Below are 57,671 nucleotides of genomic sequence, written 5' to 3'. Positions count from 1 at the left end.
ACGAAAATACCACCAAAAATTGATGCAGTAGAGCATCAGAATTTGGATTATATGGCCCAAAGAAATACTGCAGTTAGGTTAATAAGATCGTTTGATGGAGATACAATAGAGAAAATAAAGCAATGGAAAAAGGAGGTAGGATATGGAAAAAGATCCTACATAGAAGCATTCTTTTCGCGATTAAAGCAAATATTTGGGTTTAGTTTTAGGAATAAATCTGAGGTTAATCGTGAGAAGGAACTGCTACTCAAGTGCTATTTGCTGAATAAATTTACTGATATAGGTATGGCTAAATTTCAGGTAGCCTCATGAACTTATCATATACTACCTGATGCCAACTAGCTATGCAACAAAGCCTGTCACGCACTGGGATTGTAAAGGTCAACTAATTCATTGACAAATTTTGCAAAAAGCTCAAAGGAGTAATACCTCCAAGAGCTTGATGCGGCCTGTGTTCATTGTAATAAATTAAATATCTAAACAATTCATCCTTAAATTCTTGAACGGTCTCAAACGTTGTTCCCTCAATCAAATCATCATTTAAAGTCCGCCAAAAGCGCTCTACTTTTCCATTTGTTTGTGGTCTATATGGCCTTGTATATAAATGCTTTAAGCCAATTTCAACTAACATTCTTTCAAATGGATGTCCATCCAAATTACTTCTTGATGCAAACTCTGGTCCATTGTCTGTCATTACTTCTTTGAACTGAATACTGTAACTTTGCTTTATATAATTAAAACATCTGAGCACTGCAAACATTACATTCAGACTCTGAATATTTTCTAAAACTTCTGCCCATGCTATACGGCTTGCATCGTCTATTACACACACTAAATAGTATCTTTTGCTCTCATTTATTATCATATCTTTACTCAAATAATGACAGTCTATATGCGCCAGTTCTCCAGCTTTTTCCCTGATTATCTTTCTCTTCACCTCTTTTTCTTTTGTGCTCAACTTATTCATGCCGGCTCTCTTAATAATATTATATATACCAGATGGAGAAGGTGTTTTGTTGCCCAACTTTTTTGCTAGTATAGCACAAATTTCATATTTATTTATCCCTTTTTTCCGCTCCTCTATAACTGCTTTTTCTATTTCAATATCTGTTCTTCTACTTTCCCATCTTGGACCTCTTTTTCTTGGTAAAAACTCTTTTTCTAATCCGCTATTTCTATACCTATTATAATATTTACAGAATGTTTGTCTGTTGATTCCATTAGCGTGATAAAAATCGCCTACAAATCTATAAAATGGATGCTTTTTTGCCTTTGTTTGCTCATATTCTTTGATCAAAAATCTCCATTTACTTTGGTAATTTCTCTCTAAAGTTTTATCTTCTGTGTTTCTTCTCATACCTAACTCCCTCAAAAATGTTTCTTTTATCTTAACATTTTTGTCATCGAATTAGTTGACCTTTACACGGATGACAATTCAATTGCCCACAAAAGTAGAGTTTCAAAAGAAGTTTATTGAACAAAGTTATAAGTAAGATATAATATAATTTTACTTAAAGGGTCCCATAATGCTGAAGTTTATAAGATTGTCGTCTAATGTCCTAATAGCGTTAGCGGTTGTTTTTTTGAGTTATTGTTATTTCACTAACAAAGGTATATTTGCTCCAGCAGCAACAGAAGTTAAGATAGGTGGAGATTTTTCCTTAATTAACCAAGACGGGCAAATTGTGCAGAGTAGCGATATAAAGGATAAGTATATGATGATTTTCTTCGGATTTTCTTCATGTAAAAGAATTTGCCCTATGAATCTTGGTATAATTTCTGAAACACTGGCAAAATTGGATGAGAAAATTAACGATAAACTGCAAACATTTTTTATCACAGTTGACCCTGAGCGTGATAGCGTGGAAAAACTTAAAGAATTTCAGCAGCAATTTGACCATAGAATACAGATGCTGACTGGTGAAAGAGAAAAAATAGATGAAGTGATTGCAAAATATAAAGTATACGCCAGTAAAGTTAATGGAGAAGAGGAAATTAATCATTCTTCAATAGTCTACCTAATTGGTCCAAATAAAGAGTATGTTACACATTTTGCAGCTGATTTAGACTCAGATGCAAGTCAATCTGATAAGATCCTTGCTGAGATAAAAAAATATATAAACTGAACTATGTAATTACCAAGACTTAGAATTGTATTGATATAAAAATTATTAGGTGAAAAAGTTGTGGATTTAGCAAAATTTTATCTTCACTTCCTTTGCAGTCGATCTTTTAGTAGTATTCTATATGGTTACCTAAAATTTTGTTCACATGGCCTATTAGAACAGTGAGCTTCCTCATGCATTCTGTTAATAGCAGATAAAACTTCAATTTCTGAGCTAAGCGGACCTACTTCTTCTTCAATTGCTAGGCTAAATAGCTTATATTTTAGATCCTTTAGTTGATCTTTCTTTAAAGCGCGTAGGGAAATATCATCATAGAAATACCATAAAATTGAATGAGCTGCAATGAATGCACCAACACAACTTACTATGGTTGGAACGTAGCTTGCTCTTAGTTCTTGGATAGTACTGTTCTGGTACCATTTATCACACAATAACGAGAGGCATATAAGGGATAAGCCAGCAAAAAGCTTTTTTAATGATAAATTTCTACTTTGTTTATGAACTTTAATCCCTTGATAGCATTTGTATTCAAAAAATATTTCGTTAGCTAGAGTTTCTCGATCTTCTCTTGTATGTGAACTAGATGTACTTGAGCGGCCTTTATGCTCCATTAGCTTAGATAAATTCTTGGTATTACAATACTTCACATATGCAGAGCAAGCATATGGAGCATAGCATGTATAGCTTCTAATTAGCTTTACCAACTCATCTTTAACCTTATCTATTTCATATTCTTGAGTAGATAATGCTTGTCTATCGCGTTTTGAGTGTATAGATGTTTCCAATCCTTTTATGTTCACAAGAATTCCACAATTTATTATCGAAGATATAAAAATTGTTAATGCACCAAACGCAGATCCTACAACGGAACCATTTTTAAAAAATACTGGCATAAATAGAGAAAAAAATGAGACTATCACTCCAGAAAAAAATGTAAAAATTGATAAAGATAAATGATCTTGCTTTAATTTAATGTTTTTGATCCTTTTACCATCAAAAACTATATTCCTAGCTAACTTTTCTGCTAACTTTTCTAATTCATCAAATTGTTTGACATTCATGTGTGAAAGAACATAATCACAATGACGTTTTCCATGCTTCTCAGTCCACAATTCTATGTATTCATTTACCATATTGACCTCACAACTTTAGTTACATAATTATGTTATGATATTTTACATAATCTGTCAAGATTATTAAGATATTATGGTATCATTCAGGACAATAGTTTACATTTAAGTTTTATTTCATATTATTGTATATTAAGTGGTTTTAAGGGATTATTATGGCAGTTATGCCAGATAAATGGATAAGAGAAAAAGCTGAAAATTTTGGAATGATAAAGCCTTTTGTTAATCATAAAAGTAGTAAAGGTGTGATATCTTTCGGTCTCTCATCTTATGGATATGATGCAAGAGTGGACAATAAATTTAAGATTTTTACTAATGTTAACTCAGCTATTGTGGACCCTAAGAATTTTTCTGAAAATAGTTTTATAGATAAAGAAACAGATGTCTGTATAATTCCACCAAATAGTTTTGTACTTGCAAGCACAGTCGAATACTTTCGTATACCAAGAGATGTTTTAGTGATTTGTGTTGGTAAATCAACTTATGCAAGATGCGGAATTATAGTAAACGTTACACCACTGGAGCCTGGATGGGAAGGCCACGTAACATTAGAATTTTCAAATACTACTCCACTTCCTGCAAAAATTTACGCTAATGAAGGAGCATGCCAATTTGTGTTTTTAAAAGGTGAAGGTGAATGCGAAAAATCATATGACGTCATGAAAGGGAAATATATGAATCAATATGGCATCACTTTACCACTAGTAAAGTGATAACTTCTTTTAAATCAATCAGTATTACTTTTGTTGTGAACTACCAGGGTGTTCTATAGATAATCCACCATTACGAGATGATATAGCTAACACAGATAAGCTTTCCCCGATTTTTGAAAAATAAAATCAATAGCAGCGTTAACATCTGGCCAGAAAATTGGCAGTATTTTTCTCACAGCATGTTTAATTGCAAACCAAAAATGCTCAATTGGATTCAAATCTTACTTTTACCCACAAATATAAAAAAGCTAGTAAAATAGCAAATTCATATATTTGATAAAGGGTTTAAAAATGTACGGAGTAAATACAAATACGCAATATACTGATAGCTTAGGGGACAAATGGCTAGAAAGAGAGTTGAGACATGTTAATCTGGGAGATATAAGGCTTAATAAGAGGCTTATTACAACAAGTTATCTTATAGAGCGTAAGGCATCTGGATCAATTAATCAAAGTTGTGGTGGATGGAAAGAAGCTAAGGGCGCGTACAGGTTGTTTAGTAATGAAAAGCTTGAGGCCGAGAAAATTTATTCTTCTCATCATAAAGAAACAGCGGAAAGGATAAAAGGAAATAAGCTTATATTTTCAATCCAAGATACTAGTTATTTGGATTTTGACTCTCATATAAATACCAAAGGGCTAGGCAGTATTTCTAAAGCTTATACAAAGCATAAAAAGGGTTTGCTGCTGCATAGTGCCTTAATGGTCAGTAAAGAAGGATTACCTTTAGGTTTATCTTCTCAACAGTGCTGGGCGCGTCCCGCTAGAAAAGAAGAAACAGCAAAAGAAAAAGCAAATAGGAAATACCGTACTTCTATAGAGGAGAAAGAAAGTTATAAGTGGATAGCAGCACTAAAAGAAACCATAAATAACGTTTCCAAAGATGTACAACTTGTCACTCTTGGTGATAGGGAAGCAGATATCTTCAAATTTTTATGGATAGCTGAATCATTGGGTAGTTTTTATGTAATCCGTAACCGAGCTAATAGAAAATTTATCTGTACTGAAGAGGGAAAAACAGATTTGCAAACACGCATAGCTCAACTTCCGGTAAAAGAGAAAATCGTCTTGGAAGTTGCTAAAAACGGGCACCAGAAGTCAAGAAAAGCAAATATTGAAGTAAAATATATGAAAGGCTATATACCTATCAGAGCGCCTTACATTTATGGGTCAAAAGATACAGCACATAAAATAAGTGATAAAGTCGCTGTATATGTGGTAAGCGCAAAGGAAATGGATCCTCCTAAAGGAGTTGAAGCTATCGATTGGACTTTGTTAACTAATGTACCAGTTAATAGCACTTTAGATGCCATAGAAAGGATAAATTGGTATAAGCTACGATGGAAAATTGAAGAATACTTTAGAATTTTAAAATCAGGATGTAAAATAGAAAGCTCTCGTTTAACTACAAAGGAAAGGCTACAGAAATTAATTGCTATAAAGAGCATTATTACATTTAAAATTTTATATTTAACAAAAGTGGCTTTATCGCATCCTATGGAGGCTTGCACTAAGGTTCTAAGCAATGAAGAGTGGAAAGCTCTTTACATACGTGAGCATCAAGTGGCCACATTGCCCGAAGAACCTCCAAACATAAAACAAGCTATTATTTGGTTAGGAAAATTAGGTGGGTTTATGAATAGAAAAGGTGATAATTTACCAGGAAGTATGACTCTATGGCGAGGCTATGAAAATCTTAGAGAGAGCATGGTTATGCTTCACATAATAACTTCTCAAAGTTATGGGTAAAAGTAAGGATTCAAATCCGGTGAATATGGCGGTAAAAACAATACGTTACACCCTACATTCTCAATCAGTTTTCTAATTTTTACGGACTTATGGAAGCTTGCATTATCAAGGATGACTGTCTGTCCAATTTTCAATTCAGGAATTAGTATATTTTCAACATAAGCCTCAAAAAGTTCACTGTTGCAATATCCCTCAAATGCACATGGTGCACCAACTTTTCCCTGATTTAAAGCTCCAATAATACTGATCCTTTTCTTCTTAAATGCAGGTTTTTCAGCAAACAATCTCTTCCCTTTCGGAGCCCATCCATATGCGTAAAATTCGTTGTCATCAATTCCAGATTCATCTATAAATACCAGGTTTTCTTTGTTTATTTTAGCTACTTTTTCTTTGAATTCTTTACGTTTTCCTTCATCTCTCTCTTGATAAAGAAAGGTTTTTTTTATATGTATAGCCAGCTTTTTTTAGATAATTGTATGCTGTCTCTTTGCACATATTCCCAAATTTTTCAATTACTTTATCAGTCGTAACATCTTGATTATCTTCCAGAAATTTAAAAAAACTGCCCATGTCTTTAATCTTGCTCCTATGACCTGTTTGGTAGCCATAGGCTGGCTTTACGCTTCCAGTTTCTTCCCTTCTTTTTCTCCACCAATACAGTGTTTTTCTGTCAATACTGAACATCTCACTCACAGCTTTCATGCTCATTTTTTTCTCATCTACCACTTTTAAAACACGTTCACGTAAATCTTCGCTGTATGGTTTTGGCATTTTTAACCTCTGCTTTTTATTCAACATGCCTTTATTATCATAAAATCCAGTCTAGGGAAAGCTTATTTTAGTTAGCTATAGCATAGTGCGTACTGATTTACTTCGCATTAGTGCTTGTGTTGCTTCTTGTTGATTATCTCCAGTACGCATACTCATACCAAATTGAAAATCTACACCCTCTACTTTACCATCTTTTTCAATGGTTTCACACTCAAAGCTAAAACCAGTAGCAAAACCTTTTTCTTGGTCAGGAATATCTCCAGTTACAATTCCTTTCATTGTTACACTACGATCATTTCCAGCTGTGCGTATCATTGCTTTACCATCTCGTATATCATCACTATTTATACGCTTTGCTATAACAGTTTGATCTATAGCTTGTGGACCTACTACTTCTCGAGATATTACTTCTACAGTTGGTTGATTGTATAGCTGACCACTCCCTACTAACGCTTGACTGTATACTTGTTGATATTGTTCTGTGTCACCATTATTCTGTTGCTCTAACCTGCCAACTTCTTCTTCAATACGTTGATTGTACTCTTCCTCATCATTTATATTAACTTCATTTACTGCTTGGCCTTGATTGCTTGCTATATTCACACTTTTTTGATTAAAGATGTCTTTATTGATAGCCAGAAAGATAAGGAATGGTATAAGTGAAATTACTAGATTTAATATTATACATGTGATTAAAAGTACAGCAGCGGCAATGTAAATTAACAATTTAGCCGTACCTTTTGCTATTTTAGATAATGTAGAGTCATTCTTTTGAGCATTCACAGCATTCAAAAGTAACATGACAAAACCAAAAGATAACACTGTTAGAACAGTAGGCACAATAATAGGCACTAACAAAATAGTATTAACAACTTTTTTTACAGAACCAGTTGGTTTAGCATTACTTGCCTGATTGTCATTCAGTGAAGTAAAATAGTTCTGACCAGCATTAGTAAGCCATTTTGTACCAGATAATACCCTTTTACTATTTTCCTCAGATAAATTGATTTTCATGATTTACACACACCTATTAAAAATATACTTTATAAGGCATATAACATTTTAGTTAACATAAACTTACTTCCACACGTTGATTCATGAGGCCTGCTGGAAAAGAGCGTGATAAGAGAAGGTGTGAAGCCCGCCGCGAAGCAAGTTGCTAATAAAATCTCGTGAGAAATCCTCAATCAACTTGACATTTATCGGTAAACATATTAATATTATTGATAAATATTGAAAATTTATAAGAGTTAATTATGACTGAAATAAAACTAAATGAGCAGCTTTTTCATGCTATTAAGACAAGAAATTCAAGTCTAGCTAGCAAATTGATTCGAGGTCGTGCTGATCCTAATGCTACAATAGAACCAAAGTTATATGCAAGTATAGATGTAGGAATTCCTCCTCACTTTCATAATGTTACTCCACTACATTTTGCTGTTATGCAAAAAGATAAAAAGATCGTAGAGGTTCTACTGAAAAATGGAGCGGTTACGGATGCAGAAATGCTCTTTACGCATGGCGGCAAACGCACTGCATTATATCTTGCTGTTGAAGCACAAGATCTCGAAATGGCAAGGCTTCTTCTTAGATATAAAGCAAAGGTAAATGTAAAAGTCATGGACAGTTATGGTGACGGATGTGTGACTGGAAATGACGGGTGTACTCCATTACATTGTGCTATTGCATTAGGAGATTTAACAATGGCCAAACTTCTTATTGAATACGGAGCTGATGTGAATGCACAAGTAAAAGGAAATGTTTTGGGTCGAAAAGGTACTGATGCTGCGTATGGCTATACACCACTACATATAGCTGTTGAAAAAGGGAATTTAGATGCAGTAAAACTTCTTATTGATTATGGAGCTAAAGTTGATATTAAAGATCACTATGGCTATGCACCACTAGCTCTTGCTGATAAGAAAAGTGCAGCAATTGTTAGGCTGATAATAAACCACATAGTAAATCACGTAGGAAAGCTAGAGGCTTCTGATCAACATGTCAAATTACGACTTACAAGTAGTAAACAACCCAAAATAGTTGATGAAAAACCTATAATACCTGCAAAAGATATTATAGAAAATCCAGAGATTTCTGATCAACATGTCAATTTACAACCTACAAGTAATAAACAACCCAAAATAGTTGATAAAAAACCTATAACACCTGCAGTGAAAGATGATAAAAACACTGGTGAAATGGATGTAGTTCGGAAAATGGATATTGATAAAGAGGTTGAAGGAAAGAAACCAGCAAAATTTGCAAGCAAAGTACAGTTAACAAAATTTGTAAATAAGGCGTCGCTTCCGATCGCAGGAATTGCATCTATTATATTAGTTTATTGTATTGTGGCAGAATTAAGTTTAGCATTAACAATTTCTGCAGCTGTGATTGCGTCAGTTGCACTTATCGCTAAGCCGATTGCTTTATACATACAGAAAGATCTACTAGAAAATAGCGCTGTAAGCAAAACCCTTGATACACCAAGCATCAAGCAACCTCAAGCAGCTGCTCAAGCTCTTTAACTAAATCAATTCACAAGGCCATAACACGGGCCTTTGTGCCTTCTGTCACTAAGATAACATCTACAAAATTTTAGCATGAGAAGTAGTAGAAAATGATAATCTAATAGTATACACTCTTAATAATGAAATCTTAGTTAAAAAGGTTTAAGTTTATTGTGTATCTTTATTTTGAAAAATGTGTGTAGATTATAATATTAGCACTAGAGTTACTGAGTCTTTATTTAAGCTAGTTGACAAGCAAGGAAATGAAAAGCTTAAGGAGTTTATTAAGTATTTCTATAATTTTGTTTATAATAGTGACCTAAAAATCAATGATAAATTTCTTCTATATATTGCTAAAGATTCCTATGATTTCATTTCTCAAAAAGAAAAAGATGAAAGCAAATTAACGGTATGTAATATTAATGATTTACCGGGGATAGATGGAAATTTTACTACGATTAAGGTAGTAAATGATGATATGCCATTCTTGGTTGACTCTGTGATTGCTAGTATTAAATCACACAATTTAACAATATGCTATTATAGTAACAGCATAATCAATGTTAAAAGAAAAGGTGGATTAATTGATGACATTTGCCCACTCAAAGAAAATGGCGGTATAAAAGAGTCAGTTATATATGTAATAATTAAGGGCATAAGTGACAGTTTTGTTGATACGCTAAAAGAATCTCTACAAAAAACCCTGAGGGCAGTAAATTGCTCTGTTAAAGATTGGCACTTAATGCTGCAAAAGCTTGATGAGGCAAGTCTTTCTGCCATCCCAACTGGAATGACGCCAGAGCAAAATCAGGAGCAAAAAGACTTTCTAAGTTGGCTGCAAAATAATAATTTTGTATTTTTAGGTTATCAAGAATGTGTTGCAGATAAAGATGGGAAGATAGTTCCAAGTAGCAAAGAGAATCTTGGTTTGATGAGAGCAAGTGAAGAGTATCAAAATGCATCGATTTCATCTGAGGATTTGGGTTCTTTGTATATATTTAGATCAGATCTAATCTCGATAGTCCATCGACGTACATATATGAATTGTATAGGGATAAAAGAATTTGATAATCAAGGAAAGTTAATAAAGGAAAAACGTTTTTTTGGTTTATTTACTTCTGTAGCTGAAGTTCAAGATATCAGAACCATTCCAATAATTAAAGACAAAATTAAAACAATAGAAAAAAGGGCTGGGTTTGTAATAGGCGGCCACAACAATAAAGCTTTGATTTCTATTTTACAAGTGTTCTCTTGTGATGAACTGTTCCAATCTAATGAGGATGAGTTATTTAAGATTTGTATCTCAATCATGTCCCTTGCAATTAAGCCAAGGGTCAAGTTGTTTTTAAGAAGTGTAGGAGCATTTATTAGCTGTATAGTGTTAATTCCAATGCGTTATGCTAGTGCTAGGTTAATGTTTGAAATACGAGACATATTAAAGGATGAAATAAATGCTGAAAGCTCAGAGATTTATAATCATCATATTATCAATGAATATGATTTAATGAAGCTGCATATTGTACTCAAAACTAGCAGTTCAGAAATTCTGGATGGCGAAGTTTTACGTATAGAGAATAAGCTGAGAAATATCACAGAAAAGTGGGAAGATCGTTTTATAGATAATTTATATCATACTTTTAGTACCGTTGAGGATATATTCATCCGCTATTGCAATGCATTTCCAGTCAGTTATCAGGCAAACTTTGAACCTCAGGAAGCGTATTACGACATGAAAAAGTTGGAAATAGTGAGGAAAAACGGTACTAGCGAGGTGGATTTAAGGCTTACTAAGGACAATCTTCATTATCAGCTAAAAGTATATACCTCAAATCATGGCGGACTTGGGTTATCAAAGATATTAAGAATTACTAAGAATTTAGGCGCTAAAATTCTATCCCATAATGGCTACTACATAGAAATTAACGGTGGAATTTGGATACATCACTTCGTATTATCAAGGGTTGATGAGCTAGCAAATAACATTACTCTAAAAGAGCAATTTGAAATAACACTTACTAAAGTATTTAGAAAAGAAATTAGAAATGACTATTTTAACAGTCTGATTATTTTAGCTGGGCTCAAATGGAAAGAAGTTCTTCTAGTTAGAACACTCAGTGCTTATTTAAAACAGACATCATTTAGCTATAATCAAGAATACATTCAGAAGGTAGTTTCGGAATATCCTAAAATAGTGAAGTATCTTATACAGCTATTTCGTTCAAGATTTAATCCAAGTATAGATGTTGATAGAGCAGAGACTACAGAGATTTTTAAAGAAAAAATTGAGGAACTTCTCAAAGAGATTAGCAATGTGTCGCATGATTATGTTTTTCGCTCAATGTTCAATTTAATAATGGCTATTTTGAGGACCAGTTATTATCAAGATGATAAGCATTATCTCTCTATAAAATTTGACTCAAGTAAAATTAATGATTTGCCAGAACCTCGTCCATACCGTGAGCTATATGTATATTCAAACCTCTTTGAGGGAATACATTTAAGAGGTGGGAAATTGGCACGCGGTGGATTAAGGTGGTCAGATAGAACAGAAGATTTTCGCACAGAAGTTTTGGGACTCATGAAAGCTCAGATGACAAAAAATGCGGTTATTGTTCCTGTTGGCGCAAAAGGTGGGTTTATAATAAAGCAAGTTTATAAAGATAAAAATACTTTAAGAGAGAAAGGTGTTGAATGCTATAAGGATTTTATCAGAGGCATGCTAGATATTACTGATAATGTAGTTGATGGTAAAGTAATTCCGCCAGAGAATGTCATTAGGTATGACGAAGATGATCCATATTTGGTAGTTGCTGCAGATAAAGGAACTGCATCGTTTTCTGATTATGCTAACCAAATAGCCGCTGAATATAACTTTTGGCTTGATGACGCATTTGCATCAGGTGGATCAGCTGGATATGACCATAAGAAAATGGGTATCACAGCTAGAGGTGCTTGGATTGCAGCACAAAGACATTTTTGGAAAATGAACAAAGATATTTACCAAGATGTAACTGTTGTTGGAATCGGAGATATGGCTGGCGACTTGTTCGGAAATGGTATGTTGCTCTCAAAAAACATACATTTAATCGGTGCATTCAATCATATGCATATTTTTGTTGATCCAAATCCCAATGTAGAAAAAAGCTTTGTGGAGCGTCAGCGTCTTTTTGAGTTACCATTTTCAACTTGGGTGGACTACAACAAAGATCTGATCTCTAAGGGTGGCGGAGTATTTGAGCGTAGTAGCAAATCCATAAGCATTTCCCAAGAAATGAAAAAGTCTTTTGGTATAAAAGAAGAAACATTACCTCCAAGTAGTTTGATAAAATATTTATTAAAAGCAGAAGTAGACTTTATATGGAATGGAGGAATTGGAACATTTGTTAAAGCAAATAGTGAAAGTCATAGCATGGTTGGCGACAAAGCAAACGATGAATTAAGGGTGGATGGTAAAGATATTAGGGCATCTATGTTTATAGAGGGAGGGAATCTTGGTTGTACTCAACTTGGAAGGATAGAATACGCTGAAAGAGGAGGGTATATTAATGCAGATTTTGTTGATAATTCAGCTGGGGTTATATGTTCCGATTTAGAAGTGAATATTAAGATAGCATTTGTTTCTGCTATGAAGGAAAATAGTCTTTCTTTAGAAAAAAGGAATGAAATACTGGCCAGTATGGTCGACGAAGTTGCATCCAATGTGCTTGAGAATCATAATAGGATTGAAACAAAAGCATTGCTTCTTGAGTGTTTGCAAGCTAAAGAAAGGTTGGAACAGCATCACAGATTAATTCTTAATCTTGAAAAACCTGGACTTCTAAATCGTGGTATAGAGTTTCTTCCAAATGATGAAGAAATAGCAAAAATGTTAGCCGAGCCAATAGGTTTAAATTCTCCTCAACTTTCTGTTTTGATGTCTTATGCTAGAACAAGCATAAAAAATGAGATTATAAATTCTGATATACCAGAAAAAGACTTTTCATCTGAGGTGTATTTATTAAGTTATTTTCCTCAAAAAATGATTAGTCAATTTAAAGACTACATATTAAGGCATCAGCTTAGTAGAGAAATTATTTCTACTTGTATTGCAAATGATATTGTAAATAGGATGGGGTGTGTATTCATCAATAATCTAGTTGAGAATGCAGGAATTAGCATGAATGAAGCGGTTAATATATATATTGTGATAAATCACTTATATAATCTGGATATTCTATGGAGCGAAATTGATGAATTAGATGGAAAGATAGACATTGATTCATATTTGGAGATAGTTAAAAACGTACAAAAATTTATTGGTAGAGTGTCATTTTGGCTAGCGAGAAACTTTGATAAGTTTGGTTTTATAGAGTTAAGTGATGTTATAAAGTTTCATGATGTAATTGAAACTTTAGGTAAGAATTTGACTGGGATTTTAGATGAAAGATTATTACAAACTTATAATTGTAAACTGGAGTCTTTACTGAAACTTAAAATAAATGAAACTCTGGCAAGCAAAGTTGCTAACTTGTGTGTTCTCACTTATGCATTGGACGTTATATCTATTTCTGAACAAACATCTACACCTATACTTGATGTTAGTAAAATATATTTTGAATTAAAATCATTGTTGAAATTTGATCTTATCAGAGAAATTGCTATTAAAATGAAGGGTATTTCTTCTTATTGGAACCGCAGCTTAATTAATGATTCGTTGGATGATTTAAGTAACTATCACCACAAGCTGACTGTTAAAGTTATAAAATCCACTGATAACACAGAGGATAATATTAAAGTTTGGGCTTATAATGACAAAGATTACATAGAACGTTATAGTAGTTTTTTAGATGAGATGGTTGCTTCTAAACTTGATTTAAGTAAATTAATATTTATAATCAGGAGAATTAAAGCACTGGCTTCATAGGAAAATGTTTAATATAGGATTTACAGAAATTTTAGTTGTAGCACTAGTCAGTATAATCGTTCTTGATAAAAATAAGGTTCCTATGTTTATTGACCTTATCAAGAATGTGTATAGGTATATAATAATTATAAAATCAAAAGTTAAAAAGTTGTTAAAAGATGCCGGAATTGAAGAATTATATGAAGAATGTAATACAGAGGAAGTAAATTATATAGCCGGTAAAAATGGCAAGCTCTATCCCGCTTATAATATAGATAATACATCCAAAAGTCCTCTTTCAAAAAATGACAGCGAAGATTCTAGTAGTAGATGACATATTATCCAACGTTAAGCTTTTAAAAGCTAGGCTCACAGCAGAGTATTACACAGTCATAACAGCGTATGATGGCGAAGAAGCCTTGGATTTAGTAGCAAAGCAGCAGCCTGATATTATACTGCTGGATATTATGATGCCAAAAATGAATGGTTTTGAGGTTTGTAAGCAATTAAAGAACGATCCATTAACAACGCATATTCCAATAGTTATGGTAACTGCGCTACATGATACTCACAATAGAGTGCAAGGCATTAACGCTGGTGCAGATGATTTTTTAACTAAACCGATAGACGAGACTGCTTTATCTGCAAGAATTAAATCTCTTACACGCCTCAAAATGGTTGTAGATGAATTGCGTTTGCGCGGCGAAACTAACGCTGAGGTTGGTGGTGTAACAGGAAGCTGTATTATGGATTACTCCAATCAGATTTCTGACGTGAGCATACTTGTTATAGATGAGGACGTCTTTCAAGCAGAGCAGATATATAAGATTCTAAAGCAGCGTTTTCAGTCTATAAAAATATTGAATGATCCTATAGAAGCATTAAGAGTTGGTGTTAAGGATAATTATGACCTGATTATTTCTGATATACACTTTACAAAAACTGACGGCCTTCGTTTGTGCTCTGAGTTTCGCAGTAAGTTAGAAACACGTTATACACCAATTCTGATTCTTTCTGAGGATTACGATAAAAACAATTTAGTAAAAGCGCTGAATGTTGGTGCTAATGATTATTTAACAGTACCTTTGGATGAAGGTGAGTTAATCGCAAGGGTTAATTCGCAAGTAAAACGAAAAAGGTATCAGGATGCTCTGAGAATGAATTTATTTAATAATGCAGAAATGTCTATAAAGGATCCATTAACTAACTGTTATAATAGAAGATATTTTGATACACACTTAAAAAACATCGTTAAAGACTCTATAGAAAAGGATAGAAGATTATCCCTTATGATGCTCGATATAGATTATTTTAAAATGGTAAATGATGACTTTGGACATAACGCTGGTGACAAGCTTTTAAAACAAATACAGAAGAAAATTTCTGAAAACATTAGAATAACAGATTTATTAGCTAGGTTTGGTGGTGAGGAGTTCGTTATTGTAATGCCTGATACCAGTATATCAAGTGCACATATTATTGCAGAGAGAATACGCGAAGTAATTGCTAAAGAACGTTTTGTACTTTCGGATAAAAATACACCACATAATATAACTGTAAGCATCGGCATTGCAGAAATGGTAAGCTCTTATAATGAAAACATCAATTTGTTTATAGAGCATGCTGACCAGTGTTTATATAAAGCAAAAAATATGGGAAGAAATAGAGTAGTTGCTAGCTAGATGCTGCATCCTTATGGACAGTCTATTAAATCAATTTAGATAGATAAATAGCGGTTTTACACCCAGTTTTTATCAATGAAGATAAAATATTGTAACCAAATGCACTTTCAGCGTTGTGCTCAATTGCAATATCTCTGTGCTCAAGTTCCTCATCACGAAATTTACTTATCGTCTCTTTTAACTCCCCATCTTCCAAATGTAAAACTTGTTCTTTATAATGCTCTCCTATAACTTCTTCAACCGCAGCAGTGCAAGCCATAGCAGCTTTTTCGCCCATAATAGAAGTTATAACACCAAGTGATACTCCTAAAACACGCCAAATTGGCAACAAAGCAGTTGGACGAACCTTATACTCTTTAATTTTTTCATTAAAATAATGGAGATGCTTTTTCTCCTGTTCTTCCATTTGAATTATCTCATTTATTATAGAAGATTTTTTGAGAACAAATTTTTGACCGGAATAAATACAAATAGCTCCATATTCTCCAGCGTGATTTACCCTTATTGCCTGTTCTAAAAATTTTCCCTTTAATTTATTAATATTCTTTTCCAATGTTTCCTTCACATATAATATTTATCATGTATTAGCATTACTATAAATAAGCGTGTTGTAGAGTAAATAAAACTTCATCCAATTATATAAATTACGATCAAGGTAGCATAGCAAAACCTTTACTTAAAGACACCCCAAAAAAGCAAGTTTGAGTTAACAAGAAAGCCGCTAAGATATAAATATTAACTACACTTAAAGATATTTTCATAATTTTTTATTATAATACTAGCATAATATAATAGTAAGGTAAGTATGTTAGATAAAGATTTAAAAATATCAGGTATTAATATCAAAAATTTAAAACTAAAAGACCCATGTATAAAAAAAATACTCCCAGTAGAAATAGTGCCAGGAGAAAAAATACTACATCCACATTACACTAATTATGATTCTAATAATGCTGTCCATGGATGTCATGACAGAGAAGTTAGCGCAGCAAATATTAAAGAGATAAAGGCGCTATATGAAGCAAAAATACAGATAGATGGCAATGACATTGGCAAATTCCATACGAAATTCTATTTTGATTATTTGGGCTATGGATTCAAAGAAAACAACCCGGTACATCATTGCAAAGAAAATATTAAACAATACTCTTGGTCAAAGGATCTTGGCGGTAATAATAATTTAAATATACTTTATAAACTTGTAAAGGTTAACTCCGACTCGTATCAGTTACAAAGATGTCATGAGAACGGTACCTTATGGAATAATAAACATTACGATATAGATATAAAGTATATCAATTTTTCAGATTGTGCAGAAGTAAAAGACTCTAATACATCTTACTTTGAAAAATACTATGAAGAAAATTCACATAATCATGCACCTGATTTTATAATAAAAAGAGGAGAGTCGAAGATAACAGATAATAATACTGGTGGTGATCCAATTATTTCACCTGCCGCACCGGTAGAGATATATGAATACTCTACCAACAATGCTGCTAAAGCAGGAAAGTTTATAGGACAGTTTTCTACTGACTATGGAGCATTCTACCTTTCTTATCAGGATGCAGAAGATTTAACCAACAAACGTCATCCAACAAAGATTGCTTTTCAATATAAAGGACAGGACCTTTCCAAAGGAAAAATGGATGTAGACATTATAAAAAAGGCTAAGGATAAATGCGATTTAGGAGAATTTAAAGAGGGTGATGAAGAGTATACTTTCTTTTTAGCAGAGTATGATGCAAATTGTGCACGTAAAGGTTCCTTTTCTGGAAACAAATCTGCCGCATTTTCTCCTAGTGCTTACAGTACAACTTTTACATCTTCTCTTGTCACTCCAGAAGTGCTTCAACCACGTACCAGCACACGCATATCTAAGAAAGAAAAGGACCTTAAAGAAGAAGTAAATAGATTGGAAGCTGAAATAGCTAAACTAAACAACGACATCAAGAATTTAAAAAAAGGTGCTGATGCAGAGCTTAAGAAACAACTTCAGGCAAAAGAGGCTGAGCTTAAATCACAAATCACTGATCTGAATAGTCAAATCAAGAATTTAAAAGAAGGTGCTGATGCAAAACTCAAGCAACAACTTGATGCAAAAGAGGCTGAGCTTAAATCACAAATCACTGATCTGAATAGTCAAATCAAGAATTTAAAAGAAGGTGCTGATGCAAAACTCAAGCAACAACTTGATGCACAAAAGATCGAGCTTCAATCTAAAATCGATGCTCTGAATAGTGAAATTAAGACTCTGAAAGAAGGTGTTGATCCAAACATTAGCCAACAACTTCAGGAGAAAACAGATCAAATCACTGATCTGAATAGTCAAATCAAGAATTTAAAAGAAGGTGCTGATGCAAAACTCAAGCAACAACTTGATGCACAAAAGATCGAGCTTCAATCTAAAATCGATGCTCTGAATAGTGAAATTAAGACTCTGAAAGAAGGTGTTGATCCAAACATTAGCCAACAACTTCAGGAGAAAACAGATCAAATCACTGATCTGAATAGTCAAATCAAGAATTTAAAAGAAGGTGCTGATGCAAAACTCAAGCAACAACTTGATGCACAAAAGATCGAGCTTCAATCTAAAATCGATGCTCTGAATAGTGAAATTAAGACTCTGAAAGAAGGTGTTGATCCAAACATTAGCCAACAACTTCAGGAGAAAACAGATCAAATCGCTAAGCTGAACAGCCAGATTGAAAATTTGACAAAAGGTGCTGATGCAAAACTCAAGCAACAACTTGATGCAGAAAAGATCGAGCTTCAATCTAAAATCGATGCTCTGAATAGTGAAATTAAGACTCTGAAAGAAGGTGTTGACCCAAACATTAGCCAACAACTTCAGGAGAAAACAGATCAAATCGCTAAGCTGAACAGCCAGATTGAAAATTTGACAAAAGGTGCTGATGCAAAAGAGGCTGAGCTTCAATCAAAAATCAATGATATCAGCAAATTACAAAATGATATTAATGAGTTAAAAAAATCTGTTGATCCGGACGCTCTAAATAAACTTAACAAGCAATTACAAGAGAAGACAGAGGCTTTCGAAGATAAAAAAACAGAGGCCAATGGATTGAGAGATGAGATCAAAAAAGTTCTAAAGGATATAGAAGATCTTAAAAAGGCAGAAAAGAAACTCACAAGTGGGATTCAAAACAAAGACAAGGCTTTACAACAAAAAGAAATTGATATCAGTAAACTGAATAGCCAAATCAAAGATTTAAGTACTAAGTCAGCAGATGCTGAAAAAGCAGTGAAAATAATGAACAAGGAGCTAAAAGACAAAGAAAAAGATTTGGAGCGTGCAAAGGAAGACAATAAGGATCTGTTACGTCAAGTTAACAGGTTAATAGATCTTGAGAAAGGACTGCAAGAACTTAATAAGCAGCTTCAAGAGAAAAAAGAAGCACTAAGAACTGCGCAAGATACGTTGGATAGGGAACTTGATGCAGCTAAGGAGCTAAAAGAAGAGTTAAAAGATGTTGAAAATGTAGCACAAAAGTGTAATGAGCAACTTCAAGAAAAAGTAGAGATCCTCGAAGCTAAAGATACTGAGTTGAAAAATGCACTTGATGAAATTGAGGAATTGAAAGAAAGATTAGAAAATGCTGAAAGTATAATTGAGGAACTTGAAGAAAAAGTAGAGACTCTCGAAGCTAAAAAAACTGAGCTGCAAGATACACTTGATGAAATTAAGGAATTGAAAGAAAAATTAGCAGATGCTGAAAATGTAGCACAAGAGCGTAATAAACAACTCGAGGACAAAAAAGCTGAACTCGCTGATAAAGAATCTGAGCTTCAAGCAAAAATCGATGAAGTCTCTGCTCTTAATACGCAGATTGATGGATTAAAAGAAAACGCTGATGCTGCTCTCATTAAACAACTTGAGGATAAAAAAGCTGAACTCGCAGCTAAAGAATCTGAGCTTCAAGCAAAAGTTGATGAAGTCACTGCTCTTAATACACAGATTGATGGATTAAAAGAAAACGCTGATGCTGCTCTCATTAAACAACTTGAGGATAAAAAAGCTGAACTCGCAGCTAAAGAATCTGAGCTTCAAGCAAAAGTTGATGAAGTCACTGCTCTTAATACACAGATTGATGGATTAAAAGAAAATGCTGATGCTGCTCTCATTAAACAACTCGAGGACAAAAAAGCTGAACTCGCAGATAAGGAATCTGAGCTTCAAGCGAAAGTTGATGAAGTCTCTGCTCTTAATACACAGATTGATGGATTAAAAGAAAATGCTGATACTGCTCTCATTAAACAACTTGAGGACAAAAAAGCTGAACTCGCAGCTAAAGAATCTGAGCTTCAAGCAAAAATCGATGAAGTCTCTGCTCTTAATACGCAGATTGATGGATTAAAAGAAAACGCTGATGCTGCTCTCATTAAACAACTTGAGGACAAGAAAGCTGAACTCGCTGATAAAGAATCTGAGCTTCAAGCAAAAATCGATGAAGTCTCTGCTCTTAATACGCAGATTGATGGATTAAAAGAAAACGCTGATGCTGCTCTCATTAAACAACTTGAGGACAAGAAAGCTGAACTCGCTGATAAAGAATCTGAGCTTCAAGCAAAAGTTGATGAAGTCACTGCTCTTAATACACAGATTGATGGATTAAAAGAAAATGCTGATGCTGCTCTCATTAAACAACTCGAGGACAAAAAAGCTGAACTCGCAGCTAAAGAATCTGAGCTTCAAGCAAAAATCGATGAAGTCTCTGCTCTTAATACGCAGATTGATGGATTAAAAGAAAACGCTGATGCTGCTCTCATTAAACAACTTGAGGATAAAAAAGCTGAACTCGCAGCTAAAGAATCTGAGCTTCAAGCAAAAGTTGATGAAGTCACTGCTCTTAATACACAGATTGATGGATTAAAAGAAAATGCTGATGCTGCTCTCATTAAACAACTTGAGGACAAAAAAGCTGAACTCGCAGATAAGGAAAATGAAATCGCTGATCTTAAAACACAGATTGATGGATTAAAAGAAAACGCTGATGCTGCTCTCATTAAACAACTTGAGGACAAAAAAGCTGAACTCGCTGATAAGGAAAATGAAATCACTGCTCTTAAAACACAGATTGATGGATTAAAAGAAAATGCTGATGCTGCTCTCATTAAACAACTTGAGGACAAAAAAGCTGAACTCGCAGATAAGGAAAATGAAATCGCTGATCTTAAAACACAGATTGATGGATTAAAAGAAAACGCTGATGCTGAACTCAAGCAACAACTTGAGGATAAAAAAGCTGAACTCGCTGATAAGGAAAATGAAATCACTGCTCTTAAAACACAGATTGATGGGTTACAAGACAATTTTGACATAGAGTGTAATAAACAACTCGAGGACAAAAAAGCTGAACTCGCAGCTAAAGAATCTGAGCTTCAAGCAAAAATCGATGAAGTCTCTGCTCTTAATACGCAGATTGATGGATTAAAAGAAAACGCTGATGCTGCTCTCATTAAACAACTTGAGGACAAGAAAGCTGAACTCGCTGATAAGGAAAATGAAATCACTGATCTTAAAACACAGATTGATGGGTTAAAAGAAAACGCTGATGCTGCTCTCATTAAACAACTTGAGGATAAAAAAGCTGAACTCGCAGCTAAAGAATCTGAGCTTCAAGCAAAAGTTGATGAAGTCACTGCTCTTAATACACAGATTGATGGATTAAAAGAAAATGCTGATGCTGCTCTCATTAAACAACTCGAGGACAAAAAAGCTGAACTCGCTGATAAAGAATCTGAGCTTCAAGCAAAAATCGATGAAGTCTCTGCTCTTAACACACAGATTGATGGATTAAAAGAAAATGCTGATGCTGCTCTCATTAAACAACTTGAGGACAAAAAAGCTGAACTCGCTGATAAAGAATCTGAGCTTCAAGCGAAAGTTGATGAAGTCTCTGCTCTTAATACACAGATTGATGGATTAAAAGAAAATGCTGATACTGCTCTCATTAAACAACTTGAGGACAAAAAAGCTGAACTCGCAGCTAAAGAATCTGAGCTTCAAGCAAAAATCGATGAAGTCTCTGCTCTTAATACGCAGATTGATGGATTAAAAGAAAACGCTGATGCTGCTCTCATTAAACAACTTGAGGACAAGAAAGCTGAACTCGCTGATAAAGAATCTGAGCTTCAAGCAAAAATCGATGAAGTCTCTGCTCTTAATACGCAGATTGATGGATTAAAAGAAAACGCTGATGCTGCTCTCATTAAACAACTTGAGGACAAGAAAGCTGAACTCGCTGATAAAGAATCTGAGCTTCAAGCAAAAGTTGATGAAGTCACTGCTCTTAATACACAGATTGATGGATTAAAAGAAAATGCTGATGCTGCTCTCATTAAACAACTCGAGGACAAAAAAGCTGAACTCGCAGATAAGGAAAATGAAATCGCTGATCTTAAAACACAGATTGATGGATTAAAAGAAAACGCTGATGCTGCTCTCATTAAACAACTTGAGGACAAGAAAGCTGAACTCGCTGATAAGGAAAATGAAATCGCTGATCTCATTAAGAAACTAGAAACAGGTAGCATAGATACGCTAGAGAAATTACGGGAAGAAAAAGCTGAATTGGAGATAAAGCTACAAAATCTAGAAGAATTGAAGAAATCCGAGTTAGAAGAATTGCAGCAAGAAATAAGACTCTTAAAAGTACAACTGACTGATAACGGGTGCAAAGAACTGATAAAGGATGCACAACAGAAATTGTTAGATAAGGAAAATGAATTTATTGAATTGAAAAACTCCTGCAAAGAAGACAAAGAAAAATTACAAGAAAAAATAGATAGCATTACATCTGAAATAGATAGATGTGCGGAGCTTGAAATCGTTAAGGAGAAGATGATAGCACAAGAAAAACAAATTGAAGAAATGATAAATCTTCATAAAGAAGAGAAACAGAGGTTGCAGGAAGAAATAGATGACTTAAGAGCTATAACAAAAAATACGAGCATTATAGATCAACTTACCCAACAATTGAAGGATAAAACAAGTGAAATCAGCAATTTGCAAGATCAGGTTAAGAAATTGGAAGCAGTTATTGATTCTGATAGTCAATTAAAGAAAGACCTAGTTGATTGTAACAAAAAAACGGAAGAATTACTAGAAGATTTAACAAATAAGGATAACAAGCTGGATGAAATGAAAAAAGAAATAGATGATCTCAAGAAAGGAATTGATAAAGAAAAAGACCCAAATAACAAACCAGGTGGTAACGATAACGATGATCCAACCGACGGAAAAAATACAGAACCAAAGTATGTGTTTGGTTACACCAATAAATATGGGTGCACTAAATTCATTTCACCAAGCCAAATTGATCTCCCTATTGAAAGGCTGATGGAGCAATACTCGGGTAAAATCATTACACCAAACAACAACAGCACCAATAACTTTGATGTTTTAGAAGCTATAAAGTGCTCGTATGACGACAACTTCTATCAAGACCCTTCATATTTGTACTAAGTAGTAATATAGGTAAGACACCTGTAAATGTTACCTAATTTACAGGCGCTACTGCTGAACCTGATCTGCTCACGCCAGATTACGTTAATACGAATTAACTGCTTTTCACTATTGCTGATGGATTTTTGCAGCATCTTACCCTCTCCTTCCAAGGCTGACCGCCACGGGAGTTAGGAGCTGATTTACTGTTGAAAAGATTACTAGAGCCTTTGTCATTAAATCCACTATCACAGCTATCACTACTTGGAGATCTAGATAGTTGTGTGGGCAGAATAATATCCCCTGGATCTTGGATTAACTTGTAATGCTCTGGATTAGTTTTAATCAGGTGTTTCATTTCACATGTATAAGTAGTGTTATCCTTATCTAATATTTTTATATATTTTGTTAAAAATTTCTTTTCTTCTTTTAAATTCTCAATACAGTATGTTTTATCTTCGATTATTCCTGCTAGATTATTAGTATATTCCAACATCTGTCGGAATGTATGCTCAGGAAAACAGTCTATATCTATCTGTTGCGTGTAAAATGCTCTTTCTAATTCTTTGCGCTGCTCTTGTAACTCCTCATTTATTCCTTTTAGCTCCTCAAATCTTTTCTTTTCTTTCTGCTGTTCTTTATTTTTAACATCTATTTCGTTTTGTAATTCTCCACATTTCCATGACTTTTTTTCCAATTCCTCATTAGAAGATTTAAGCTCTTCTTTGCACTTCTGGTCCAATGCTAACATCTGAGACTTCAAGGTTTGTACAGCTTTGCTCTTTTCATCCATGAGATATTCTGCGTATTCCTCTGCTTTTTCTACTGTATTTTTTAATACTATATTCTCTTGAATAAGAACTCCAAGGTTCTTCTCTACCTTTTCTTTTGCTTCATACACATCACAAAGTTCTTTTGCCTTCTCTTCATGCTCTTTTTTTAATTTTGCTAATTCCTCACATATTTTATCATTTTCTGCTTTTAAGTTCCTATTCTTCCACAGTTTTTCAACTGCTACCCTATCTTTTGCTCGTAAATAGCTATTCTGTTGTTCTAGTTCTTTAACTTTTTGCTTAATTTTTGCAAGCTCAGCTCTAAAATCACCATCACGCTTGTCTAATTCTACAATTTCCCGTACGGCACTTATAATTTTCTGATTTATGAACCCTTTTTCTTCCTCAAATTCTCGCTTGATTTTTTCAATCTCATCCTGAAGGTTACATTTCTCTCCACTCAAATTTTCTATGTGATTCTTTAACTCTTCTTTTTCTGCTTGTGCTGTTTTTAGCTCCTTCAGTAGCAGCTGCCTCTCTTGCATTAGTTTATTGTGTTTTTGATTCAGGACCTGCAAACCTGCTTCTATTCCCTGCTTCAATTCAATATTCTCTCTTTTCAACTTTGATGCTTCCTGTTTTAAATTATCAAATCCACCCATTTGTGGCAAATCAACTTCTGTCTGAGTTCCAATCTCTGTTTGACTTACTTTAGTTGATTCGCTGGCTTGCGTGTCACATACAACTGCAACAGAACTGTTTTTAAAATCCTGATTTGCATCTATACCTTTGTCGTTAGGATTTTGATTCCCCTGTTCCTCAGCATTATTCTCAAAATCCTGGTTTGCATCTATACCTTTATCGTTAGGATTTTGATTCCCTTGTTCCTCAGCATTATTCTCAAAATCTTGGTTTGTATCTATACCTTTGTCGTTGGAATTTTTATTCCCTTGTTCCTCATCATTATTCTCAAAATCCTGGTTTGCATCTGTACCTTTGTCGTTAAGATTTTGATTTGTTTCTATTGCTTTTTCTGGTTCTATTACCTTTATACTCTCTGTAGATTCTGGCCCTAGCGATTTTTCCACAGAATCATACAACGAGCAGTCTTGAATATGTAGCTCATGATTTTGTTGTACTAATTTTAAATCATCTTTCGACAGCAACCCAGACTTTTTACCATTAAACTCCACTATTTTAGTTATGCCACTGCTACTCACATTCATGATCATTTTGCAAATTGAAATATTTCCGGACTCATCCTCTGCACGCCATGTACTTGTCATTTCATAGTATGCACCATCTTTGAATTCGTAATACCTTTTCTTACCTTCTTCTTGGTAAGCATGTACTTCATGTTTCTTATTAAAATATATATTTAACTCACAAATATCTTTTTCTTTCTGTAAAAGATCACTAATTTGCGTTGGCTCACTTCTACCACTATGATCAATAAGATTAATATTTAAAACCTTACTGTTACCGTCATCAGCTTTTGCATAATAAGCTTGAAATTCTATGTTTTCCCCAAAATACTTACTCGCAGCTTCTTGCCCCTGATCCGCTAAATCTACGTAACTACTTAAATCTTCTCTAAAGCTCTTACTGAAAGATTCGCATTCTTCATCTAATGCTTTATCTATATACTCTGCCTTAAATTTTTCATCCCCTATTAGATCTATTAATAGATCATCAAAATCCCACTCATCACTACAATCATTTCTTATGGCATTGAAGTCATTTTTTTCTTTCAACTTTTTTAAGAACGATATTTGTTTTTGCAGTTGATGCATATCGAAATTTTTGACCATCTTGTTTAACTGAGGATACAGTCTTTCATATCTGGTAGCTGGAGGGACATTACGACATTTTTTTGCAAGATTATTGAATTCTTCATGTAACTTATCATTTTCGGCAATTGAGCGGCAAAACTTTACAACACTCAGATCTTTGAGAGAGGGATTAGCTTTCTCTGCCGCATTCAGCTTTTTTTTGAGTAATATAAATTTGCCCTTAAGAGAAGCAAGGTAAGCTAATGCGTTAAGATCAACATGTTTCCTAAATTCGCTTCTATTTTTGTAAGAATGTAACTTTAATAAATATTCAATTACACAAGAAACATCATTTGCAATTTCTGTAGCAAATTTAACATTAGAACCTTCTTTTTTTTTCGGCTCGTTACTCATTTCTGCCGGCTTTTTGGAACCAAAAGGCCAACCAAAGCTACCCAATATACCATCTGACATAAAACACCCCCTTCACATCACACTGAATTAATATTATATTCCTTTTAGAAGCAATCAAGCACAATAAACTTGTGCATTACTTCTATGCTAATTTTTATTGAAAATAATTGTGAATACTAAGCTTAAGCTTAACTTTTTCGCTTATTCTTTTTGCTTTTCGTTATACACTAGATTTAGCCTCACTATACATTTCTAATTAATACTTTACATAATAACTTAGTATAAAAAGCTATGCAAGCATTTTTTTCATTAGATTGAGAATTAATAAGATACAAAAACATTTTTATGGAATTCAAAGGTTTTGAGCTCTATCACATCCTCTCTTTTAGGACTGGTTGAAACTAAATGAATTGGCACACCTATTAACTCCTCTACCCTTTCTATGTATTTCATTAAATTCACAGGTAACCCATCAGTAGATCGTGTACCCTGAGTACTTTCTTTCCAACCTGGCAACTCTTCATATATTGGTTCTAATCTTTCTTGTATTGAATGTGAAGCAGGTAAATAATCATATAAACTGCCATCATATTTATACCCAGTACATATTTTAATTGCGTCGAAGGAATCAAGAATATCCAGTTTAGTTAATACAACACTTGAAACTCCAGATAATTGTACAGCCTGTCGCACCAAGACTGCGTCGAACCATCCACAGCGTCTTCTTCTATTGCTTACCGTTCCAAGCTCCTTACCTATAGTAAATAGACTATCGCCCACTTCATTCTCCTGTTCAGTAGGAAATGGTCCATTACCTACTCTTGTTGTATAAGCTTTCGCCACTCCAATAACATGAGTATTAGAAGACAATCCCGAACCTGTTATTGCTTGCGACGCTACGGTGTTGCTTGAAGTAACAAAAGGATATGTGCCGTGATCAATATCTAAAAATGTACCTTGAGCACCTTCAAATATTACCATCTTACCTTCTTTTACAAGGTCATTTAGCACTTTCCATACGGTTTTTTTATACTGAAGAATTTTTTTCGAAATTTCTTGAATTTCTTTTAATATTTCCTCTTTTTCAATTGCCTTATAATTAAGGCCATTTCTGATAGCGTTGTGATAATTAAGAAGAGTATCCACTCTTTTACCCAACTCATCTGCATTTTCTAAATCGCAAAGGCGTATGGCTCTTCTTCCAACTTTATCTTCATAACATGGACCTATACCTTTATTCGTTGTGCCAATTTTGTGATTTTCATTTAAATCTTCAAATAGCTTTTCCTTGTCTTTATGAATACTCAGTATTAGTGGACAACTCTCAGAGATCATCAAGTTGCTAGGATTTATATCTATTCCTTTAGCTTTTAATGATTCTATTTCCGAAATGAGTGCATGTGAGTCAAGAGCAACACCATTTCCTATCATAGATATTTTACCAGTCCTTAAAACAGAAGAGGGCAATAAATTTAATTTATAGACTTCATCGTTCACTACTATGGTATGCCCAGCGTTATTTCCGCCTTGAAACCTAACCACTACATCAGCATTCTCAGAAAGGTAATCTACTATTTTACCTTTGCCTTCATCACCCCACTGAAGACCAACAATTACAATATTATTCATCACTATTTTTCAAATTAATATGTAAATACTAATACAATACATCATAAATAACAAGTTAGATGTATAGTTCCAGTTTTAGCTACTTGGATTACACTAGTAGTTGATACTTAAACCAGTCTTACCGCTTTTTAGCCTTTGCCTGTTCTAAAGTTGCATTAATGTTAAAGTTAAGATGAGTGTATTAACTAATATACCTAATTACACAAAAAGCTTAAAAACTTAATATAACATTAATGATAATATGTTAAAATAGTAATAAATAATTCAGGAGACTACATGAAAAATCTATCATCTAACCAAGCTACAAAATCATATAAACTGCATACTCCTAACTATTTGCTCGATAAAGAAGCAGAAGCGTCTAGCGATATGGAAAGATATGGAATTATGAGTGACAGTATAAAGTTTCCTTGGGATGATGAATATGATCCATATATTTACAACACCTATAATACTATTAATACTCCTAACTATTGGTCTGATAATGAAGCAGAAGCGTATAGCGATATGGAAAGATATGGAATTGTTAGTGGCAGTTTTGGACTAGCTAAAGAAATAGCACAGAGGATTGCTTTACCTATTGGAGATCATGTTGCAAAGAAAATCATTGTACCAATAGGAGACCATGTTGTAAGAGAAATTATGGTACCAGTTGGAAAACATTTTACAAAAGACATTGCTCTACCAGTGGCAAAATATATTGCAAAAGATATTGTATTGCCTATTGCAAAAGAAGTTTCAGCAGAAATCAAGGACTTAACGATAAAGCTGACGAAAGGTTTAACAGAACACATTAAAGAAATTATAAGGCAAGAAATAGATGTCATGCAGAACAAAATCAAAGCACTACCAAGTGAAATAATTGAAGGTGTAAAAAACAGTCTCAATATAAAGCTCCCTTGGAAAGCACCAACTATGGAAACTGCAGATGAGGATCACGAGTCATATACTTACAACACCTATTCTGGCTTAGAGATTTAGCGTAAAATGCAGTGGCTTATGTATGTAATATATGAGAACCTTCATCAACACGCATTCCACCACTTAAAGAACCATCTGGTTGCTCGCTCTCCTTTGAAGGAAAAGATTCAACTGCTTTGTTAATCAACAAATCTAAAGAGATACAAACAACTAGACTTGCTAACAGAGTTAAAGCACCTATAGCTGCAGGTGATGTGAAGCCAAGAGCAACCAATCCTGCTCCAATTCCAAATGAAACAGCCATTGCCGATATTGTTTTGCTTGCCAATTCTATTTTTTTCTCGCTAAGTGATAATCGCAATACAGTAAATGGTAAGCACAATAATGTAAAACCCCCTAAGCCAATCATTCCACCTACGACAAGAGGTGATAAGCCAGGAATAAAACTTGCAATACAACCTCCAAGAATGCCATTAATAGCTCCAATACCAGCTACGCACCCAATACCAATACTGGCCATTCCACCAAATATAGCTATTCCTTTTACTATTTCATTCATACTCTCACCTCACATCATTAAATTAACAGTTATAATGCTAGCATCTTTAGTTGATATAATCAATATCTTTACTTGATGATTTGAGGATTTTCAATTGACTCTCAACATACTTAAGTCTATATAATCTAAATAAAGTTTCCTTGGAAAGCACCAACTATGGAAACTGTAGATGACGATAACGATTACCATTCATATACTTACAACACCTATTCTGGCTTAGAGATTTAGCGTAAAATTCAGCGACTTATAGCTGTAATGTATAAACACCTTCAACACGCACTTCATCAATCAAAGAACCATCTGGTTGAATGCTTTTCTTTGAAGAAAAGCATTCAACTGCTTTGTTCATCAGCACAGACAAAGAAATACAAATAATTGGAGCTATCATAATGGTCAAAGCACATATAGCTGCAGGCAATGTGAAGCCAAGAGCAACAAGTCCTGCTCCAATTCCAAAACTAACACCAATTTCCATAACGCCTCTTACATAACATCTAATACTGTTGAGATATTTTTTACGTTCTTTTAAACATCCACTTAATTCTTTAAAATACCCTTCAAATTCCTTTAATTGCTCTGCATTTAAACGTCCCTTTTGTTCTTCAGATTTTATACCAATAAGTATCTCACCGAGAAAGTTGATGCACTTATCTATAAACTTATTAGAAGACATCATACAGAACAATAGTACCGGTAATACAGAACCAATAATCCCACCTACAATAATAGGTGGTAAACTAGTAAAGCTTAAAGCTAAACCAGCAAGGGCACCTATCACAGCTGCACAACACGCTATAGATACAACTGCTGCCCCGACTAAAATTAGTAATTTAAAATTTTTCATATGCTTTTTTGATTCCATCACACTATTCTAAGTCTAGCATCCTTAACCTACATAGTCAATGTCTTTCATTTCTGACTCTGAGGGTTTTCAATTGACTTTCAACATACTTAAGTCTATATAATCTAACTACTTGCAAGTTATTAAGATATGCCTGATTTAAAAACAATGACGTTAAATTTTGGACCTCAGCACCCAGCTGCACATGGAGTGCTCCGTCTTGTTTTGGAGATGGATGGTGAAGTTATTGAAAGGGCAGATCCTCACATCGGACTCTTGCATCGTGGCACTGAGAAATTAATAGAATATAAGACATATCTTCAGGCTTTACCTTATTTCGACCGCCTTGATTATGTGTCACCAATGTCCCAAGAACATGCCTATTCATTATGCGTGGAGAGATTATTGCAATGTGAAATTCCAATAAGAGCAAAATATTTGCGTGTTCTGTTTTGTGAGCTCACAAGAATATTAAATCATTTATTAAATGTTTCTTCTCAAGCACTTGATGTTGGAGCGATGACTCCTCTTTTATGGTTATTTGAAGAAAGAGAAAAAATACTGGAGTTTTATGAAAGAGCTTCAGGTGCAAGATTTCATGCAGCCTATATCAGACCAGGTGGAATAGCAGCAGATGTTCCAGATGGTTTAATTGAAGATATTGCAAAATTTATAGAGCAATTTCCGAAATACATAGATGATGTTGATGAGCTTTTAACAGAGAATAGAATTTGGAAGCAGCGGACTGTAGGAATTAGTGAAATATCAATAGAGCAGGCTCTTGATTGGGGCTTTAGTGGGCCTATGCTCCGTGCTGCTGGGCTTGCTTGGGACCTGCGTAAAAGTCAGCCATATGAGATATATGACCAATTAGATTTTGATATACCTGTTGGTCAAAATGGTGATTGTTATGATCGGTATTTAGTCAGAATGGCAGAAATCAGACAGTCTATTAGTTTGGTGAAGCAATGTATAGAAAAGATGCCTGAAGGCCCAATAAAAACTGAAGACAGAAAAATCTCTCCACCACCAAGAGAAGAAATGAAGATGTCAATGGAAGCTCTGATTCATCACTTTAAACTTTACTCAGAAGGATATCACGTACCAAAGGGTGAAATCTATGCTGCTGTTGAAGCCCCAAAAGGTGAGTTTGGAGTGTATATAGTTTCAGATGGCACCAATAGGCCCTATAGATGCAGAATAAGAGCTCCTGGCTTTGCACATTTGCAAGCTCTGGATTTTATGGCAAAAGGTCACATGCTTGCTGACGTTGCAGCAATCATTGGATCACTCGATATAGTTTTTGGCGAAGTTGACAGATAGTCCTATACGAGACCCAGGTTGTGATACAGCTGCTTACAGTAGCTCAGGCAAACAAATTGGAAGCTTATTTTCAATCTTATAGATAAAAACCACTTGATATATTGATAATTTACGAATAATAATTAAATTATTAATGATTGTTTTAAGGTAAGTATCATGCATTCTAAAGTGCTAAAATGTCAAATTTCATCATATTACGACTACAAAATAGAGGAGCATTGGCTTATTACATTCAGAAATAAGATAAATAACAATAAAAATATTGGTAAAATATTAAAGGATGAAGAAGTGCGGAAACAAGCAGCACCTATTTTGATCACGCATTGCGTTAATTTATTACTTTATGCTGTTACAAATAAAAAGATAGACTCTGCTCACTCTATTATTGATTATGTCAATGGTGATATAATGGAATGCACCTTTTCTGTTTGTAGCACTTACTTTGAAAGTGATAAGTATCAAAGAGATGCATGCAGAATAATCACATTTATGAAAGAAAAAAATGTTCTTAAGGATTTTTTAAAAAAGTATTTGAATGATCAGATTGTAGAAAAATTATCTAGTAAGAATGAAGAAACCAATCAATATCTGTATACCGATAAAGTTATTTTTTCCGCTCTACTTAAAAAACATAAAATAGGTGCAAGAAAATTTAATTTTATAATAACATGTCCAATATCACTAATATTGACGCTATTAGTATCAATGATATCACTCCCTATTGTGCATATAATATATCCTGATCTTTCAATATTAGAAATTCTCACTCAACCTTTAGTAATATTCAGTTTTTGTGCAATTTTAAGCCTTTTATTTGTAGGAATCGCTGGAAGTATTTGGATGTATCACGCTGAAAATAATATTCCTGTTGAAAAAATGCAACAAGAGCTAGATGCTGAACAAAATTTACAAGGTAATGCCTCTAGTGAAGACCTGGACGCTAAAGAGCAGCAACCAAGTACTATCCTTAAAATATATCTTCCTCCCGAAACAAGATATTCATATACAAGTGTTGGAGATGGTTTGGCAAGAGGCTTTGTTAGTAATATGAATGCGACTTCATGGTGCTGGTAAAGTCAAAAGAGCGGGGAAATATCTTTCTTGAGCGGATAATCTCGTTGTACTTGACTTGGAAACAAAAACAGTTAAATCCTTTTTACCACACATACTACCTGTGATATTATATTTTTGCCATTCCTTGTCTACAACTTATTTTCCCACTTCGCTGAATGGATACTGAGTTTTTTCTTCCCTTGCAAAGGAATTTTTTATCACCTCCCTCAACTCTGTGAGAATGCTACTAGGCTTGAATTCAGGTTCTAGATAAAACTCCTCAAGTGCATATGCTACTACTGCAATAAGAACACCAATTGCAACTGCAGTTGATAGTGATACTGCTCCTGTTACTGCCAAAGATCCAAAAGCTATTAATCCAACCACTGCAGGGACAGTTAGCACCACACCTTTTTTCCATAATTGTGGTTTATGATGTTGCTGCGCATTTGAAGTTTGCTTTGCTTCCTGCTTGTTACTGGCTTCTGTGCTATGACTTTGAGTAATATCCCTAACTTCAACTTCATCATTAAAGTGTACCTTTTTCTTTTCAACCCACCTTTCTACTTGATCTAAGTAATCATAATGTTTTTTCTTCTTATCTTCTTCACTTATTTCTGTTATTGGATCTTTAGGTACTTGAGCTCCCTTAAGCTTAAAATCAATTTTTTCTAAATCTTCAGCAGTGATTTGAGTATTTATTATTTTTGAATCTATCTTTAAAAGATCTTGCATCTTCTTGTCTTTAATGAACTCTAATAATTCACTTATTTGAATATTAAATTTTTTAATACACTCAACGTTCTTTGGATCATCATCCACTAACATTACTTCTACTTCTTTTGGTAATGCATCATTGTATTTTGCTTTATGTTTTTCAAGATAGTCTAAAATGTGTATTAAAATATGTAAATTTTTTCCAAACGCATATGTAATAGCTCTCGGATACCCACCAACTATTTTAATACTTTCTGCTTGCTTTTCGCTCAAACCTAAGTGATTTTGTACTACATACTCTACTTCCTTTCTATAGCTCGTCAATGACGCAATAGCAAATATCACTCCTTGCTCAAGTGCTTTTTGTAATACAGATTTTAGTTGTTTTTCATTTTTTATTCCTGAGCCTTCCATTCTTAAAAAGCCTTTTATATCTTCTACTGTTACTGCTCTATTTTCACTAGAACCATAATCAGATTTAGGAACACCTTCATTAATATCATGAATATAATCATGCATATGCTGATTAGTGATAGTTTCATCCCAATCAAATATTAATATTTTGTCTGAATTAGAATTGCCTCTCATCTTTTGCCCCCTTAATATTTATGAAAAATATTTATGAAACTATACCATAATTTGTATATTATTAAAATAATATAAAGTCAATCTTAAGTTAACTATCAATATTAACGGTAATCTTTATGCTTACTAAATTAGCTATTTTAATGTTTTCAAGACAGGCTCTTAGATAAATCTTATTTGAGTTAATCTATATCTTCATTATCAATTAAGAAATTTATTTTCAATCTTTCGATAAAAATCACTTGACATATCTTAATCTTAAGGTAAAATGGCTTGACATATTAATACCTTATGCTGTATAATTAAATTATTAATAACTATTTTAAGGTAAGTATTATGTGTTCTCAAGTGCTAAAATGTAGAATTTCAACATATTCCGATTACAAACACGAGGGGTATTGGCTTAATATATTCAGAGGCGAGATAGATAGTAATCAAGACATTGACAGCGAATTAGAAAATGGAGGTGAACAAGCAAAACATGTTTTTACACTCCATTATACTAATTTACTACTTTATGCTATTGCAAATAAAAAGACAGCCTCTGCTGACTCTATCTTTACTTATATCAATGGCAAGAATAATAATGGCAACTTAAGAAAAAGCTTCTTTTTTGCTTGTGACACTTACTTCAAAAATGATAAGTACAAAGGAGATGCCTATAGAATAATAACATTTCTAAAGGAAAAAAATATTCTTAAGGATTTTTTAAAAGAGTATTTGAATGATAAGATTTCAGAAGAATTATCTAGGAAAGATGAAGAAACCAATCAATATCTGTATGCCGATAAAGTTATTTTTTCTGCTCTACTTACAAAACATAAAATAAGTACAAGAAAATTTAATTTTATAATAACATGTCCAATATCACTAATGTTAACGCTATTAGTATTAATGATATCACTCCCTATTGGGCATATAATATATCCTGATCTTTCAATATCAGGAATTTTCACTCAACCTTTAGTACTATTCAGTTTATGTGCAATTTTAAGCCTTTTATTTGTAGGGATCGCTGGAAGTATTTGGATGCATTATGCTGAAAATAATATTCCTGTTGAAAAAATGCAACAAAAGCTAGATGCTGAAAAAAATTCACAAGGTAATGCCTCAAGTGAAGAGCAAAAAGTTGAAGAACTGACACCAACTACCGTTCTTGAAATACATATTCGTCCAGAACCGAGTTACGCAGATACAAGTTTTGGAGATGCTGCAGTGACAGGTTGTTGTTTAGGAATGGTACTTGGTTCAGCACTTTCTTAAAAGTTGTGATCAAGTCACATATGATAAATGCAACATATTTGAGCTATGAATTATATCTTGCAGGAAACTGCATATTACCATACCATCGCAATAAGTTAAAAATAAGGAATTTATATGAGTTTTACTTTATCTGAATTGCCATATGATAAAACAGCTTTAGAGCCTTACATATCTGCAAAAACTTTAGATTTTCATTATGACAAGCACCATAAAGGGTATTTAAATAAACTCAATGAGTTAGTTAAAGATACCGATTATGAACATATGAAAATTGAAGAATTAATAGCAAAAGTTCATGGTAATAGCGATAAAATTCCTATATTTAACAACGCAGCACAAGTTTGGAACCATACTTTTTACTGGAATTCAATGAAAACGAATGGTGGAAGCAAGCCACAGGAAGATAGTTTATTGGCAAAAAAGATCAAAGATGACATCGGCGACTTTGATAAATTTTATGAAGAATTTTCCAATCACGGTATAAGCCAGTTTGGTAGCGGATGGGTGTGGTTAGTGCTTGAAAAAGGAAAGCTAAAAATCACCAAGACTCCGAATGCAGATACTCCACTTGGCTCTGGTTCTGGAGATGTTGTACCTCTACTCACTATGGATGTATGGGAGCATGCGTATTATCTGGATTGCCAAAATCGTAGGGTTGACTATATAAAGGTTTTCCTTGACCACTTAATCAATTGGGATTTTGCAGAAGGAAATTTAAAGGCATATAAAGAATATCATATATAATTAGCTATGGATACACCTCAAGTCACGACATTAGATAATGGTCTACGTATAATAACTGAGCAAATGCGCGATGTTGATTCTGTCGCTTTAAAAATAAGGGTTGGTGTTGGTAGCAGGGCTGAAAGTGCAAACCAAAATGGTATATCCCATTTTCTAGAACACATGGCCTTCAAGGGGACGAAAACAAGAACCGCACTTGAAATTGCACAAGCTTTTGATGATATAGGTGGAATTTTTAACGCAAGTACCGGTAGAGAAAGCACCAGTTACTATGCAAAAGTTCTTAAGAAAGATATAAAAACCGGTATTGATATACTGATAGATATATTAATGAACTCTACATTTCCAGAAGATGAGCTCACACGTGAAAAGGGTGTCGTAATACAAGAAATTTTTCAGACTAATGACTCACCAAGTGATATTGTTTTCGATAAATATGTTGAGGTAGCCTATAAAGGCCAGCCGTTTGGTAGGTCGATCTTAGGTACACAAGATACAGTAAACTCATTTACTCGAGAAAATCTGAATGACTATATAAATGAGCATTACTTTGGAAAGAATATGTTGCTTGCCGTTGCAGGGAATGTTGAACATGAAGAGGTCGCTCAGTTAACCAAAGATTTCCTCTCACAAATTCATTCTAAAGAGCTGAAAAAAAATCAAAGTGCGAACTACACCGGTGGTGAATATTTGGAGCATCGCAAATTAGATCAGGTACACTTGCTAATTGGCCTGCCTAGTGTTTCTCGCTATGATGATAAATATTACACGATTCAGGTCCTTGATTCTATACTTGGCAGCGGAATGTCATCTCGCTTGTTTCAGGAAGTCAGGGAAAAGCAGGGGTTAGCTTACTCTATCTATTCATTTGACTCTGGCTACGCTGATACTGGAATGTTTTCTATTTTTGCAGGAACAGATAGTAGTAATCTAGATAAGCTTTTAAAATCTATAACGACGGAGTTGAAGAAGCTTTCTACAGACGATTTGAAGGAAGCAGAAGTATGCAGAGTGAAAGAACGAATAAAATCCCAAGTTTTGATGTCGCGCGAGAGTGTTAGTTCCCGTGCTGAAACACTGGGACACTACTATGGTCACTATGATAAATACGTCAGTAAAAACGAATTAATAGAAAAAATTAGCGCAGTTAGCATTACTGACATAAAAGAAGCAGCGGAAGAACTGCTTGCACAGTGTGAAAAAACCACTTTAGCTGCAATAGGAGAAATTAACTCGTTGCCAAGTTACGATAAAGTGGTTTCGATGCTTAAAGCTTAGCGCGCTCTGTTCTGTCCATTCAAGAGTTCGACAAATGGCTGGAAGACTCTTTCTATAAAAAGTTTACCTTCTGGTTCGCCATATATATTATTTCTAATATTATTTGCCATTTTATGTACAGGTTTTTCATTATTTTGTAAAAACAAATAACTTTCCTTCGCTTGACAAAAAGATAAAACAGTTAAAATAAAGCCAAAAACCAGAGCAGCTGGACTGATAGCACAGCTTACTGTAATCGCAGTTGCAATTAATGATAATCCAGCACATAACGCAACAGCTGAAGCACAAAATGCCCACTGATGCTTTTCTTTATTACCAACCATAAATTCCTCACAAAGATGATATTCTAGTATATCAATACTGTCATGTATTGTCAAATTTCTCCATAGTTGTGGTTAAAAGGTTACATAGCACCATACTATTTAAGAAAAATTTTACTTCGCATTTCTATACATGTTTTATGTTCATAAAATTTAAGAGTAAAAAATATGGTAAATCAACTAAAGTTACAAAACGTTACTAAATATAGTGCTAATGATGGACAAGATAATGGACTTAGACTATATCGCCTCAGTGCACAAGATGAAAAAGCTATTACTCAGTTATTACTTGATAATAGCAAATATGCACGTTCTAGCGCTCCTGAGTATAATAAGTTTGACTGTGAACTAAAATATACTGATAGGTATACTAATGCAGTAAAGGAGTCTGTAAAAATTGAAGGGTTAAAGATTGGTGGAGCAGTTGATTACAATCATCACACTCATGTTTTTACCGCACAAACAGACCCGGCTCAAAGTTTAAGGGTTGAGTATTCAAATCCTGAAGGCTACAATGGTGGACTAAACTTTACTATACATAGTGATCACTTAGATCTTTCTATGTAATTAATGGCAGGAGCTTAAGCTCCGCCTAAATCTATCTACGCTAGAAATCTCAATTAAAGCCAAAATCTACTTAATCTAGAATTAACTTGACTTTACTTCTTAATTTATGTTACTATTGAATTAGTAATATAGGTATGTGAGGTAATAATTATGGTAAATATATATAGTAAAAAGAATAATGCACTCAACTATGCAATTGCATTTTTTTCTGGTCTAACTTTTTTAGCATCTGGAATAGCTATCGCATTTCCTAGTGCAGTTTTATCTCTAGGTTTACTTGTTCCACTCATTGCAGTTTGCGGTGTGCTTTCTCTTACAGCTTTTGTGCTTGCAGGTCAAGCGGTTAGTAAAAATGAAGTTATCTCTGAAAAAGATGGACAAATAGAAGATCTAAAAGAAGCTACTTTAAAGCAAAAAAATACACTAAATCAAGCTATTTTAGAGCAAGAAAGTACACTAAATCATCAAGGAAGCAAGATAAAACATCTAAAGCAAGTTATTTCTAGACGGAATGCTCATTTAGAGCAAGAAAGTACACTAAATCGTCAAGGAAGCAATATAACACATCCAAAGCAAGTTATTTCTAGACAGAATGATCAATCTGCTGAGAGTTCGCTTGGAAATACTCAAGATGATGCAGAAAGTAGATCTGGTGGTCTACTTGCTATTTGTGCACCAGAAGATATTCAACCTGAGCAAGCAAATGAAATTGCAACAAAACCTAGATCTGATGCTCAACAAGCTAAATCAACTGAGCCAACAAAACGAAATTGGGGAAGTGGTATATGTACAATGCTTGGGTCTATAACATTAGCTACATGTGTAGCAGCTGCAGACTATTATGCTTTTAGCTAGTAGCTCAGGATTGGGAAGTAGCTTTAAGCTATTTCCCTTTTTTGCCTAATATAGCGAAGCGAAGCAAATCAATTAAAATCACCTATTTAATGTGGTCTAGTGTTCACATATGGGCTATCGAGCGAGAAGGATGGTATTATAACCTCAAAAGTTTTTGTGCTTTCCTCATTAAGAAATTCATACTTACCCTGCATTATTCCAGATGGAACATTTAAGTACGCCCCGCTTGTATATTTGAATATTTCTCCAGCCTTTATTATAGGCTGTTCCCCTATAACGCCAACTCCAGCAATTTCGTTTATTTTTCCCCTATAATCTATTATTTGCCAATAACGGCTTAATAATTGGATAGTTGATTGGCCTTGATTTTTTATTTTAACGTTATACATCCATACGTAGCAATTTTCGTAAGGAACGGACTGCTCCTCAATATAAATTGGCAGAACTGTAACTTTTACAAGGTTAGTAGTAAGTGTGTATTCCAGCGCCATTTGGGATATTTACGATAAGAATATAATACCTCTATTATACACTTTTTTCGTAGATTATTCAAGGATATTCTTATATTCTGATTGGAAAATGTTGGTCGATAATTATGAATGAACCGAGTGTGCTCAGTCAAAAAGTAATAGGAATAATAGGTAGTGGACAATTAGGAAAAATGACTGCTATTGCTGCAGCGAAGCTCGGACAAAAAATACACATTTTTGCTAATGCTAAAGATGATCCTGCGTGTTCTCTTGCTGATAACGTTATAGTAGCAGACTTTTCTGACAAGAAGGCACTTGAATCTTTTGCTAAAAACGTAGATTTGGTTACTATTGAATCAGAAAATATTCCATGTAGTGTCATTGATGTTATAGAGCAGCATAAAGACTTTTACCCAGGTAAGAAAGCATTATATATTTCACAAAACAGGCTAAGAGAGAAAGATTTTATTAGAGATGTGAATATAAAAACCGCTGATTATAAAAGTATACAAAATTATGATGAATTACTAAAAAATTGTGAATTTTTTGGATACTCTGCAAGACTGAAAACAGCGGAAATGGGATATGATGGAAAAGGGCAATATGTTATTAAAAATAGACTTCCTACAGAACATTCTATCATCACATCATCCTCTTCTGTCATCCGAGTAGCGGACACTGGGATCCAGAAAAAAGAAGATGAAGATATAGATTCCAGTGTCACGCACTGGAATGACAAGATGGGGAGCTGGAATGACAAGATGGGGAAATGGAATGACACCTTACCTGAAGTTGCATTTTTGGATTGGAGTAAACAATACATTCTAGAAAAAGATGTTGATTTACTGAAAGAAATTTCAATAGTCGTTGCAAGAGACATGCGCGGTAAAGTAGCTTTTTTCCCGATAGCAGAAAATCATCATGTTGATGGAATACTTGATACTTCAACAGTGCCAGCCAAAATAGATAACAAATTAACTCAAGAAGTACAACAAATTGCAGAAAAGGTAGCAAATGCTCTTGATTTGATAGGAATCTTAGCTATCGAATTTTTTGTTACTAAAGATAATGAGTTACTCATTAATGAGCTTGCCCCAAGACCTCACAATTCTTGTCACTGGAGCTTGGATTCATGCAATATCAGTCAGTTTGAGCAATTGGTTAGAATAATATGTGGATTTCCTATGCAGGAAGTAGTGCTGCGTTTTCCTTGCATGACAAAAAACATAATAGGAGATGATATATATGATTCTCACAAATATTTGAGTGATAAAAAAGCTAGTTTAACTGTATATGGAAAAAAAGAGGTGAGAGATAAGCGTAAAATGGGACATGTGAATATAGATTTAAGTTAAGTATAAAGACTAACATGGTTAACTTTTTAGATCTACAACAGACTTCTAATTATCATCTCCAAATATAGAGCCAATTTTTTTGCCTCCAGAAGAAAATTTATTGCTCCAATTACTCTGTACTTTGGTTACATCTTTAGTGGCAATTCTATTACTGTATTCTTTTATTTCTTTATCGAGTTTACTAACTATTTGTAAATCCAAGCAACTCTTTTTCCACTCATTAGTGCTGAAAAAAACTTTATTTAAATCTTGAGTACGAATTAGGTACTCCTTATCTTTAGGATAAACCTCCTGCGCCCAAGCAAAAAGCTCAAAATAGCGTGCAAATAATTCAGATGCTCGTGATTTTGCACTTTGATAAGCCTGTATTTCCTTAAATATAACTTGGCCGATAATTTTTTGCACAAGAATATTTGACTGCTTTAAGTTTTGCTCAACATCTTGATAAACTTTATGCAGGAATTCCTGATCTAGATTCAGCTCAAGCTCATTCTCTACCATATGTGAAAGTTCATGCACTATAATGTATGGGTTTGATCTCCTCAGTACAATAACATATCTATTTACACCGGAGGATCGAATTGTTTTACATACTCCCTCCTCCATATCCACTAACCCCTCTGGATATATTTCAAACGAAAGTCTATTTTGTTTTATTAGTGATAGTGTGAGGTTTAATGTGTTTTTAAACTTCTCAAATTGATAGAGATATTCTATATAACGTGTAGTGTTCTCACTGCTCCCCACTTTAGTAGCCTGCTTTATTAAATTTTTAATTAGCATACTTTACTACCATTAATATAAACATTAGACTTCCTTCGCGCTGCTTTGAGTCGTAATTCCAGCATGCTACACTGGAACCCAGAAATTTTTACAACTCGACCCTATGGTTAAACCATAGGATCACATGCTTCAAAAGAAATCTACTTTGTTTATACTTCAGAATTTATTACATATAAAGTATTTTGAGAAAATCCCATGACTTAAGTCATGGGACATTGAGAATTAGAGTCTTCTCAAGATATGGAATTCTGGCACATCGTTGCTATCCCAAGATAAGCTATTAGAAGATGTTTCAGTCAGTCAAGTGCGTGATTGGCTACTACTAGACCCTACTGATACACCCTCTAGCTTTGTTTCAGACGCACTACTAGACTCTACTGATACACTATCTATCTTTGTTTCAGATGCACTACTAGACTCTACTGACAGACCATTTAATGATAGACTTCTGCTACTTTCTGGTGATTCACTGCCTGATACCAATACTTTAAACTGTATTTCTTCAAACGACGACCTACTACCTATCCCACAACAGAACATTATTCGCTGTAACAAACTTCTCGGTTGATCATTTACTCCACTGAATGATGAATTTCTGCTATTTTCAGGTGTATTAACATGTGATGGGCTGTTTGATTGAATATTACCAGGATCTACTGATACGCTACTTAGCGGTGTTGCAGATGGATTATTTTCTGATATGGAATTTAGTGGAATACCATTTACATCATTCTTGCTAGAAAGTTCTTCATCACTGTCTTGAACCCCATCACTTAAAAGCTTGTAGTTTCTTTCAGATGGATTGAATTCAGGTAGTCCAGCATGACGACGACGGTAACGTTGAACAAAGCTATATGCTCCAAACCCGATAACAACCAATATTCCTACTACAGAAAGAACTGCTATAGCTATTCCTGCATTATTATAGCCACCTGCACCTGCAAGAGAAAGTGGAGTTGGTTGTGGTGAAAAGCTTGTTTGAGGTAAGAATGGTGTAGTAAAAGTAGAAGCTGGTGAGCTTCCTGTAAAGATTCCCCTAGTAAACACTGTTGGTCTAGCTGAAGTTATTGGTGCATTAGTTGATACCGTAGAAGAACGTTCAGTCGCTTGCGAAGTAACGGTTATTTTATCTGCCGTTGTTGGCTTCACTGTTGTAGATTTTACAGTACTTTTTTCAGCAGCTGTAGAACTTGCAGTTATTAAATCTGTAGATCCCATAGTTGATTCTATTCCTTGAGTGGTTGGTTTATCAGTAGTTGCTGATTCTGTAGATACTCTATTTGAGGTAGAACCTGATGTTGATCCTATTCCTTGAGTGGTTGGTTTATCAGTAGTTGCTGATTCTGTAGATACTCTATTTGAGGTAGAACCTGATGTTGATCCTATTCCTTGAGTGGTTGGTTCATCAGTAACAGGGCTAGTTTCTTCCTTATCAGGAGTTATAGGAGCTACTGTACTGCTAGCAATTGGTGTAAATTCGCCCCTGATTATATGCATAAAATCGCCTGGAGATGTGATACTACTTATTGGTATTATCATTTCCTTAGAACGGATGTTATTAGAGCTCTGAATAAAAGTTGTAATATTTTCTCTGCCTATTGCAGTTACGATAGCGTCGCCTTGACCATTGTCTTTAACATATAACTGTTTTATGGAATCTTTAAAACCATAATCTAAATTATTGTATACCAATAATTTGGCACCCTTTTCATCATCATTAAGGATGGTTACTAAAGATAATCTTTCCTCATTGGATGATTTGTCTTTTTCAAGGAAAGCAATGATATCACCTTCTCCTCTCTCTACAAGCTGTAAAAAGTTTATTTTATTCTTACAAGAAAAGAATGGTGTTTCATCAATTTGACCTTTTCCATCACCAAGCAAATACTCTTCAATTCCCTCTCCTTCCCTCGCTTTCTTAGCAGCATCAATAATATTAAGTGAACGAATATTTGTCACTTCTACTGCGCGATTACCTTCAATTTTTGTACTTTCCTCTAAGTAAAATAGGGTATTTTCATATAAGACGAATTTACTGCCGGAATTACCTAATTTTAATAATTTTCTTTCTATAATACCATTTGTTCCAGCTAACGCTTCAAGTTTTCCTTTTTCACCTGGCTCGATATACCAAGAAACTAAATCTCTACCTTTTCTAGCAATTACAAATTTATCACCATTATCAAGCGTTGTTGCCTGTAGATCAGAATAACTACCTATAGAGCTAACATCATTATTAATGTTCTCTTGCAATCTTGCTAAACCAGAACATTTAAATGAAGAGGTGTTTATTGAGTACTTAGCTTCACAAACACTGAGTGATAATCCTTTATCTGTAGGAAAAACGATTCCAATTTCATCTGTTTCACCTGAATTTTTCATTAACGTAATAGATACTTGACCTTTAAGTCCATTTTGTATGCTTCTGCCTGTGTTGTATGTCATTAATTCACTTAATTGGGATGGACTGCCAATTAGTTGTACTTCGCTTGTACCATCACCATCACCATTATCTTTATCGCTTAATGCGTAAGCAACATCACCTCTCTGGACAAGCTTTAGGTTTGATGGGTTAAAGCCTGTTGTTTCTTCTGGTGTATTTGGTTCAACCTCGAGTGATTTGTCTAATATAGTCATAATTTTATTTAAAATATTAATAATATGTCATTGTGACCATTTTAACGTATTCATGTCAATAAAAATATTAAATAAGGTTAAAAAATTAATACCTTCTTCTTGATATCATTAGGCAATATGTCAATAAAACTGAAACTGCTCTGCTTATCCTTCAGCACAAAATGGAATATTAAGTAGTATATAACATAATCGATAAAAGAAATTGGTGTCTTAATTAGGCTAACATTTAGCAACAACACGTAAGACATTTCTTCATAGCGAAAAATTTTGCTCTTCAAATAGCAAAGTTTCATAGTCAAGTGAGGGATTATCATTTTTTTTATAGCTGTTAAATAAAATAAGCACTCGCTCAACCTTTCATTAAATTTTATACGTGCACACTTTTTATACCAAGCACTTATAATAGAATTTATTCTCGTATTGCTTAACGCGAATCTACTGTGTATATGCACTACTCCATGATAAAGCTTTACGTAATCTGAGTCGGATTTTATAACACAAAGTTTGAACTCCCTTCCAAGATAAATACATTTGGAGTCAACAGCAGAATTCAGCAAATGCAAAAAGTATTTTCTCTTGCGTAAAATTAAATTAGCTTTTTTTTTATTATTAATCTGACATCAGCAATGGAAACTTTATTGGTTTTAGAAACAATGATATCAAAGTAAGGATCTAAAATTATACATATATTGTTTTCTAACGCAAAAGCAGAAAAAATAGAGAAATAAATGCTAGTTTTTCTATGCATTACAAACATTTAAGGCGGTAAAAATTCCACATTTTATATTAAAAGCGGACACTTGGATCCATTTTGCATGTAATTCCGCCATAGTGTTATGTTTTAATATAAAGTTTGATATTTATCAGGCAATGCAAAAAAAATTACGTGATATAGTTAATAATACAAAAAACAGAGATAAAGATCGTAACAAAAAAAACTTGCATGTCCAAGGTATAGTTAAAAATTTGAGAAAATATATTTATATTCTTATCTTTTTATGTCAAGCTACTATAATTTACACTAATTAAGCTTGAAAAATTTGATGATTCTAATTTTGTAGATGGTTTAATGTCATCATTCTCAGCAAAATTTTTAATAGCTTGTTCATAAGATGCAGATCTACTTTTAGGGCAGTATAAAGCTTTTATATCTGTTTCTGAAAACGATCTTTTGCTAATATGTCCATTTTTCTCTTTTTCGTATAGTTCTGCCATTATATCTTCCAACGCAGTAATTCTTATTTTGTCCTTTTCTATGTTCTCATTTAATAAATCATAATCTCTTTTACAACAAGATGATTTATGTTGTAGGTATATTGCAGCAGGCAAAAGAATTGCTGCAGCAACAGAAGGTACTACAGCACAAAACTTTATTAGACTGGTTATTTTAACAAAACTTGCTATAGGATACTCTTTACCTAATGTAAAAAAGCCACCTATTCCTCCCGATGTTATTGCACTTATATTACATTTTTTTGAAAAGGACTCGATGTCCTTTACTGCTTTATAAGAACTTGCAAGCCTTAATTTAGCTTCTCGTCTTGTATTACTGTAGAAATCAAAAAACAGCTTAATTACGTTTCTATCTCTACTTTCTCTAACACAATCATGTATATTAAGACCAATATAGTCCTCCATGTCAACATTAACATAAGGAGATTTCAACAACTCCCTAACTACTTCTGTGTTTTTTTTAAGCAGAATAGCATTATGTAAAGGCGTTCTTCCTTTTATATCTTGTTTATCAACATATTCACTTATATATTCGATAAGCACCTTAACACATTCTAAATGCCCATTTTCAACAGCAACGTGTAAGGGAGTTTGCCCTTTATTGTTCTGACTTTCAATAATTAGTTGCTCCATGCTTATGTATGAAAGTGGGTCCCTTATAGAAAGATATTTTAGACTCTCACGAATAGGAGATACGTTTCCAGACCTAGCAGCAAAGTGGAAAGGTGTATCGCCATTAACATCTTTTTTTATTAGATTATTAAAGATCTTGAACCTGCTTAAATTGTAGAACTTAATTATTGTTTGAAAATCTTTAGTGCTTTTGCATTCTTCTTCAAAAACTTTATGCAATAATGTCTCTCCTTTACCACATATGGCAGTACTTGGATCTACTCTTTTTGAACTCCTTTCAACTGGTGTGATACTTCTTTCAATTGTATTATCTTTTTCACTACTAGCCATAACTCCCTACCTATTTACACAACATACTTATAACACTATTATGTAAAAATGAAAAGTCCATTAAAAATAGTTTCTACTAGAAAAATGCGGCTTATGTTATGAGAGAGAAATTAAAATCAAAAAGCAAATTTTTCAATCATAGATCGAACTGGAGTGCTATATATACCAGTTGCTACTATTAAAACTGTCATAAATAATAAGCAAAGGAGCATAGGTAATGGCACATCACTGACCAGGTTAGGTATCGTTCGAGTAGCTGATGACACTGGAATCTGTGCAGGACTCTTAGTTTCAGTTATACTGCTGCCAAAATACATTTTTTCCACCATTTTCCACATGTACATGAGCGCAAGAAAAGACCCAGAAGCGAACACTATAAGTGAGATCCATGCATGAGATTCTATAATTGCCTTCATTATATACCATTTGCTCACAAAACCACTCGTTAACGGAACACCAATTAACGCTAAACTTAGCAAAGTAAATGCAAGCGTTGTATAAGGCATTGATTTCTTGAGTCCTACTAAATTCTCTATTTTTGTTGTACCAAATTTATAAGAAATGCACCCTGCAGACATGAATAAGGACGTTTTTATTATGCTATGATTTATTATGTGAAGAATTGCTGCAAATAAACCTGCTTTTGAGTTTAAACTGAGTCCTAGCACTATATAACCAATCTGGCTAACGCTAGAATTAGCAAGCAGTCTTCTTATGTCTTTTGCAGTTATTGCAAATATTGATCCAAATATAATAGCGCAAAGTGCAAGGATAATTATCACGTTACTGAGTAGCGGTTTAAATAAGAAAAAATTTTGGTCAAAAACAGTATAAAAGACCCTGATAAAGACATATATCATCACTTTAGTAACTGTGCCTGAAAAAAATACGCTAATGAAACTCGGTGCTTCGCTGTATGCATTGACCAACCATCTGCTAAGTGGAAATAGCGCCATTTTGATCGAGAGGCCAACAAAAATGAACAATGTACCAAGTTTTATAATATTATTGTCGTATAACGGTACTATTCTTTCAGCCATATCAGACATATTTAGCGTTCCTGTCATGGAATACAAAAGCCCAATACCAAATAAGTAAAATGTTGCTCCTATCGTACCGCTAATTAGGTATTCAAATGCTGCAACCAGAGCTCTTTTATCTCTTCCCATCGAAACTAGCACATAAGAGGAAATCGATGAAATCTCTAAGAAAACGTAGAGGTTAAATATGTCATTTGTAACTAAAATTCCAAGCAGTCCACTGAGGCACAATAAAAATAAAGAATAAAAACCACTGATTTTATTTGTGCTAATCTCCTTTTCATTAATGTGAAAGCTATAAAGCACACTGATTAGTGCAATAAAATTCACCATTGTGAGAATCAAGGAGTTTAATATGTCAATTCTTAACTCTATCCCATATGGAGGAATCCAATCCCCAAGGTGATAAGTTATAATTTCGCCTTTATATGTTTTAATGAGTAGTATCGATGAAATGATAAGAGTAACTGTTGTGGTAATAAAAGAAATAAACCAAGATACCTTGTGTTTCTTGATAAGAAAACAAAACATCGATGCAATTATTGGTATAATAACTTGTAAAATTGGTAATTGCATTAAATTGTTGTTAATAGACTGTTAAACCATTATTATATATAATACTTTTTGTTTTGATACCCTTATGTTATCTAAAATTTGTAACACAATAAAACGCATGTTACGGAGAGGTGGTAAATTTGTAGGAAAAGATGAAAATGGAAATTCTTACTATGAATCAAGCAAGGGAAAAAGGTGGGTTGAATATAGCGGAATTTCTGAGCCTACAAGAGTGCCTCCAGAATGGCATATATGGCTTCACTATACCGACAATGCAGTGCCGATTAATAATAAAAAAAGGAAACTAAAGCACATGCCTAATCTAACTGGAACAAAAGATTCATACTATCCAAATCAAAAAGTGAATAACTACTATGAAAGCTGGAATCCTAAAAACTGAAGATGCGCAGATCTAATATACTTGAAATAACTGCTGGATTATTTGTAATAATTTTTACTATTTTTCTGATTTTTTTTGCTATTGACAAGCTATCCTACATAAAAAAAAGCTATAAGGATTGCTACAAAATACATGGCCTTTTTGCTAATGCTAACGGTATAGAAGTTGGTGATAGCGTTAAAATTTCAGGTGTAGGCATCGGAAGTATCACTGGGATATCACTTGATAAAGCCACTTATGTAGCGCAAATTGATATGTGTGTAAGCAGGGATATAAAATTACCAATTGACAGCTCAGCTCTAATCACTAGTAGTGGAGTTGTTGGCAGCAAATTTGTTAATATATCACCTGGATCAGATACTAAACTGATTTTGAATGGTGGTAGAATAGAGTACACTCAAGCTGAAGCAAACATGGGTGGAATAATGGACAAAATCCTTAGTATGTTTACAAAATAATTTCCAATTGTGTTACTCAGCTGTTGCGCTATATATTACAAATTAATTAATATTTTTATGTTATAATATACCTTTAATAAATTAAGAGATAAACATCATGATAGATTTGAATGAGTTTTTACATATTCAAGATTTTTTTGAGGAAGGCGGTGATCATTTTATGTGCCTGAAGAGAGAAGGTCCTAACAGCTTTCGTACTTGTATGAGTGCTAAAGTAAAACATGGCGAGTCCGATAAGCTAGAATTTGGTCATGGGATAACACTGGATCTAACGTCTTGGACAATAGAAGACGATAATTTTGGCAACCCAAAGAAATACACAATAGATAAAAGCAAAAGTTGGTATCAGGGAGAAAATAACCTTGGATCTTATATAACGCATGAAGGGTTAATACTTAAAACAGTTCCTATCAGCGCTGATCGATCCGTAACTGAGTTGCGTACAGTCACCCTTAGAAAAATCTAGATTAGGTACTTAAGTTACTTCACATCAAACAATAGTTGATTGCTTTATCTTGCACGAAAAAAGTGATCAACCCATTTCCAATCACACTACATAAAAAAAGCTATAAGGATTGCTACAAAATACATGGCCTTTTTGCTAATGCTAAGGTGGAGTAATGGACAAAATCCTTAGTATGTTTACAAAATAAATATTTATACCCTTCATATTAACTCATTTTTAATTAATTGATATTAAATTAGCTAATTTGAATAAGGGAGCCATAATGATCAATAAAAAAACGTTAGCAGTAACCGCTTTTGCTTTGCTGCTATCACAACAATCTTTTGCAAATGAAACAAAAGGATTTTACTTTGGCGGTGGATATCACGGTCAATTTTTTAACAATACAAGTGAACTGAAAGTGAAAATTGCAGGTAAGGATGCTGCAGCTAATAATAAACTACATATCAATGACAGAGCTGCTAGCCAAACAGACGGTGTGTTAATAAGTCAGTACAAAGGAGATTATAATCCGCCGTTTGCTGCAAATGTAGCAATTGGTTATGCAGGTGAATTTAAAAACCATAGTTACAGAGCTGAACTAGAGGGAATATATTCCTCTGTGAAAGTAGATAATATCGGTTTAGCAAGCAGCCAGATGACAATAGGATACATAAAAGGTGATGCAACAAACAACACTAAACATGGAGTAGTAGTCAATCATGACCATATTGAAAATGCATCTGTAATGGCAAACGTCTATCATCATTGGAAAAATGACCGTTTTTCTTTTTCTCCTTATGTAGGAGCTGGAGTTGGGGTGACAAGAATGGAAATGTTTGAACAATCATCAATAAAACCTGCATATCAATTAAAAGCTGGCCTTGATTACCGCATGACTGAAGATACAAATATACATATCGGATATAGACACTTTGGTGCTGTTGGTGCTGACTTTAAGCTTACAGCAAACAAGCTAGGAGAAACAAAGAGTAGCACCTTTGCACCTTACTCAGGCACTGCAGTGACTGAGGAAATAAATATAGGCAATAAATTATTTTCCACACACGGCGTAGAAGTTGGTCTTACTGTTCACTTTTCTAGCGGAGCTTAAACATATTGCTCTTTCTAAAGGAAATTTCTGCCATCCTATGGCTAAAAGCCATAGGATCTGTTTGAAAATGCAGAAGATCTTTATTTCATCATTTTTATGACAAAAACGTCTTAACTTTCTCTCTGCTTTTTTTGTTAAGCTCAAGGATCAATTGGAGCCTGCAAGTATGTAACTCAGCACTCCACCACTTTTTAGATACTCTACTTCGGTCAGTGTTTGAATGCAGCACTTTAGCTGAATTGTTTGTTCAGAACCATCGTTTCTTTTTATCAGGCAGTCCAAATTTCCATTTGGTACTACTTTACCTTTTATGCTAATCACTTCATTGCCATCAAATATTTTTCTAGTCGTTCCACCTTGAAATACAAGTGGAAGAACTCCCATACCAACCAGATTAGATCTATGTATACGTTCAAAGCTCTCAGCAATTACAGCTTTAATCCCAAGCAATAATGTACCTTTTGCAGCCCAGTCTCTACTTGAACCTGTGCCATACTCTTTTCCTGCAACAATAATTAGAGGTACATTATTTTCCTTATAACGCACTGCTGCATCAAAGATCGGCATAGTTTCTTGAGATGGGATATATTTTGTATAGCCACCCTCAGCGCTAACCATTTCATTCTTTATTCTGATATTAGCAAAAGTTCCGCGCATCATCACATTATGATTACCACGACGTGATCCATAGGAATTAAAATCCTGAGGCTCAACTCCAAGTTCCTTTAAATATAGACCTGCAGGGCTATTTGAGGCAATATTTCCAGCAGGGGAAATGTGATCGGTAGTAACACTATCGCCAAACATTGCCAGTATTTGTGCACCGTTTATGTCGACTGAATTATCTTTATTATTTTTAGGCAATAAATTATCAAAATAAGGTGGATTTTGTATGTATGTGCTGCTTGCATCCCAGTTGTAGATTTCACTTCTTTCACATTTTATTTCTTGCCAGTGCTCATCACCAGAAAAAACATCCTTATATTTCTGCATGAACATCTCGCGCGTCACAACTTTATTAACGCAATCCTCAATCTCATGATTTGTTGGCCATATATCTTTGAGGTATACATCATTTCCATTTTTATCTTTGCATATTGGGTCTTTAGTTAAATCAATTTGTACAGTGCCAGCAAGTGCATACGCAACAACAAGTGGTGGAGATGCAAGGTAATTAGCTTTAACTAAAGGGTGAATTCTTCCTTCAAAATTACGATTACCAGACAAAACTGCAGCAACAGTTAGGTTTTTATTTTTAATATCATCTTCTATATCACTATTTAATGGACCGGAATTTCCAATGCAAGTGGTGCAGCCATATCCAACTAAATTAAAACCCAAAGCATTTAGATCTTGCTCTAGTCCTGACTTTTCTAAATATTCTGTTACAACTTGTGAACCCGGAGCAAGTGAAGTCTTAACCCAAGACTTTGATTTGAGCCCAAGCTTAATTGCATTACGCGCCACAAGCCCTGCCGCAATCATTACACTTGGATTAGAGGTATTGGTGCAACTTGTTATAGCTGCAATCACTACGCTGCCATCTTGTAGTTGATCACCATAAACTTGTTTCTGTCCGTTTGTTTCATTAATAGGAAAAGATGTGGTAAAAGATTCTGCCACTTGCGATAAAAAAATCTTATCTTGCGGTCTTTTAGGACCAGCCATTACAGGTTCCACACTCGATAAATCAAGCTCTAGTGAATCAAAAAATGCTAATTCGTCATTGCTGCGCCACAGTCCCTGCTCTTTCGAGTAAACTTCAACTAGCTTGATTAACTCTTCCGGTCGCCCTGTTAAATGTAAATAATCAAGTGTTTTCTGATCAATTGGAAAAAATCCACATGTTGCACCATACTCTGGAGCCATGTTAGCTATAGTGGCCCTATCCGCTAGAGATAAATAATCCAGCCCATTGCCATAAAATTCTACAAATTTACCAACAACACCTTTTGTTCTTAAAATATTTGTAATTGTTAGAACTAAGTCAGTCGCAGTTATTCCTTCCTGCAGCTTGCCTGTTAATTTAAACCCTACCACCTCTGGAATTACCATACTAATTGGTTGCCCAAGCATCACGGACTCAGCTTCTATGCCACCCACACCCCAACCAAGAACCGACAAGCCATTAATCATTGTAGTGTGGCTGTCAGTACCAACTACTGTGTCAGGATACAGAGTCCAGTCATTATCACACACAACTTGTGCTAAATACTCAAGATTCACCTGGTGACAGATTCCTGTACCTGGTGGAACTACCCTAAAATTTGTGAGGGATGACTCTCCCCACTTTAAGAATTTATATCTCTCCAAATTTCTTTTTATTTCGAGTTCAACATTTTTATTGAATGCAGAAGTGTTTCCATAACTGTCTACTTGAACAGAATGGTCAATCACAAGATCAACAGGCACAGATGGATTTATGTTGCTTGGGTTTCCTCCATTTTTCTTTACATAGCTTCGCATAGAAGCTAAATCAACAACAGCAGGAACTCCTGTAAAATCTTGCATCAACACTCGTGCTGGCTTGTAACTGATTTCGTGATTAGCATGTTTATTAACGCAACTTGCTAGCGTTTTTATATCGTCCAGCTTTACGTTCACTCCGTCTTCATTACGCAATAAATTTTCAAGTAAAACCTTCAGCGAACATGGCAATTTAGTTATATCTATTCCTAAAAATTTACCAGCAGTAATAAGGCTAAAGTAGTTGTATGACTTTCCACCAATGTTTAAAGTCGTTTTTGAATTTAAAGAGTTATTCATTTGATCTCAAATATTAACCGAGCATACAGGTATGTTACACCATATTAGTTAAAATTGGAATTACCACCGTTACTTTTTTGCTGCTGACTCTGCTGCTGATACATAGTATCAAAATCTATAGGATCTAGCATAAGCGGAGGGAATCCACCACTACTTGTAATTCTTGCAATTATTTCTCTTGCAAAAGGAAAAAGAAAAACAGGGCCACCAATAAATAAAGCTTGTCTAATCTCTTCTTCACTCAATTCTTTAAGGTTTTCTATTGAAAAAATACCACAATATTTTGCATCACAAATGAAAGCTACCGTATCGTCTGCACCTTCATCTTTTATTGTTGCTTTAACTTCTATATGTAAGGTAATTTCATGAAAAGATTTTTCTTCATCCATTCCGCCTTTGCTTTCCGTACCTTCCAATTTTGCCGAATTTATATTAACCATTACGTTAATATCTGGAGCTTTGTTTGAAGAAAGGAATGATGAATTTGGATTTTCAAATGATAGATCTTTGATATATTGACCGTGAATTCTCATTTTGTGCCGTGACATTGCTTACGTCTCCATTAATTGAGTTGAAATATTTAATACTTTCTTATACAATATATTCATTTACAAATGAATAGCAAATTTAATTATAATTTGATAGAAAACAACTATATTTTCATTAATAATTAATAATGTTCAGATACTTTTATATACCAAGGAGTTGAGTTACTATGATAGAGCTTGTAATATATGCTTTATTAGCTGCGTTCATTTTTTCGCGTTTATATAATTCTTTAGGAAGATCAACCAATCTCAGCCTAAAAAAGCTAACTAGCGTATTGGATGTAAGTCGAGGCAGAGAAGCTGATAATGTGCTAGAAAATATTGAAGATTACATTGAAAGCCATGATGAAAATTCAATAAAAGACACTTATGAGCAAATATTAAAAAAAAACAAGGATTTCTCTATTTCCCACTTTATAAAAGGCTCAAGCATAGCTTTTGAATTAATAATAAAATATTTCAATGAAGGAAATTTGACTCAGTTAAAATCACTTCTGGATAAGGACTTATATAATGATTTTGCAGAGAAGATTAAACACCGTAAAGAGTTACATGAATCTATAATTGTTTCTATCATTACACAAAAAATTACAGAGATTAAGTTGGTAAAAAACGTAGTGTTTATTTCTGTTTATTTTCTTTCAGAACAAATTAACTTTGTTAAAGATAGCTCAGAAAATATTATATCAGGCAGTACATCCACTATTAATAAAGTTGAGGATGTATGGCAATTCAAAAAAAATATTAATTCATCAGACCCAAGTTGGTTGCTTGTTTCGATTAACTACAAAAAGACAAATAACGATAAGGATTTAGTAACAAATGGCAAGTAAGATTAGTTTTATTTAATCATTAATTAATTATGGGAAATAAGCTACGCGAAATAGCCCTTGATACTGAAACAACTGGTCTTGACATTGCATCTGGTCATCGCATTATTGAAATAGGTTGTGTGGAATTAATTAATCGTATTCCAACAGGTAATGTATTTCATCAATACATTAACCCAGAAAGAGATATACCTTATCACTCATTTAAGATTCATGGTATTAGTGAAAATTTTGTAAAAGATAAACCGTTGTTTTCAAACGTTGCACTTGAATTTCTTGAGTTTATATCAGATGACATTTTAGTCATTCATAACGCTGCATTTGACGTTAAGTTCCTTAATATGGAGCTCAGCAAGCTAAACGCTAGACTCATTTCCTCAGACAGAGTAGTAGATACGCTGCCTCTTGCACGAAAGAAATTTGCAGGCTCTCCTGCTTCTTTAAATGCATTATGTAAACGTTTTGATATATCACTGGATGATAGAGAACTGCATGGTGCACTGATCGATGCTCAACTGCTTGCAAAAGTTTACGTTGAACTCACAGGAGGGTTACAAACCTTTTTGTTTGATAGTGAAGAAGATCAAGAGGGTGGTGGCACATTTATCCAACATAAAACACATAATTTGGCTCGTAGGAAATATTCACCAAATAATGAAGAAATCAATGCACACAAGAAATTGCTTGGTAAAATTAATAACCCACTTTGGAAGGAATATATTGAATAAGCTGGCAAATTTATAGTTCTGCAACTCATCTCTCTAAAAGGTTTTCAAAACAAATTACCCAGAAAAAGTTGGTGACCCACAACTTGTTAGATTAACTCTGTGAATCACTATACCTTCAATCTCTGTCAGCTTTTAAGCTTGAAGTGCTATATTTAACAACATGAAATGCAGAGTCCTTCTCCACGCCACTGCTCAGCAACCATATCGTTCACTATAGTTGATAGCTTACGTATAGGAAGTACTTTTTGAATAGAATTCGAAAATTCAATACCTGGCGAAACAATATCTCCAATAGTTGAAGGTTTTACACCTTGTAACATTGCTCCAACTTTGCTAGAAACCAATACAACCTTTTCTTGTTGTGATGGACCACTTTCTACCAAACGCTTTGTTGAAGCGGAGCGACTTAATATTTCTTTTATTGGAGTCACGACACATTCCAAAATCTCTGATCTTGCTGTTAGCTCTTGCTCATTTTCTAATTTTTCAATCTCTGATTCTGCTTTTATTATCGAAGCATTACTTTGTAATGTTAACCCTGCAGACTCTCTAGATACTTTTTTTGAAGGCTGATCAAGTTCAGGAAGGTTATCATTAGCAATACCTTTAAAAAAATCACATTTTTCATCCCTATAATGTGATCGCATAACTTCAGCAACTATTTCTCTTATTGCCTTAGTATAGATCATGACTTCAACAACATCAGTTAAATTATGTTCCTCTTTTTTAACTAGAGTATTATATACTCCGAGAATTTGCTCTACTCTCGGTTCATTATTTGTACCAGGATAAAGTATATTCAATATTTTAAGCAACATGTTGCCATCATCGTCAACTTTATGATTATACAGCGGCATTACAATATTACTGAATAACTCAGGAAAAATTGGACTTTTTACACAAGAATTCATATGTTTTTCATAGTCTGAGTAATTTGAGTTTTTAAGTTTTTCATAATAATCCTTCTCCATCACTTGGATAAATTTTGGAGCTACAATGTCTATCCATGCTGCTTTTGCCAGATCATAATTTTTAGTAATACTTTTATACACTAACACTTCATTAACTATATTGTCATAATATTTTTTATGCTCTGTACTGCCTTCTTTATCAGGCGATACTTTTTCCAACTCATCTTTTTCCTTTTTTAGTTTTGCTTTTTTCTTTTCAAGTTCTTCAAGCCTTGTTTTCTCTGCTTGAAGCGCTTCAAGGTCACCTTTTATTGTTTTTAATAGAGTTTGGCCATTTGCTGTTTTAATTTGATTGTTCTTAATTGTGTCCTCTAATGTTTTAACATTTGTATTCAACCCGTTTACAATAACTCCGATTCTTATTTTAGTCTCCTCCGGTTCAGGTTTATTCAATGCATCAATTCCTGCTTTTAGTGTTTCAGCTGGAGTTGGTGCAGAATGACTGATGCTGGCAGGACTCTTTGATGCGCTAGCATTATCAATGCAGCCGTCAATTTTTACTTTCAGTTCTTCAAATCCTTTGATTTTTCTTTTCAGTGCTTGAAGGTCATCTAAATTCTTTTTATCTTCTCCTTCATCAATCGTTTTCAGCTCTTGTGTTTTCTCTGCAAGGAGTTTTGCATTATAGACTTTTTGTTTTTCGATTATTTTTTCTTTTACTTCTGGATCTATTTCTTCCGCTTTTACATTTTCCTCCTTTTTCATCACTCCTATAAACTTTTGATTCTTTTGAGAATTCATTTTTGTTTCAAGTTCTGTTTCTAGTTTTACTTTTTCTGTTTCTAGTTTTTTCTTTTGCTCTTCTTGTTTTTTCTTTTGTCTTGCAAGGGTTCCCGGTGCTACTTCTTTCTCACCTTTTATTCCTATTTCTACTTCAAATTCTAATTTCTCTTGCTCTACTTTTTCCTTTTCTTGATTCAGAACCTTTGCTTCTTCTACAAGCTTTATTTTTTCTCTTTCAAGCTTTGTTTTGAATATTAAACGTATTATTGAGCGCACAAATTTAACAAAAAGTCTCCATATGAACCACCCTTCAACCTCTAACTTTTTGTCAGTTTCTTCTTGATCTTTGCTATTTTGATCAATTTTATCTGTAAACTTATTCATTTTAGATTTAATGTGATTCATAACAGCACGATCTTCGCTGCTGATTCGATTTTCATCTACGATGCCACCTTCACCTCTGATTCGACGTTCAATTCTATCTATTTCAGATTGAATGCCCCTGATATTGTGCTCAATACTCAGATTACCTACTGCAACACCTTCTTTTTTAAGCTGCTTTTCTACACTAGAAGTTACATGTTCTAAAACTTTGGCAAAATAATCTTGCGCTTCTTTAGCATTGTGGTGTTTATTATTATATACTATTTCAAATGAAGAGATCACATTCTCAATAACTTTTACTGCTAAATCATCAATTTCTGCAAATTTCTCATTCTTTTTTATCTTGCCTGATACCTCAGCTTGAATGAGTTTGTCTATGACCTCTAAAATTTCATTCCCAAGCTCTTCTGGAGATCTTTTATTAAATTCCTCCATAGCTTTATTGAAATCAGTTATATACTCCTCTTTTAGCATTAATTCAGGGCTAAATTTAAGTGGTACACTTGAGTAACAGAAGTAATGTGAAGTGTGTGTACGATCAAAGCATCTATTTCTTATGCTTTGAATAGATTGTCGTGGATCATCAATGAATTTTGAATTTTTATCAACAAATACCACAACATGGTCCA

45 protein-coding genes (2 of these 45 only partly in view) are annotated in these 57,671 nt (G+C 34.0%); 24 read left to right on the top strand and 21 right to left on the bottom strand.

The window, feature by feature from the left end; genetic code table 11:
* Positions 1–312, top strand: partial view of an IS5 family transposase gene (locus tag ASM33_RS02345; protein ID WP_110409214.1) — the end only. Its footprint begins 648 nt before the window's first position; only the last 312 of its 960 coding nucleotides appear in the window; its start codon lies off the left edge, out of view; its stop codon occupies positions 310–312.
* Positions 313–385: 73 nt separating this feature from the next.
* Here the strand turns inward: ASM33_RS02345 and ASM33_RS02340 are convergent, their stop codons facing one another.
* Positions 386–1,372, bottom strand: a complete 987-nt coding sequence (locus ASM33_RS02340; protein ID WP_157956349.1) for an integrase core domain-containing protein — start codon at positions 1,370–1,372, stop codon at positions 386–388.
* Between the two features lie 154 nt (positions 1,373–1,526).
* Between ASM33_RS02340 and ASM33_RS02335 the strand changes: the two genes are divergently transcribed.
* A complete protein-coding gene (locus ASM33_RS02335; protein WP_110409216.1) occupies positions 1,527–2,126 on the top strand; it encodes an SCO family protein in 600 nt (199 codons plus the stop codon).
* A gap of 125 nt (positions 2,127–2,251) precedes the next feature.
* On the opposite strand, the gene ASM33_RS02330 is transcribed toward ASM33_RS02335, so the two are convergent.
* Complete coding sequence (locus ASM33_RS02330) at positions 2,252–3,259, bottom strand: hypothetical protein (protein ID WP_110409217.1); 1,008 nt, start codon at positions 3,257–3,259, stop codon at positions 2,252–2,254.
* A gap of 152 nt (positions 3,260–3,411) precedes the next feature.
* On the opposite strand from ASM33_RS02330, the gene dcd reads away from it, so the two are divergent.
* Entirely contained in the window at positions 3,412–3,969 is a 558-nt protein-coding gene (gene dcd, locus ASM33_RS02325; protein WP_110409218.1) for a dCTP deaminase, read from the top strand.
* A gap of 273 nt (positions 3,970–4,242) precedes the next feature.
* Positions 4,243–5,718: an IS4 family transposase gene (locus ASM33_RS02320; protein WP_157956338.1), complete on the top strand. Its 1,476-nt coding sequence runs from the start codon at positions 4,243–4,245 to the stop codon at positions 5,716–5,718.
* Here ASM33_RS02320 and ASM33_RS02315 read toward each other — a convergent pair.
* The 3 genes from ASM33_RS02315 to ASM33_RS02305 form a co-directional block, all read right to left on the bottom strand.
* On the bottom strand, positions 5,709–6,164 hold the full coding sequence (locus tag ASM33_RS02315) for an IS630 family transposase (RefSeq protein WP_237342968.1): 456 nt from the start codon (positions 6,162–6,164) through the stop codon (positions 5,709–5,711). The two genes, ASM33_RS02320 and ASM33_RS02315, sit on opposite strands and share 10 nt — an antisense overlap.
* The gene (locus ASM33_RS02310) at positions 6,130–6,489 is read right to left on the bottom strand and encodes an IS630 transposase-related protein (protein ID WP_157956363.1); all 360 of its coding nucleotides are present in this window, start codon (positions 6,487–6,489) and stop codon (positions 6,130–6,132) included. The genes ASM33_RS02315 and ASM33_RS02310 overlap by 35 nt, the downstream gene beginning before the upstream one ends.
* A gap of 75 nt (positions 6,490–6,564) precedes the next feature.
* A complete protein-coding gene (locus ASM33_RS02305) occupies positions 6,565–7,503 on the bottom strand; it encodes a hypothetical protein (RefSeq protein WP_110409222.1) in 939 nt (312 codons plus the stop codon).
* A gap of 242 nt (positions 7,504–7,745) precedes the next feature.
* Between ASM33_RS02305 and ASM33_RS02300 the strand changes: the two genes are divergently transcribed.
* The 4 genes from ASM33_RS02300 (at position 7,746) to ASM33_RS02285 (ending at position 15,560) form a co-directional block, all read left to right on the top strand.
* The gene (locus tag ASM33_RS02300) at positions 7,746–9,014 is read left to right on the top strand and encodes an ankyrin repeat domain-containing protein (RefSeq protein ID WP_110409223.1); all 1,269 of its coding nucleotides are present in this window, start codon (positions 7,746–7,748) and stop codon (positions 9,012–9,014) included.
* 175 nt (positions 9,015–9,189) lie between these two features.
* The gene (locus ASM33_RS02295) at positions 9,190–13,899 is read left to right on the top strand and encodes an NAD-glutamate dehydrogenase (protein ID WP_110409224.1); all 4,710 of its coding nucleotides are present in this window, start codon (positions 9,190–9,192) and stop codon (positions 13,897–13,899) included.
* Positions 13,900–13,903: 4 nt separating this feature from the next.
* A complete protein-coding gene (gene tatB / locus ASM33_RS02290) occupies positions 13,904–14,212 on the top strand; it encodes a Sec-independent protein translocase subunit TatB (RefSeq protein WP_110409225.1) in 309 nt (102 codons plus the stop codon).
* The gene (locus ASM33_RS02285) at positions 14,184–15,560 is read left to right on the top strand and encodes a PleD family two-component system response regulator (protein WP_110409226.1); all 1,377 of its coding nucleotides are present in this window, start codon (positions 14,184–14,186) and stop codon (positions 15,558–15,560) included. Before tatB ends, ASM33_RS02285 begins: the two co-directional genes overlap by 29 nt.
* A 25-nt stretch (positions 15,561–15,585) precedes the next feature.
* On the opposite strand, the gene ASM33_RS02280 is transcribed toward ASM33_RS02285, so the two are convergent.
* On the bottom strand, positions 15,586–16,113 hold the full coding sequence (locus ASM33_RS02280) for a demethoxyubiquinone hydroxylase family protein (RefSeq protein WP_110409227.1): 528 nt from the start codon (positions 16,111–16,113) through the stop codon (positions 15,586–15,588).
* Positions 16,114–16,365: 252 nt separating this feature from the next.
* On the opposite strand from ASM33_RS02280, the gene ASM33_RS02275 reads away from it, so the two are divergent.
* Complete coding sequence (locus ASM33_RS02275; protein ID WP_110409228.1) at positions 16,366–23,046, top strand: hypothetical protein; 6,681 nt, start codon at positions 16,366–16,368, stop codon at positions 23,044–23,046.
* Positions 23,047–23,140: 94 nt separating this feature from the next.
* Here the strand turns inward: ASM33_RS02275 and ASM33_RS02270 are convergent, their stop codons facing one another.
* Together ASM33_RS02270 and ASM33_RS02265 are read right to left on the bottom strand one after the other, a co-directional pair.
* A complete protein-coding gene (locus ASM33_RS02270; RefSeq protein WP_110409229.1) occupies positions 23,141–26,044 on the bottom strand; it encodes a hypothetical protein in 2,904 nt (967 codons plus the stop codon).
* Positions 26,045–26,305: 261 nt separating this feature from the next.
* Positions 26,306–27,613 (bottom strand): adenylosuccinate synthase, encoded by a 1,308-nt coding sequence (locus ASM33_RS02265; protein ID WP_110409230.1) that lies wholly within the window; start codon positions 27,611–27,613, stop codon positions 26,306–26,308.
* 276 nt (positions 27,614–27,889) lie between these two features.
* Here ASM33_RS02265 and ASM33_RS02260 point away from each other — a divergent pair, with 276 nt between their 5' ends.
* A complete protein-coding gene (locus ASM33_RS02260) occupies positions 27,890–28,594 on the top strand; it encodes a hypothetical protein (protein ID WP_110409231.1) in 705 nt (234 codons plus the stop codon).
* Positions 28,595–28,610: 16 nt separating this feature from the next.
* Here ASM33_RS02260 and ASM33_RS02255 read toward each other — a convergent pair whose 3' ends face one another.
* Both ASM33_RS02255 and ASM33_RS02250 read right to left on the bottom strand, forming a co-directional pair.
* Positions 28,611–29,093: a hypothetical protein gene (locus tag ASM33_RS02255; protein ID WP_110409232.1), complete on the bottom strand. Its 483-nt coding sequence runs from the start codon at positions 29,091–29,093 to the stop codon at positions 28,611–28,613.
* 244 nt (positions 29,094–29,337) lie between these two features.
* On the bottom strand, positions 29,338–29,937 hold the full coding sequence (locus tag ASM33_RS02250; protein WP_237342947.1) for a hypothetical protein: 600 nt from the start codon (positions 29,935–29,937) through the stop codon (positions 29,338–29,340).
* A 147-nt stretch (positions 29,938–30,084) separates the two neighbouring features.
* Here ASM33_RS02250 and ASM33_RS02245 point away from each other — a divergent pair, with 147 nt between their 5' ends.
* Together ASM33_RS02245 and ASM33_RS02240 are read left to right on the top strand one after the other, a co-directional pair.
* Entirely contained in the window at positions 30,085–31,257 is a 1,173-nt protein-coding gene (locus ASM33_RS02245; protein ID WP_110409234.1) for an NADH-quinone oxidoreductase subunit D, read from the top strand.
* Positions 31,258–31,413: 156 nt separating this feature from the next.
* A complete protein-coding gene (locus ASM33_RS02240) occupies positions 31,414–32,331 on the top strand; it encodes a hypothetical protein (RefSeq protein WP_110409235.1) in 918 nt (305 codons plus the stop codon).
* Positions 32,332–32,466: 135 nt separating this feature from the next.
* On the opposite strand, the gene ASM33_RS02235 is transcribed toward ASM33_RS02240, so the two are convergent.
* Positions 32,467–33,615, bottom strand: coding sequence for a hypothetical protein (locus ASM33_RS02235; RefSeq protein WP_110409236.1), 1,149 nt, complete (start codon positions 33,613–33,615; stop codon positions 32,467–32,469).
* Between the two features lie 333 nt (positions 33,616–33,948).
* Between ASM33_RS02235 and ASM33_RS02230 the strand changes: the two genes are divergently transcribed.
* The 3 genes from ASM33_RS02230 to ASM33_RS02220 all read left to right on the top strand — a co-directional run bounded on the left by ASM33_RS02230 (position 33,949) and on the right by ASM33_RS02220 (position 36,897).
* Positions 33,949–34,875: a hypothetical protein gene (locus ASM33_RS02230; protein WP_110409237.1), complete on the top strand. Its 927-nt coding sequence runs from the start codon at positions 33,949–33,951 to the stop codon at positions 34,873–34,875.
* A 114-nt stretch (positions 34,876–34,989) separates the two neighbouring features.
* Complete coding sequence (locus tag ASM33_RS02225) at positions 34,990–35,619, top strand: superoxide dismutase (protein ID WP_110409238.1); 630 nt, start codon at positions 34,990–34,992, stop codon at positions 35,617–35,619.
* A 6-nt stretch (positions 35,620–35,625) separates the two neighbouring features.
* Positions 35,626–36,897: a M16 family metallopeptidase gene (locus ASM33_RS02220; RefSeq protein WP_110409239.1), complete on the top strand. Its 1,272-nt coding sequence runs from the start codon at positions 35,626–35,628 to the stop codon at positions 36,895–36,897.
* On the opposite strand, the gene ASM33_RS02215 is transcribed toward ASM33_RS02220, so the two are convergent.
* Positions 36,894–37,220 carry a WD_0736 family protein gene (locus ASM33_RS02215; protein ID WP_110409240.1) on the bottom strand — a complete coding sequence of 109 codons (327 nt, stop codon included), beginning with the start codon at positions 37,218–37,220 and terminating at the stop codon, positions 36,894–36,896. The two genes, ASM33_RS02220 and ASM33_RS02215, sit on opposite strands and share 4 nt — an antisense overlap.
* Positions 37,221–37,385: 165 nt before the next feature.
* Between ASM33_RS02215 and ASM33_RS02210 the strand changes: the two genes are divergently transcribed.
* Positions 37,386–37,784: a hypothetical protein gene (locus ASM33_RS02210; RefSeq protein ID WP_110409241.1), complete on the top strand. Its 399-nt coding sequence runs from the start codon at positions 37,386–37,388 to the stop codon at positions 37,782–37,784.
* 150 nt (positions 37,785–37,934) lie between these two features.
* Entirely contained in the window at positions 37,935–38,639 is a 705-nt protein-coding gene (locus ASM33_RS02205; protein ID WP_110409242.1) for a hypothetical protein, read from the top strand.
* An 86-nt stretch (positions 38,640–38,725) separates the two neighbouring features.
* Here ASM33_RS02205 and apaG read toward each other — a convergent pair whose 3' ends face one another.
* Positions 38,726–39,130 (bottom strand): Co2+/Mg2+ efflux protein ApaG, encoded by a 405-nt coding sequence (gene apaG / locus ASM33_RS02200; RefSeq protein WP_110409243.1) that lies wholly within the window; start codon positions 39,128–39,130, stop codon positions 38,726–38,728.
* Between the two features lie 104 nt (positions 39,131–39,234).
* On the opposite strand from apaG, the gene ASM33_RS08665 reads away from it, so the two are divergent.
* A complete protein-coding gene (locus tag ASM33_RS08665) occupies positions 39,235–40,464 on the top strand; it encodes a 5-(carboxyamino)imidazole ribonucleotide synthase (RefSeq protein WP_237342946.1) in 1,230 nt (409 codons plus the stop codon).
* Positions 40,465–40,509: 45 nt separating this feature from the next.
* Here the strand turns inward: ASM33_RS08665 and ASM33_RS02185 are convergent, their stop codons facing one another.
* The 5 genes from ASM33_RS02185 to ASM33_RS02165 form a co-directional block, all read right to left on the bottom strand.
* The gene (locus ASM33_RS02185; RefSeq protein ID WP_110409244.1) at positions 40,510–41,247 is read right to left on the bottom strand and encodes a WD_0702 family putative metalloprotease; all 738 of its coding nucleotides are present in this window, start codon (positions 41,245–41,247) and stop codon (positions 40,510–40,512) included.
* Positions 41,248–41,547: 300 nt separating this feature from the next.
* Positions 41,548–43,884, bottom strand: a complete 2,337-nt coding sequence (locus ASM33_RS02180; protein WP_110409245.1) for a hypothetical protein — start codon at positions 43,882–43,884, stop codon at positions 41,548–41,550.
* A 77-nt stretch (positions 43,885–43,961) separates the two neighbouring features.
* Positions 43,962–44,441 (bottom strand): YgjP-like metallopeptidase domain-containing protein, encoded by a 480-nt coding sequence (locus ASM33_RS08895; RefSeq protein WP_162297602.1) that lies wholly within the window; start codon positions 44,439–44,441, stop codon positions 43,962–43,964.
* Positions 44,442–44,880: 439 nt separating this feature from the next.
* Positions 44,881–46,080, bottom strand: a complete 1,200-nt coding sequence (locus ASM33_RS02170) for an ankyrin repeat domain-containing protein (RefSeq protein ID WP_110409247.1) — start codon at positions 46,078–46,080, stop codon at positions 44,881–44,883.
* 116 nt (positions 46,081–46,196) lie between these two features.
* Positions 46,197–47,696, bottom strand: coding sequence for a proton-conducting transporter transmembrane domain-containing protein (locus tag ASM33_RS02165; RefSeq protein WP_110409248.1), 1,500 nt, complete (start codon positions 47,694–47,696; stop codon positions 46,197–46,199).
* Positions 47,697–47,760: 64 nt separating this feature from the next.
* Between ASM33_RS02165 and ASM33_RS02160 the strand changes: the two genes are divergently transcribed.
* The 4 genes from ASM33_RS02160 to ASM33_RS02145 all read left to right on the top strand — a co-directional run bounded on the left by ASM33_RS02160 (position 47,761) and on the right by ASM33_RS02145 (position 50,092).
* On the top strand, positions 47,761–48,075 hold the full coding sequence (locus ASM33_RS02160; RefSeq protein WP_110409249.1) for an NADH-ubiquinone oxidoreductase subunit NDUFA12 family protein: 315 nt from the start codon (positions 47,761–47,763) through the stop codon (positions 48,073–48,075).
* Positions 48,076–48,077: 2 nt separating this feature from the next.
* Complete coding sequence (mlaD, locus tag ASM33_RS02155) at positions 48,078–48,533, top strand: outer membrane lipid asymmetry maintenance protein MlaD (protein ID WP_110409250.1); 456 nt, start codon at positions 48,078–48,080, stop codon at positions 48,531–48,533.
* Positions 48,534–48,630: 97 nt separating this feature from the next.
* On the top strand, positions 48,631–48,999 hold the full coding sequence (locus ASM33_RS02150; RefSeq protein ID WP_110409251.1) for a hypothetical protein: 369 nt from the start codon (positions 48,631–48,633) through the stop codon (positions 48,997–48,999).
* Positions 49,000–49,261: 262 nt separating this feature from the next.
* Positions 49,262–50,092 carry a P44/Msp2 family outer membrane protein gene (locus tag ASM33_RS02145; protein WP_110409252.1) on the top strand — a complete coding sequence of 277 codons (831 nt, stop codon included), beginning with the start codon at positions 49,262–49,264 and terminating at the stop codon, positions 50,090–50,092.
* A gap of 147 nt (positions 50,093–50,239) precedes the next feature.
* On the opposite strand, the gene acnA is transcribed toward ASM33_RS02145, so the two are convergent.
* Together acnA and secB are read right to left on the bottom strand one after the other, a co-directional pair.
* Positions 50,240–52,858: an aconitate hydratase AcnA gene (gene acnA / locus ASM33_RS02140; protein WP_110409253.1), complete on the bottom strand. Its 2,619-nt coding sequence runs from the start codon at positions 52,856–52,858 to the stop codon at positions 50,240–50,242.
* Between the two features lie 44 nt (positions 52,859–52,902).
* Positions 52,903–53,406 (bottom strand): protein-export chaperone SecB, encoded by a 504-nt coding sequence (gene secB, locus ASM33_RS02135; protein WP_110409254.1) that lies wholly within the window; start codon positions 53,404–53,406, stop codon positions 52,903–52,905.
* 167 nt (positions 53,407–53,573) lie between these two features.
* Here secB and ASM33_RS02130 point away from each other — a divergent pair, with 167 nt between their 5' ends.
* Together ASM33_RS02130 and dnaQ are read left to right on the top strand one after the other, a co-directional pair.
* Positions 53,574–54,239, top strand: a complete 666-nt coding sequence (locus ASM33_RS02130) for a Tim44/TimA family putative adaptor protein (RefSeq protein WP_112477199.1) — start codon at positions 53,574–53,576, stop codon at positions 54,237–54,239.
* 29 nt (positions 54,240–54,268) lie between these two features.
* Positions 54,269–54,964, top strand: coding sequence for a DNA polymerase III subunit epsilon (gene dnaQ, locus ASM33_RS02125; RefSeq protein ID WP_110409255.1), 696 nt, complete (start codon positions 54,269–54,271; stop codon positions 54,962–54,964).
* 152 nt (positions 54,965–55,116) lie between these two features.
* Here the strand turns inward: dnaQ and ASM33_RS02120 are convergent, their stop codons facing one another.
* A protein-coding gene (locus ASM33_RS02120) for a hypothetical protein (protein WP_110409256.1) crosses the window boundary here: on the bottom strand, positions 55,117–57,671 show its 3' portion. 2,773 nt of this gene lie beyond the right edge of the window; the window shows 2,555 of its 5,328 coding nt (coding positions 2,774–5,328); the start codon falls outside the window, past its right edge — the gene reads right to left on this strand; the stop codon is at positions 55,117–55,119.

The sequence above is a fragment of the Wolbachia endosymbiont of Folsomia candida genome, assembly GCF_001931755.2.
GTDB lineage: Bacteria > Pseudomonadota > Alphaproteobacteria > Rickettsiales > Anaplasmataceae > Wolbachia.
Note: the sequence above shows the minus strand (reverse complement) of the source record. Positions and strands in the feature narration are given on the sequence as shown.

What these genes read in the sequence shown, in the direction of transcription:
- ASM33_RS02335 (WP_110409216.1), top strand. Translation starts at nt 1,527, where the DNA reads ATGCTGAAGTTTATAAGATTGTCGTCTAATGTCCTAATAGCGTTAGCG.
- ASM33_RS02330 (WP_110409217.1), bottom strand. Translation starts at nt 3,259, where the DNA reads ATGGTAAATGAATACATAGAATTGTGGACTGAGAAGCATGGAAAACGT.
- dcd (WP_110409218.1), top strand. Translation starts at nt 3,412, where the DNA reads ATGGCAGTTATGCCAGATAAATGGATAAGAGAAAAAGCTGAAAATTTT.
- ASM33_RS02310 (WP_157956363.1), bottom strand. Translation starts at nt 6,489, where the DNA reads ATGCCAAAACCATACAGCGAAGATTTACGTGAACGTGTTTTAAAAGTG.
- ASM33_RS02305 (WP_110409222.1), bottom strand. Translation starts at nt 7,503, where the DNA reads ATGAAAATCAATTTATCTGAGGAAAATAGTAAAAGGGTATTATCTGGT.
- ASM33_RS02300 (WP_110409223.1), top strand. Translation starts at nt 7,746, where the DNA reads ATGACTGAAATAAAACTAAATGAGCAGCTTTTTCATGCTATTAAGACA.
- ASM33_RS02295 (WP_110409224.1), top strand. Translation starts at nt 9,190, where the DNA reads ATGTGTGTAGATTATAATATTAGCACTAGAGTTACTGAGTCTTTATTT.
- tatB (WP_110409225.1), top strand. Translation starts at nt 13,904, where the DNA reads ATGTTTAATATAGGATTTACAGAAATTTTAGTTGTAGCACTAGTCAGT.
- ASM33_RS02285 (WP_110409226.1), top strand. Translation starts at nt 14,184, where the DNA reads ATGACAGCGAAGATTCTAGTAGTAGATGACATATTATCCAACGTTAAG.
- ASM33_RS02275 (WP_110409228.1), top strand. Translation starts at nt 16,366, where the DNA reads ATGTTAGATAAAGATTTAAAAATATCAGGTATTAATATCAAAAATTTA.
- ASM33_RS02270 (WP_110409229.1), bottom strand. Translation starts at nt 26,044, where the DNA reads ATGTCAGATGGTATATTGGGTAGCTTTGGTTGGCCTTTTGGTTCCAAA.
- ASM33_RS02265 (WP_110409230.1), bottom strand. Translation starts at nt 27,613, where the DNA reads ATGAATAATATTGTAATTGTTGGTCTTCAGTGGGGTGATGAAGGCAAA.
- ASM33_RS02260 (WP_110409231.1), top strand. Translation starts at nt 27,890, where the DNA reads ATGAAAAATCTATCATCTAACCAAGCTACAAAATCATATAAACTGCAT.
- ASM33_RS02255 (WP_110409232.1), bottom strand. Translation starts at nt 29,093, where the DNA reads ATGAATGAAATAGTAAAAGGAATAGCTATATTTGGTGGAATGGCCAGT.
- ASM33_RS02250 (WP_237342947.1), bottom strand. Translation starts at nt 29,937, where the DNA reads ATGAAAAATTTTAAATTACTAATTTTAGTCGGGGCAGCAGTTGTATCT.
- ASM33_RS02245 (WP_110409234.1), top strand. Translation starts at nt 30,085, where the DNA reads ATGCCTGATTTAAAAACAATGACGTTAAATTTTGGACCTCAGCACCCA.
- ASM33_RS02240 (WP_110409235.1), top strand. Translation starts at nt 31,414, where the DNA reads ATGCATTCTAAAGTGCTAAAATGTCAAATTTCATCATATTACGACTAC.
- ASM33_RS02235 (WP_110409236.1), bottom strand. Translation starts at nt 33,615, where the DNA reads ATGAGAGGCAATTCTAATTCAGACAAAATATTAATATTTGATTGGGAT.
- ASM33_RS02230 (WP_110409237.1), top strand. Translation starts at nt 33,949, where the DNA reads ATGTGTTCTCAAGTGCTAAAATGTAGAATTTCAACATATTCCGATTAC.
- ASM33_RS02225 (WP_110409238.1), top strand. Translation starts at nt 34,990, where the DNA reads ATGAGTTTTACTTTATCTGAATTGCCATATGATAAAACAGCTTTAGAG.
- ASM33_RS02220 (WP_110409239.1), top strand. Translation starts at nt 35,626, where the DNA reads ATGGATACACCTCAAGTCACGACATTAGATAATGGTCTACGTATAATA.
- ASM33_RS02215 (WP_110409240.1), bottom strand. Translation starts at nt 37,220, where the DNA reads ATGGTTGGTAATAAAGAAAAGCATCAGTGGGCATTTTGTGCTTCAGCT.
- ASM33_RS02210 (WP_110409241.1), top strand. Translation starts at nt 37,386, where the DNA reads ATGGTAAATCAACTAAAGTTACAAAACGTTACTAAATATAGTGCTAAT.
- ASM33_RS02205 (WP_110409242.1), top strand. Translation starts at nt 37,935, where the DNA reads ATGGTAAATATATATAGTAAAAAGAATAATGCACTCAACTATGCAATT.
- apaG (WP_110409243.1), bottom strand. Translation starts at nt 39,130, where the DNA reads ATGGCGCTGGAATACACACTTACTACTAACCTTGTAAAAGTTACAGTT.
- ASM33_RS08665 (WP_237342946.1), top strand. Translation starts at nt 39,235, where the DNA reads ATGAATGAACCGAGTGTGCTCAGTCAAAAAGTAATAGGAATAATAGGT.
- ASM33_RS02185 (WP_110409244.1), bottom strand. Translation starts at nt 41,247, where the DNA reads ATGCTAATTAAAAATTTAATAAAGCAGGCTACTAAAGTGGGGAGCAGT.
- ASM33_RS02180 (WP_110409245.1), bottom strand. Translation starts at nt 43,884, where the DNA reads ATGACTATATTAGACAAATCACTCGAGGTTGAACCAAATACACCAGAA.
- ASM33_RS02170 (WP_110409247.1), bottom strand. Translation starts at nt 46,080, where the DNA reads ATGGCTAGTAGTGAAAAAGATAATACAATTGAAAGAAGTATCACACCA.
- ASM33_RS02165 (WP_110409248.1), bottom strand. Translation starts at nt 47,696, where the DNA reads ATGCAATTACCAATTTTACAAGTTATTATACCAATAATTGCATCGATG.
- ASM33_RS02160 (WP_110409249.1), top strand. Translation starts at nt 47,761, where the DNA reads ATGTTATCTAAAATTTGTAACACAATAAAACGCATGTTACGGAGAGGT.
- mlaD (WP_110409250.1), top strand. Translation starts at nt 48,078, where the DNA reads ATGCGCAGATCTAATATACTTGAAATAACTGCTGGATTATTTGTAATA.
- ASM33_RS02150 (WP_110409251.1), top strand. Translation starts at nt 48,631, where the DNA reads ATGATAGATTTGAATGAGTTTTTACATATTCAAGATTTTTTTGAGGAA.
- ASM33_RS02145 (WP_110409252.1), top strand. Translation starts at nt 49,262, where the DNA reads ATGATCAATAAAAAAACGTTAGCAGTAACCGCTTTTGCTTTGCTGCTA.
- acnA (WP_110409253.1), bottom strand. Translation starts at nt 52,858, where the DNA reads ATGAATAACTCTTTAAATTCAAAAACGACTTTAAACATTGGTGGAAAG.
- secB (WP_110409254.1), bottom strand. Translation starts at nt 53,406, where the DNA reads ATGTCACGGCACAAAATGAGAATTCACGGTCAATATATCAAAGATCTA.
- ASM33_RS02130 (WP_112477199.1), top strand. Translation starts at nt 53,574, where the DNA reads ATGATAGAGCTTGTAATATATGCTTTATTAGCTGCGTTCATTTTTTCG.
- dnaQ (WP_110409255.1), top strand. Translation starts at nt 54,269, where the DNA reads ATGGGAAATAAGCTACGCGAAATAGCCCTTGATACTGAAACAACTGGT.